Source organism: Okeania sp. KiyG1 (assembly GCF_014132355.1).
Taxonomy (GTDB): Bacteria; Cyanobacteriota; Cyanobacteriia; order Cyanobacteriales; family Microcoleaceae; genus Okeania.
Genome location: NZ_BLZO01000128.1, coordinates 1 through 46,232, shown reverse-complemented (window position 1 = coordinate 46,232; position 46,232 = coordinate 1). Strand labels below are relative to the sequence as shown.

General features: G+C 38.0%; 27 protein-coding genes and 1 pseudogene. 15 read left to right on the top strand and 13 right to left on the bottom strand.

What is annotated here, in order from left to right; translation table 11 throughout:
* The 7 genes from SAGCYANO_RS30780 to SAGCYANO_RS30750 all read left to right on the top strand — a co-directional run.
* A partial coding sequence (locus SAGCYANO_RS30780; protein WP_202223545.1) for a CHAT domain-containing protein occupies positions 1 to 2,240 on the top strand: 2,240 nt, incomplete at its 5' end.
* Between the two features lie 216 nt (positions 2,241 to 2,456).
* A complete protein-coding gene (locus SAGCYANO_RS30775) occupies positions 2,457 to 3,437 on the top strand; it encodes a caspase family protein (protein WP_202223544.1) in 981 nt (326 codons plus the stop codon).
* A 19-nt stretch (positions 3,438 to 3,456) separates the two neighbouring features.
* Positions 3,457 to 3,945: a hypothetical protein gene (locus SAGCYANO_RS30770; RefSeq protein WP_202223543.1), complete on the top strand. Its 489-nt coding sequence runs from the start codon at positions 3,457 to 3,459 to the stop codon at positions 3,943 to 3,945.
* The gene (locus SAGCYANO_RS30765; protein WP_202223542.1) at positions 3,939 to 4,574 is read left to right on the top strand and encodes a hypothetical protein; all 636 of its coding nucleotides are present in this window, start codon (positions 3,939 to 3,941) and stop codon (positions 4,572 to 4,574) included. Before SAGCYANO_RS30770 ends, SAGCYANO_RS30765 begins: the two co-directional genes overlap by 7 nt.
* The gene (locus SAGCYANO_RS30760; RefSeq protein WP_202223541.1) at positions 4,571 to 5,563 is read left to right on the top strand and encodes a MoxR family ATPase; all 993 of its coding nucleotides are present in this window, start codon (positions 4,571 to 4,573) and stop codon (positions 5,561 to 5,563) included. Before SAGCYANO_RS30765 ends, SAGCYANO_RS30760 begins: the two co-directional genes overlap by 4 nt.
* Positions 5,539 to 7,200: a hypothetical protein gene (locus SAGCYANO_RS30755; protein ID WP_202223540.1), complete on the top strand. Its 1,662-nt coding sequence runs from the start codon at positions 5,539 to 5,541 to the stop codon at positions 7,198 to 7,200. Before SAGCYANO_RS30760 ends, SAGCYANO_RS30755 begins: the two co-directional genes overlap by 25 nt.
* Positions 7,201 to 10,449: 3,249 nt before the next feature.
* Positions 10,450 to 10,953: a heme-binding protein gene (locus SAGCYANO_RS30750; protein WP_202223539.1), complete on the top strand. Its 504-nt coding sequence runs from the start codon at positions 10,450 to 10,452 to the stop codon at positions 10,951 to 10,953.
* 466 nt (positions 10,954 to 11,419) lie between these two features.
* Here the strand turns inward: SAGCYANO_RS30750 and SAGCYANO_RS30745 are convergent, their stop codons facing one another.
* From SAGCYANO_RS30745 to SAGCYANO_RS30725, 5 genes are all read right to left on the bottom strand, one after another.
* Positions 11,420 to 11,659 carry a hypothetical protein gene (locus SAGCYANO_RS30745; protein ID WP_202223538.1) on the bottom strand — a complete coding sequence of 80 codons (240 nt, stop codon included), beginning with the start codon at positions 11,657 to 11,659 and terminating at the stop codon, positions 11,420 to 11,422.
* Positions 11,649 to 12,065 (bottom strand): secondary thiamine-phosphate synthase enzyme YjbQ, encoded by a 417-nt coding sequence (locus SAGCYANO_RS30740; protein WP_202223537.1) that lies wholly within the window; start codon positions 12,063 to 12,065, stop codon positions 11,649 to 11,651. Before SAGCYANO_RS30740 ends, SAGCYANO_RS30745 begins: the two co-directional genes overlap by 11 nt.
* Before the next feature lie 88 nt (positions 12,066 to 12,153).
* Complete coding sequence (locus tag SAGCYANO_RS30735) at positions 12,154 to 13,221, bottom strand: mechanosensitive ion channel family protein (RefSeq protein WP_202223536.1); 1,068 nt, start codon at positions 13,219 to 13,221, stop codon at positions 12,154 to 12,156.
* 618 nt (positions 13,222 to 13,839) lie between these two features.
* Complete coding sequence (locus SAGCYANO_RS30730) at positions 13,840 to 14,973, bottom strand: mechanosensitive ion channel family protein (RefSeq protein ID WP_237396868.1); 1,134 nt, start codon at positions 14,971 to 14,973, stop codon at positions 13,840 to 13,842.
* A gap of 961 nt (positions 14,974 to 15,934) precedes the next feature.
* Positions 15,935 to 17,038 (bottom strand): glycosyl transferase, encoded by a 1,104-nt coding sequence (locus SAGCYANO_RS30725; protein WP_202223549.1) that lies wholly within the window; start codon positions 17,036 to 17,038, stop codon positions 15,935 to 15,937.
* 502 nt (positions 17,039 to 17,540) lie between these two features.
* Between SAGCYANO_RS30725 and SAGCYANO_RS30720 the strand changes: the two genes are divergently transcribed.
* A complete protein-coding gene (locus SAGCYANO_RS30720) occupies positions 17,541 to 17,864 on the top strand; it encodes a FeoA family protein (protein WP_202223534.1) in 324 nt (107 codons plus the stop codon).
* Between the two features lie 348 nt (positions 17,865 to 18,212).
* Here SAGCYANO_RS30720 and SAGCYANO_RS30715 read toward each other — a convergent pair whose 3' ends face one another.
* Together SAGCYANO_RS30715 and SAGCYANO_RS30710 are read right to left on the bottom strand one after the other, a co-directional pair.
* A complete protein-coding gene (locus SAGCYANO_RS30715) occupies positions 18,213 to 19,418 on the bottom strand; it encodes an RNA-guided endonuclease TnpB family protein (protein ID WP_202223533.1) in 1,206 nt (401 codons plus the stop codon).
* Between the two features lie 275 nt (positions 19,419 to 19,693).
* Positions 19,694 to 24,943, bottom strand: coding sequence for a LamG domain-containing protein (locus tag SAGCYANO_RS30710; RefSeq protein WP_202223532.1), 5,250 nt, complete (start codon positions 24,941 to 24,943; stop codon positions 19,694 to 19,696).
* Positions 24,944 to 25,990: 1,047 nt separating this feature from the next.
* Between SAGCYANO_RS30710 and SAGCYANO_RS30705 the strand changes: the two genes are divergently transcribed.
* The 5 genes from SAGCYANO_RS30705 to SAGCYANO_RS30690 all read left to right on the top strand — a co-directional run bounded on the left by SAGCYANO_RS30705 (position 25,991) and on the right by SAGCYANO_RS30690 (position 29,619).
* A complete protein-coding gene (locus SAGCYANO_RS30705; protein WP_202223531.1) occupies positions 25,991 to 26,413 on the top strand; it encodes a response regulator in 423 nt (140 codons plus the stop codon).
* Complete coding sequence (locus tag SAGCYANO_RS30700; protein ID WP_237396867.1) at positions 26,410 to 27,378, top strand: GGDEF domain-containing protein; 969 nt, start codon at positions 26,410 to 26,412, stop codon at positions 27,376 to 27,378. The genes SAGCYANO_RS30705 and SAGCYANO_RS30700 overlap by 4 nt, the downstream gene beginning before the upstream one ends.
* Positions 27,379 to 27,650: 272 nt before the next feature.
* On the top strand, positions 27,651 to 28,880 hold the full coding sequence (locus SAGCYANO_RS30695) for an RNA-guided endonuclease TnpB family protein (protein WP_202223530.1): 1,230 nt from the start codon (positions 27,651 to 27,653) through the stop codon (positions 28,878 to 28,880).
* Complete coding sequence (locus SAGCYANO_RS50815; RefSeq protein WP_375340022.1) at positions 28,811 to 29,071, top strand: zinc ribbon domain-containing protein; 261 nt, start codon at positions 28,811 to 28,813, stop codon at positions 29,069 to 29,071. Before SAGCYANO_RS30695 ends, SAGCYANO_RS50815 begins: the two co-directional genes overlap by 70 nt.
* A 386-nt stretch (positions 29,072 to 29,457) precedes the next feature.
* The gene (locus tag SAGCYANO_RS30690; RefSeq protein ID WP_202223529.1) at positions 29,458 to 29,619 is read left to right on the top strand and encodes a hypothetical protein; all 162 of its coding nucleotides are present in this window, start codon (positions 29,458 to 29,460) and stop codon (positions 29,617 to 29,619) included.
* Positions 29,620 to 29,879: 260 nt separating this feature from the next.
* On the opposite strand, the gene SAGCYANO_RS30685 is transcribed toward SAGCYANO_RS30690, so the two are convergent.
* Positions 29,880 to 34,661: a ShlB/FhaC/HecB family hemolysin secretion/activation protein gene (locus SAGCYANO_RS30685; protein ID WP_237396866.1), complete on the bottom strand. Its 4,782-nt coding sequence runs from the start codon at positions 34,659 to 34,661 to the stop codon at positions 29,880 to 29,882.
* Between the two features lie 202 nt (positions 34,662 to 34,863).
* Between SAGCYANO_RS30685 and SAGCYANO_RS30680 the strand changes: the two genes are divergently transcribed.
* Positions 34,864 to 35,166 (top strand): hypothetical protein, encoded by a 303-nt coding sequence (locus tag SAGCYANO_RS30680; protein WP_202223527.1) that lies wholly within the window; start codon positions 34,864 to 34,866, stop codon positions 35,164 to 35,166.
* Between the two features lie 396 nt (positions 35,167 to 35,562).
* On the opposite strand, the gene SAGCYANO_RS30675 is transcribed toward SAGCYANO_RS30680, so the two are convergent.
* From SAGCYANO_RS30675 to SAGCYANO_RS30660, 4 genes and pseudogenes are all read right to left on the bottom strand, one after another.
* Complete coding sequence (locus SAGCYANO_RS30675) at positions 35,563 to 35,838, bottom strand: hypothetical protein (RefSeq protein ID WP_202223526.1); 276 nt, start codon at positions 35,836 to 35,838, stop codon at positions 35,563 to 35,565.
* An 834-nt stretch (positions 35,839 to 36,672) separates the two neighbouring features.
* Positions 36,673 to 36,909 (bottom strand): annotated as a pseudogene (locus SAGCYANO_RS30670) (filamentous hemagglutinin N-terminal domain-containing protein); the annotation flags it as partial.
* 260 nt (positions 36,910 to 37,169) lie between these two features.
* On the bottom strand, positions 37,170 to 41,090 hold the full coding sequence (locus tag SAGCYANO_RS30665) for a tetratricopeptide repeat protein (RefSeq protein ID WP_202223525.1): 3,921 nt from the start codon (positions 41,088 to 41,090) through the stop codon (positions 37,170 to 37,172).
* Positions 41,091 to 41,276: 186 nt separating this feature from the next.
* A complete protein-coding gene (locus tag SAGCYANO_RS30660) occupies positions 41,277 to 42,719 on the bottom strand; it encodes an AAA family ATPase (protein WP_202223524.1) in 1,443 nt (480 codons plus the stop codon).
* A 535-nt stretch (positions 42,720 to 43,254) separates the two neighbouring features.
* Between SAGCYANO_RS30660 and SAGCYANO_RS30655 the strand changes: the two genes are divergently transcribed.
* Positions 43,255 to 44,550, top strand: coding sequence for a PQQ-dependent sugar dehydrogenase (locus SAGCYANO_RS30655; protein ID WP_237396864.1), 1,296 nt, complete (start codon positions 43,255 to 43,257; stop codon positions 44,548 to 44,550).
* 863 nt (positions 44,551 to 45,413) lie between these two features.
* Here the strand turns inward: SAGCYANO_RS30655 and SAGCYANO_RS30650 are convergent.
* Positions 45,414 to 46,232: SulP family inorganic anion transporter (locus SAGCYANO_RS30650; protein WP_237396863.1), on the bottom strand; the 819-nt coding region annotated here is incomplete at its 5' end.

The following is a 46,232-nucleotide window of genomic DNA, read 5'->3' as shown; positions in this document are numbered from 1 at the left end:
AAGCATTTGGCAATGATTTACAATGTGAACGCTTGACGGAAAGTGACCTAAAAATTGTTTTGCCAAGATTTAATACATCAAATAATAACCTGAATTTTCAAGGGCTACAAAGCTTAGGAAATGGATTGCGTGTATTGGGTAAATTAGTTTTATCTCAAAGGGTTTTAGAAGCTAGTTTTCCATTGGTAAATTCTCAAAATATTGAAGGTCGATTATTGCTAAATTTAGGAAATACAATTCTTTCTCAAGTTCAAGGTATTGCTAATTTTAAGCTCAGAGGAAAAGCAGAAAGACAAGGGATTATTCAAGGTTTATCTTATTATGAAAAAGTAGTGACTGTTTCTGATGAAGAATTAATTAAAATTCAGGCAACTATTAATCATCTTAGTCTACTACTTGAATTAGACAGGCAATGGCAGAAGAGTTCAGGCGATAATTGGCTGCAACCTCATGTACAATTTCAGATTAATACTTTACCTCAAATTATTCAAATTTTAAATAAAATTAATCCCTCTCCTCATTCAATTCAAGCAACAATCAAATTAGCAGAAAGTTTGATGAATTTTGAACAAATAAATGCCAAATCAACTTTAGTTAAACTACAGACTAATTTTGCCGAATTAACTCTACCAAATACTATTAATGAACAATTCCTCAATCAAGCAATTCAACAAGCAAAAATTATCCATAATTCTCGTTTAGAAGCTTATGCCATTGGAATTAAAGGAAAATTGCATCAAAACATGGGAAAACTAGAAAATGCACTTAATTTGACAAATCAAGCCTTAGCGATCGCTCAAAAAATCTCTGCTTCAGATATTGCTTATCAACTCCAAGAACAATTGGGAGATATTTTTCTTCAACAAGAAAATTCCTCAGAAGCACTTTTAGCTTACAAATCTGCTTTTAATACCCTGCAAGTTTTACGAAGCAATTTGGTAGCTTTAAATAGAGATATTCAGTTTGATTTTCGGGCAAGTATTGAACCTTTATACAGAAAACTCGTAGCACTATTACTTCAGCCTGAACTTGCTTCAAGCCAACCAAAGTTGTCTAATATAAAAGCAGCTCAGAAGGTAATTGAATCTCTACAATTAGCAGAATTAGATAATTTTTTCCAAAATGCTTGTGTCAATGCTGAGGATATTAATATCGATCAAATTGATAAAAATGCAGCGGTTGTTTATCCCATATTATTAGATAATCAATTAAGTGTTATTCTCAAATTGCCGGGAACTGACAACTTTCGTTATGCTGCAGTGAGCGATAAAAAATTTGCAGCACAATTTAAAGAAAGCTTATTTAATCTGAGAATTTACATTTCAACTATAACAGGAATCAGCGAAGTTAAGTTGCCACCTAATCAACTTTATCAGTGGTTAATCAAACCCTTTGAAGCAGATTTGGAAGTAGATTTAGAACGCAATACCAGTGAAATCAAAACCCTAGTTTTTGTCTTGGATGGGTTACTCAGAAATATTCCCATGTCTGTATTGTATGATAGCGATCGCGAACGTTATCTTGTGGAAAGATATGCAATTGCAGTAGTACCGGGTTTGCAATTAGTCAATCCCAACCCCTTATTAAAAGAGCAAGTACGAGTATTAACTGCCGGAACAAGTCAAAAAGCACCCAGTTATGAATTAGAGGGTTTTAGTTCGCTACCTAATATTCAACAAGAACTAGAAGCTATTGAAAAAACTGTACCACAATCCGAGAAATTAGCAGATGAAAAATTCACGAAAACTAACATTCAAGCTCAGATTAATTCTGAACCTTTTAACATCATCCATATTGCAACTCACGGACAGTTTAGTTCTAATCCAGATGATACCTTCATTTTAGGGTGGAACGAACGTATTAATGTCCGAGATTTAGACCTATTGCTTCAGACTAGGAATTTGAAACCATCGGAGCAAGCGATCGAATTATTAATTTTAAGTGCTTGTCAAACGGCAGTGGGAGATACGCGAGCAGCATTGGGTTTAGCAGGAGTTTCTATTCGAGCAGGTGCTCGTAGTGTTTTAGGGAGTTTATGGAACGTTAATGATGCCTCGACAGCAGAATTTATGAAACAGTTTTATCAACAATTATTGCAGTCTGGTAGTTCACAAATCAGAAAAGCGGAAGCACTGCGTCAAGTTCAAATGAGATTTATCAAAGGAGAAATAGAATTAAATCCAGATTACGATCAACCCTATTATTGGTCATCATTTATTCTTGTTGGTAATTGGTTGTAGTGCGTAAGGAAGGAGGAAGAAGGAAGAGGGAAGAAGAGAAGATTTATATCATCAAAGCCAGTATAATTTTATCAGGACTTACGCAAAATATAAAATCATACACCATCTGTAGGGGCGAATGGCATTGGCTAACGCCAAGCTCCGCTAACGCCCTCCCTGTATATAGAGTGTCTGTGTAAGTCCTGTGTATTTTCAATCTTGATAGAAAGGAGAATTATGTCTCAAATTTTCAAACAAGGATACGCTGTTGTTGTCGGAGTCGGTGCTGATTTGCCAGTCACGGTTGATGATGCTACTGCCGTTGCGAATTTATTAGGCGATCCATCTCGTTGCGCCTATCCTACTGAGCAAGTGCGTTTACTAACAGAAGAAAATGCAAACCGTACCAATGTTCTATCTGCTTTGAGTTGGTTAGCTGAGACGACGGGAGAAGATGATACAGCGATCGCTTATTTCTCTGGCCATGGAATTGAAACACCGGATTATTATTTGATGCCTTATGGTTATGATCTGGCAGATTTGCAGAGTACAGCGATTCGTGGGGAAACCTTCACTGAGCATCTGCGAGCTATTAAAGCTAAGAAATTATTGGTACTGCTAGATTGCTGTCATGCTGGCGGACAAGCAGAAGCTAAGGGGGTGGTTAAATCACCTTTGCCACCAGAGGCGATCGCTCAGTTTGGTAGCAGTAGTGGTAGGGTTATAATTGCTTCTTCTCGAAAAGATGAAGTATCTTGGACGGGAAAGCAATACACTGTCTTTACAGCAGCATTATTGGAAGCTTTAGCAGGTTATGGCGCGTTTGAAGAAGATGGTTATGCTCGTGTGTTGGGTATTGCTATGTGGGTAGGATGCAAAGTCCCAGAACGTACAGGTGATCGACAGCACCCTATCATCAAGATTAGTAATTTAAAGAATAACTTTGCTTTAGCTTGGTATGCTGGAGGGAAGAAAAGTGTGCATCCGTTGCTAAAATGGGAAACTAATATTCCATCTATTGCACCAGGTTTAGATGTTGAACAGGTGGCTACCTGGCGACGGATGTTAGCTAACTATCGTGAAAATCTGCTGCTGATTGAAGAACGGATGACTGAATATGTTGAATTTACTGATATTCCATTAGGACTTGTTAAAAATAAACGTCGGATAGAAGCGGAAATAACTAAGTTGGAACAGAAATTAGGGGGAAACGTTTAAAAATTGGCATTGTAAGGTAATGGATGAGATTAAATCTATTGAAAATCAAATTAGAGAGGTTGAAGAAAAACTTAGTTTGATTAAGGAACGCAAATCCCAATTCGTTCTTGAGACGGATATTCCATTGGAATTAATCAAGAATGAACGCAGATTAAAAGCCGAATTAACAGGTCTCAATGGGCATCGCGATCGCTTGCAAAAAGGTCGTGATATTCCTCCTTTGCTTCCTTATTTTGTCAATCGTGATTATCAAGAGTTCAAGCTTGGGGAAGCATTAAAAATATTGTTAAATAACCCCTCTCCTAAGCCACTTTTATGTATTATTCACGGTGATCAATTTCAATGCCATGATACGTTTTTTGAATCTCTAATCAAGGTATCTTTGCCCAAGATTTTCAAGCAAAATACCAACACAACTACAAGTGATTACTATACGGAATCTATTGGAAAACACGAACTTAAATGGCCTCCTAGAATCACAATTATAGAAGAATTAAAAATATGTTAAAATACAATTTAGCAAATCGCGTACTCGACTATGGATTAGCTTCAAAGGAGGATATAAATAAGCATCTAGCTAGTATTGGACCAGTTGTAATCCATACACATTTGCTCACTAATGATTTGCAGAAAAATTCATCTAAAATCATTGAAAACTTCCTTGAATTTTGGCAAGATTGGCCTGAACTTAATCCCAATCAATGTCTAATTATTTGTTTATTTATTAAATATCAAGTTAAACAAAAAAGTCAGAGCTATTTTCAGAAGTTGTGGCATGGGATTTTTAAGAATCTATTGAAAAATAATTCTGGATTCGAGTGTTGGAATTCTTCTATTCAAAAAAGTATCAAAGACTTGTCTTCCTCTAACTTTACTAAATTTGACAAAATTATTGGAGTGGTTCTGCCGGAACTTCAAGGAGTTTCTCAAACAGAAGTAGAAAGTTGGGCGCGTAGTGAAGCAGTCAAGAATTACTGGGATGAGGAAAATATTCAATATTTAATTCATACAATTGAAGATATGTTTGAAAAATGGGAGAAAAAGCAAGCATCTAATACTATGCCAATGTCTCATTTAGCTCAAAACTTGAGTGATATTTTGCAGGGAAAAATAACTATCAAGGGGGATATTTCATGAAATACCCATTTTACTTTGGTGACGGAACACGGAAGCAACCCGACACACCAGTTACTCTACCTGTATCGCGACGTTCCCAATTTATGAAGCCAGAAAATTATTTGGCAGATCCGGGTCTTCGTGATGCTTGCAACGTTGCTTTGCTTTTAGGTCAACCCTTGTTACTGACTGGAGAACCTGGTACTGGCAAGACCTTGTTTGCTTACAGTCTAGCTTGGGAATTAGGTTTTGATGAGCCGCTTAAGTTTGAAACCAAATCTACTAGCACTGCCCGGGATTTATTTTACAGTTATGACACTTTGAGGCAATTTCAAGATGCCCAGAATCGTATAGAAGACAGAAGGTCTCTAGACTATCTGACATACAATGCTTTGGGTACAGCAATCTTGCTAACTAGAGAGCAGTCTGAAATTAAGAATGTTCTTCCTCCAGATTTTGTTCATCCTGGTAAAAGACGCTCTATTGTTCTCATTGACGAAGTAGACAAGGCAACCAGGGATTTTCCTAATGATATCCTGAACGAATTAGAGCATCTATATTTTCGGCTGCCAGAACTGGGCAATGTCAAGATTGAAGCTAATCCCAAACTACAACCTATAGTCGTAATCACCAGTAATTCTGAGAAAGACCTGCCGGACGCATTTTTGCGACGTTGTGTTTACTACAATCTTCCTTTTCCACAAAAAGAGCGTCTTGCGGATATTGTTACCAATAGATTAGGTTTGCACTCTGCTGGTAGCAGTGATTTTCTCCAGGATGCCCTAGATATTTTCTTTAAGCTACGAAAGAGTGGCTTGCGCAAGAAACCCGGCACTGCTGAACTCTTGGGTTGGATGATAGCGCTGCAAGAAATTTCAGGTGGTGCAGACAACCCCCTTGTTGAGTCTGAGCTAGCTCTGCGTACCCTGAGTAATTTGATAAAAACCTCTGAGGACCAAGATAAAGCTAAGGAGATAGTGAAGCAATGGATAGACAGTCGCCAAAAGTAAGCCCAGGGTGGCTACAACCAGAAAAATTGATTGAGTTCATTGATGAGCTGCGCAGAGAACACAATTACAACATTGGTGTTTCGCAATATATTGCTGCTCAAGAACTCATAATTGCTCTGAGTGCAAAAGGAGAGCAGCTAGAGGAACCCCAGAGGCTGAGAAGCCTTCTCGGTCCCTTGCTATGCAGTTCTCCAGTAGAACAAGAGGATTTTCAGCGACGGTTTGACCAATGGGTTGAACGGATGGGTTTTACTGTTAGGGAGGCTATTCCAGAAGATGAAAAGGCTCAGAAATTTGAACAGGAGTTGAAAAAGATTGAGAAGAAATGGCGATGGCAACGGTGGGTACTATTGGGGATTGCAGTTTCTATTACTGTTGTTATCACCAATTTCCTAATCCAGCAATTTCCACTTACAACAAAGAGCGACAAACCAGTTTCACTGCCAACAGTTACACCAGTTCCATCCCCAAACTATAACGATCTAGTTTTTCTTCAGGAATGGCAGACGATAATGTTATTGTTAATGCTTGTACCCCTAGTTACATTTTTAGCTTCAAGACTCTGGTGGTCTAGACGAGCACGCCAATACCTCAAGCGTCGTACGACCAGGCGACAGCCCGAAATTCAGCAAGTGTCTATCTCTGGTCTTGATGAGGAACTATTTCCCAGCCTTTTGTTTTTGCGCATTGCTCAGGGTTTGAGGCGACGTATTCTGGTTCCATCCAATGAACTTAATGTTGACAAGACTGTAGAAAAAACTGTGGGGGGAGGAGGTTGGTTTGCGCCAGTGTACGGCTACCATCAGGTTTTACCTGAATACCTCGTTCTCATAGACGGGGCGAATTACAGCGACCACCAGGCAAGATTTGTCAAGGAAATGATTGCTCAACTCACCCACAACGAAGTCTTAATCAGAGGCTACTACTTTGATGGCGACCCCCGGGTTTGCTTTCCTATAACAGGAAAAAGACTTTCTTCTAAGCTAAGGGAAATTGCCTTGAAGTACAGTCAGCATCGACTGATAGTCTTCTCCGATACCGACGTTTTTTTCAGTTCCCTCACTGGCGAACCCGAACCCTGGCTTAATCTATTTTCGAGTTGGCCTGAGCGGGCTGTCTTGACTCCCAAACCTTCCGAACACTGGGGATATCAGGAACTAGAATTATCGCGAGAGTTTATTGTTTTACCCGCTACAAATGATGGGTTGATTGATTTGATACGCAGCATCGAATATGGAAAATTGCCTGATGTGCCTTCAGAGAAAAACAGGACACCTTTTCCGGAAGCCTTGAGAGTGAGAGGGCGACGCTGGATAGAGCGAGATGCACCTGAGCCATGGTTGGTAGCTGATGTCCTAGAATCTCTCCGACGTTATTTAGGGAAAGCTGGTTACTATTGGCTGAGTGCTTGTGCAGTGTTTCCCGAACTACATTGGAATCTTACAGTTTACCTGGGCAATAGGCTCCAGACTGATGATGGCATATCCCTCCTTCAGGCTTGTCGGCTCACCGATCTAGCTCGTCTGCCTTGGTTTCGATATGGTTATATGCCTGACTGGCTGCGATCATGGCTGATTTACGAGTTGCCTCGCCAACAGGAAGATGAGATTCGTCAACTGCTTAGAGTTTTCCTTTGATTGATTTTGATTTATCTATTGGACAATAGTTACAGTAGTTCTCGCGCTCGCTAATTTTTCCAAGATTGATGTTTATTTAACTATTGGACAATAGTTACAACAGTTCTCACGAACGCTAATTTTTCCAAGATTGATGTTTATTTAACTATTGGACAATAGTTACAACAGTTCTCACGAACGCTAATTTTTCCAAGATTGATGTTTATTTAACTATTGGACAATAGTTACAGCAGTTCTCGCGATCGCTGATTTTTGCGATATTGATGTTTATTTAACTATTGGACAATAGTTACAGCAGTTCTCGCGATCGCTGATTTTTGCGATATTGATGTTTATTTAACTATTGGACAATAGTTACAACAGTTCCCGCGAACGCTGATTTTTGCGATATTGATGTTTATTTAACTATTGGACAATAGTTACGGCAGTTTTCGCGAACGCTGATTTTTGCGATATTGATGTTTATTTAACTATTGGACAATAGTTACGGCAGTTTTCGCGAGCGCTCTCTTTTCCTTTGGTTGATTTTGATTTATCTATTGGACAATAGTTACAACAGTTTTCGCGAGTGCTAATTTTTCCTTTGATTGATGTTTATTTATCTATTGGACAATAGTTACAACAATTTTCGCGACCGCTCTCTTTTCCTTTGGTTGATGTTTATTTATCTATTGGACAATAGTTACAACAATTTTCGCGACCGCTCTCTTTTCCTTTGGTTGATGTTTATTTATCTATTGGACAATAGTTACAACAGTTTTCGCGAGTGCTAATTTTTCCTTTGATTGATGTTTATTTATCTATTGGACAATAGTTACAACAATTTTCGCGAGCGCTCTCTTTTCCTTTGGTTGATTTTGATTTATCTATTGGACAATAGTTACAACAGTTTTCGCGAGTGCTAATTTTTCCTTTAGTTGATTTTGATTTATCTATTGAACAATAGTTACAACAGTTCTCGCGAACGCTAATTTTTCCTTTGATTGATGTTTATTTAACTATTGGATAATAGTTACAACAATTTTCGCCAGCGCTGATTTTTCCTTTGGTTGATGTTTATTTAACTATTGGACAATAGTTACGGCAGTTTTCGCGAGCGCTCTCTTTTCCTTTGGTTGATTTTGATTTATCTATTGGACAATAGTTACAGCAGTTCTCGCGAACGCTGATTTTTCCTTTGGTTGATGTTTATTTATCTATTGGACAATAGTTACAACAGTTCTCACGAACGCTAATTTTTCCAAGATTGATGTTTATTTAACTATTGGACAATAGTTACAACAGTTCTCGCGAACGCTGATTTTTGCGATATTGATTTTGATTTAACTATTGGACAATAGTTACAGCAGTTCTCGCGAACGCTGATTTTTGCGATATTGATGTTTATTTAACTATTGGACAATAGTTACAGCAGTTCTCGCGAACGCTGATTTTTCCTTTGGTTGATGTTTATTTAACTATTGGACAATAGTTACGGCAGTTTTCGCGAGCGCTCTCTTTTCCTTTGGTTGATTTTGATTTATCTATTGGACAATAGTTACAACAGTTTTCGCGAGCGCTCTCTTTTCCTTTGGTTGATTTTGATTTATCTATTGGACAATAGTTACAACAGTTTTCGCGAGTGCTAATTTTTCCTTTGGTTGATTTTGATTTATCTATTGGACAATAGTTACAACAGTTTTCGCGAGTGCTAATTTTTCCTTTGGTTGATTTTGATTTATCTATTGGACAATAGTTACAACAGTTTTCGCGAGTGCTAATTTTTCCTTTGGTTGATTTTGATTTAACTATTGGACAATAGTTACAACAGTTCTCGCGAGCGCTAATTTTTCCTTTGGTTGATTTTGATTTAACTATTGGACAATAGTTACAACAGTTCTCGCGAGCGCTAATTTTTCCTTTGGTTGATTTTGATTTATCTATTGGACAATAGTTACAACAGTTCTCACGATCGCTAATTTTTCCCAGGTTAATGTTGATTTATCTATTGAACAATAGTTACAACAGTTCTCGCGAACGCTGATTTTTCCTTTGATTGATGTTTATTTAACTATTGGACAATAGTTACAACAATTTTCGCGATCGCTCTCTTTTCCTTTGATTGATGTTTATTTAACTATTGGACAATAGTTACAACAGTTTTCGCGAGTGCTAATTTTTCCTTTGATTGATGTTTATTTATCTATTGGACAATAGTTACAACAATTTTCGCGAGCGCTCTCTTTTCCTTTGGTTGATTTTGATTTATCTATTGGACAATAGTTACAACAGTTTTCGCGAGTGCTCTCTTTTCCTTTGGTTGATTTTGATTTATCTATTGAACAATAGTTACAACAGTTCTCGCGAACGCTAATTTTTCCTTTGATTGATGTTTATTTAACTATTGGACAATAGTTACAACAATTTTCGCGAACGCTGATTTTTGCGATATTGATGTTTATTTAACTATTGGACAATAGTTACGGCAGTTTTCGCGATCGCTCTCTTTTCCTTTGGTTGATTTTGATTTATCTATTGGACAATAGTTACAACAGTTTTCGCGAGTGCTAATTTTTCCTTTGATTGATGTTTATTTATCTATTGGACAATAGTTACAACAATTTTCGCGAGCGCTCTCTTTTCCTTTGGTTGATTTTGATTTATCTATTGGACAATAGTTACAACAGTTTTCGCGAGTGCTCTCTTTTCCTTTGGTTGATTTTGATTTATCTATTGAACAATAGTTACAACAGTTCTCGCGAACGCTAATTTTTCCAAGATTGATGTTTATTTAACTATTGGACAATAGTTACGGCAGTTTTCGCGAGCGCTGATTTTTGCGATATTGATGTTTATTTAACTATTGGACAATAGTTACGGCAGTTTTCGCGAGCGCTCTCTTTTCCTTTGGTTGATTTTGATTTATCTATTGGACAATAGTTACAACAGTTTTCGCGAGCAGTGATTTTTGCGATATTGATGTTTATTTAACTATTGGACAATAGTTACAACAGTTCTCGCGAACGCTGATTTTTGCGATATTGATGTTTATTTAACTATTGGACAATAGTTACAACAGTTCTCGCGAACGCTGATTTTTGCGATATTGATGTTTATTTATCTATTGGACAATAGTTACAACAGTTTTCGCCAGCGCTGATTTTTCCTTTGATTGATTTTGATTTATCTATTGGACAATAGTTACAGCAGTTGATATCTATTCTATAACAAGTATATATAATGGAATAGTAAATCAACCCAAATTTTGAAATGTCTGCATCTTTACCCCAAGGTTTTCCTCAACCTACTGAGGCAAATATCATTGAAGTTAAAGAGTATCCCCAATATCGCGCTGTCACCTACACCCATACAGGTGATTCCCGGATGGCAACCAGAGCTGCTTTCGATCCACTGTATCAACATATCAGCAGTAATCAAATTGCCATGACAACCCCTGTGGAAGCACGTTATGTCAAAGAAGGCGAACAAACAGAAGTATCTTTTCTCTATTCGACCCCGGATATGACTCCCCAGAAAATTGATTCTCAGGTGATGGTGAGAGATACTTTGCCGATGAAGGTTGTGAGTATTGGAATACAGGGTGCTTATAGTTGGGAGAGCTACGAACAAAATTTGCAAAAGCTGAAAGAATGGTTGGCGCAACACCCAGAGTATGAAGTTGTAAGTCCGCCAAGACGGTTGTTGTATAATTCGCCAATGACACCGGAAGATTTGAAACGGAGTGAAGTGCAGATTGAAATTAAGTTGAAGTGATACAGGAGACTCTGGGTTATAGAAGAAGGCAGAGGGCAGAAGTTTTTTTTATAACTGATTATACGAATATGATATAACACACTATCCAAAAGCGGTGTTGCTGATTCTGGGTATGATGCAAGCCCCCCTAGCCCCCCAATTCTGGGGGGAACAAGAATCCATTAGCTTCTAAAAGTCCCCCAATGCGTGGGGGATGCGCGGGGGGCGCGATCTAGCAAATGAAACTTCTCAGACAACCTCTAAACACTATGTAGACAGTGGGATATTAAACCTAAAAGAAAAAATAATACTAAACTTCGTGTCTTACCATCTGAACCAATTCTAAGAGGATATCTCAAAAGTTGTTTAATACTGAATTTTGCCCCCTAGCCCCCAATTCTGGGGGGAAGAAGAATCCATTAGCTTCTAAAAGTCCCCCAATGCGTGGGGGATGCGCGGGGGCGCGCGATCTAGCAAATGAGACTTCTCAGACAACCTCTAAACACAATGTAGACAGTGGGATATTAAACCTAAAAGAAAAAAATAATACTAATTTTGTCAAAAACAGTGTGACAAAACTGTGTTGACGGAGAATAAGGAATAGGAAAATTCCCATAATTTTAGGAGCTTGTAAATAATGAATGAATGGGCTATCTTTTCCTTCTTCCTTCTTCCTTCTTCCTTCTTCCTTCTTCCTTCTTCCTTCTGCTATAAAATTAATCTCCACTAACGTGAATTACTAAATCTCGACAATGACTACGTTGGCGATGTTCCCAAACATAAATTCCTTGCCAAGTACCTAATACTAATCTGCCATTATTAATCGGAATTTGTTCTGAAGTATGGGTTAAAACACTACGAATATGAGCTGGCATATCATCAGGACCTTCAGCACTATGAATATAATGATAACCTTCTGGAACTAACTTCGAGATAAAGTTTTCCAAATCAACTAATACATCTGGATCGGCATTTTCTTGAATTATTAAACTAGCAGAAGTATGCCGTAAAAATAGATTACATAAGCCTGTTTTTATCCCGGATTTTGCTACACTTTCTTGCACTTTAGAAGTGATTTTTAACAGAGACTTGCCGGAGGTATTTATTTGGAGTAATTGTTGATAGTGAGTCATTTCAGTTATCAGTTATCAGTTATCAGTTATCAGGTAAGCATTTCCTGCGGAATGCTGCGCAAACAGCAGTCAGCCATCAGCGCTTCAGCTATTTATTCAGGTTAATATTTGTTGTGTCTTGATTACTCATCATTAAATGGTGAATCACAGGAATTTCAATACCTTCTTCCTGGAAAGCTTGTTTAATCATTGTACCAAGAATTCTCTTCATATCAATATGTCTTCCTGGTTTAACTTCTGTAGTGATATGAATTAACATTTGATAGTCATCAAATTCTTCTATTCCATCTACTACTGTTGCTTTCATTATCTCTTCTGGATAATTTTCTTGAAGCTTCTTTCCTACTTTTTCTATAATTTCATAGATTCGATTAATATCACTTTGATAAGGAATTTTCATAGTGACAACTGAATTACTATGGTGTGAATGATTAACTACATCCTTAACATCACGATTATGGATAATGTAATGTTTATCTTTATAATGAATGCGAGTTGTTCTTAATTCTATTCCTGTGACAAAGCCATAAGTACCATTTATCTCTACAAAATCTCCTACTAAGTAGTAGTTTTGAGATAAAATAAAGAAACCTGCAATTATATCTTCAATCAGACTTTTTGCCCCTATTCCTACTGCTAAACCAAGAATAACTACACCTGCTGGTAAAATTTGGACAAAAATTAGGGCAAGATACATACCAATAGCATAGATACCAATAGTATAAAGAATAGCGATGCCTGTACCAAAGTAAATAAAATATTTGAGAAAGCTTTTAAATAAAGGTAGAAATGCCTGATTTCTTTGTTGAGATAAATTACTAGAATCATTGTTACGGAGTAACAATCCTTCAAGAATAAGTTTAGCAATTTCTTCAATAACACGACTGAGAAATATAATGCCAATGATTCGAATAAATACAGGTCCATATCTAGCTAATGTTTCGACAAAATCAACTTGCTGAACTACTAAGGTAGCTGTAATTATACAGATTACATATTCGATACATCTTTTTGCTAGAGGAATTAAACGACTCAGGCGATGGTAAATACGCAAGATATTTTGTCGGTCGGAATATTTATTGCTCAAGGCATCGAAAGTATCAATAATAGCTGTATTTGCCTTGATAAAGAGCAACCTTATAGATGAAATTTTCATTAGCTGTTTATATATCCTACTGAAAACAAATCTAATTGCCAGAAAGATACATATCATAAATCCGATTTCAATTCCAATTACAATGATGTTGTTCATATCAATTTAAGAAATGATAAGTAGGTCGGCATTAAAAATTATTTTTATGATAAGGGAGGAAGGAAGAAGTTGCTGATAATTTAACTTTTCGTTACTGAATAATTAAGATTTAAAGCCTCTCCTTTAAAGGAGAAACAAGCGGTCGTTAGCGCAGCTTCCCGTAGGGTGGGATGGATGGGTTTCCTAACCATATCCAATCGACCAAGAGAAAAAAAATTTTCCTTTTATTCAATCCTCTTCCTTTTAGGGAGAGGTAATTATCAATTATCAATTATCAATTATCAATTATTGAAATACTTTTGTTTTTCGTGCTTACCTACTTAGTAGTTTTTATTGAATAGATTGTTCCATAATTGAACAGTTAACAGTAATTATTGTAAATATTGCACAACAGCTTGAGCGATCGCTTGACTACCATTTTTATCTAATTTTTCAGATTTATATCATGTCCGTCTGACTCTTGAGGACTGACTCCTAAAGACTACCAATCTATAATTGTTTAACCAAATTTGATATAACTATTTATCGTAAAGGTTTTAAAAATATTGGAATAGGTTGATCGTCACTCAGTGTTACATGATTAACCACTCTAAGTTCAATATTTGCTTCTTCAAAAGCTTCTTTAATCATTATACCTAATACTTTTTGAATAGTGAAATGTTTTCCTGGTTTAACTTCTGTAACTATTTCGATTAATATGTGATTTTCAGCAAATTCTTCTACTCCTCCTATTGTTGTTGGTTCAATTATGTCTTCCGGATAATTCTCTAGCAATTTCTTTCCAACTTTTTCCATAACTTCATAGACTTGACTAATCTTAACTTGATAAGGAATTTTTAGCATGACCACTGCACTACTATAGCTAGAGTGATTAACTATATCCTTAACATCACGATTATGGATAATATAATTTTTATCTCCACCATTAATACGAGTTGTTCTTAATTCTATTCCAGTGACAAAACCATTTACACCATTTATCTCTACAAAATCTCCTACCAAATAGTAATTTTCAAACAAAATAAAGAAACCTGCAACTATATCTTCAACCAGACTTTGCGCTCCCATTCCAATTGTTAAACCTAAAATACCTACACCTGCTAAAATAGGAGTCGGGTCAATCTCAAAAGTATAAAGAATTGCTATCCCTGTACCAAAGTAAATCAGGTATTTAATACAACTTTGAAATAGGGGTAAAAATGTCTGTCGTCTCTGTTTAGATATATCATCTGTATCGCCCTCACGCAGTAGAACTTCTTCTAGTAACAGGTGACCAATTTCTTGAACAACACGACTCATAAATATAATCCCAATTATTTGCAAAAATAAAGGACCATAATCAGCTAAACCAGCAATAAAATCAACTTTATCAATTGAAAAAGTAGCTGTAGCAATATAGATTGCATATTCAAGACATCGTTTGGCAAGGGGAATTAATTTACTTAGGCGGTCGTAAAGCCGCAAAATATTTCTTTGATCGGAATATTTCTTGCTAAGACCATCCAAAGTATCAATAACTGTTGTATTAGCTTTAGTAAAGAGTAACCCAACAATAATAATCATATAAACCTGCAAACTTATATACAAATATTTGATAATTACTCCTGGGAATACCATAATTTGAGCTGATATAGTCAGATATAACAGCCAAATCATATTATTAAAGTTGCTCCTAAAAAATTCAAATAAATTTTCAATACTGGCATCATTGGCAGTGATTTTATCAACGTTTTTTGCCCACTCTTTTGACCAGGTTATAAATTTATTTATGTATGGAATACTCCATTTAGTTAAAATTAGTATGCCCAAGATTTTGAGGACTCGAATTCCTATAGTTAGCAGGTAATTAAAGGAAATATTTTTAATCAAGGAAGTTTGATATTCGATTAAATTTTCTCCTCGATAAATAAGCCATCCATTAATTCCGGATATTAATAAACATAATAGTAAGCAACTTAAAGTTAATAATATCTGAATATTTTGGTAAACAACTTCAATATCTTTTTCTTTTTTTGATTGATGATACTTTTATTAATTGTTTATATGTTCTGTTAACAAAAAATTTAATTGCTACAAAGAAACATATTAGAAATACGATTTCAACTCCAGTTGCAATGATGCTGTTCATATCAATTTCAATGAAGTTGTTAAAATTAATTTTAGGGAGCATAATTATTTTCGTTGAATAGATTGTGCAGTAATTAGATAGTTGAAAGTAATTATTTTTCCTGTGGCGGGTTTAATACCCCACAGTCTATACGGTGCTTAAAATGTAAGCATTTAGCCGTCAGCCAGCCTCCTATGGTCGGAACTGCGGACTTCAGCTAGTCTCCTCCGGAGGAACTGCGGACTTCAGCTATTGCTTTTAGTTTAGGATCAAAGCAATATTTAATTGTCTTATACCAAATCTCAAAAGTATTGCTACATCTCCTTGAAAGTAGGGAGTAGGGAGTAGGGAGTAGGGAGTAGGGAGTAGGGTTCAAAGAGATAAGATATTTTGGCTTAATGTCGAGAATCCTTACAAACATTGCCGAACCATTATTATTACTTAAACGATTAAAACCCGAGGTAATTATCAATTATCCATTATCAATTATCAATTAATAAACTGCCTTATTTAATGTAAATATTCTACAACAGCTTTAGCGATCGCTTCACTACCATGCTTATCTAATTTTTCAGATTTACGGGGTGGTTGTAGGGGTTGTCTGAGAAATTCCCAATCACCATCAAAAAATTCTGTTGGTGGTAAAATTTGATGATAACTATAATCTTGAATACCTTCTAATAATAATTTTGATTCAGCAAAACCTTCTCTGATTAATGATACAACAGGTGTCTCTAATCTTAAGGCTTCAGCAAATGTGCTATATCCTGGTTTGGAAATAATTCTGCCACATATTGGCATGAAATCTACAGGTCGAATATTGAGGAATTGTGTGTGATTTTTATCTAATTTATTTCTGACATTTATGAGGTTGGGAAATTCTGGAGCATTACTCTCAAAAGTAATAAATTGCCAGTCAGGAAAACGAGATATATTTTGATAGGGAATTTGTGCTAAACCCAAACCACCAAAAGTCAGTAAAACAGTTTTTTCTTTGTCTGTATAAATGCCAAACTTTGCTTTAATTTCTTCAGGTTGATAATGTGGAGTTCCCCCAGTCAAACCAACATCAACAATATTAGGAAAAGCGCCCATAGATTCATGGAGTGGCAGGCGAAATAAACGGTCACACTGCCCAAAACATTCTCCAATCCAATCAGCAATTTCCACAAATTTACCACCCCAGGGACGATAAATAAAATCCCAACCAAAATTACTCAACATCCAGCCAGGAATATCAGCAGCTTTAGCAATTTTAGAAGCAAGTGGCGGAATATCTGCTAATAATAAATCAACTCTATTCTGCTTAATAAAATCAACTTCTCCAGCAATAATTGACCGTTCTTTGCTCCGAATTTCTGTCAATTTTTCTAGGGTAGTTTGTTTATCCATTGTCATACTGTCTGATTGAATAACTCCCACATCAAAAGCACGGGGACGATGAATAAAATCACCATAAATATAAGATTCTAATAACCAACGGGGAGCAGTTGTCACCATAATTAATAAAACATCTGGACACATTTTTTGTACTAGATTGGCAACTGATGATATCCGTACAGCGTGACCAAATCCATGATTAGTAATAGCAAGATATAAGGTAGGTCGAGACATGGGATTTTTTCCATTAAAGATTAATACTATCCTATAACAAGTTTCCACAGTAGTCATTATTCGAGAATTAAGAATTTAGAATGCGCGAATTTAGAATTACCTATCCTTGAAAAGAAGAGGGTTGACTAATCATGAAAAAATTTATTTATTATCCCCTTAAAAGGGGAGGCTTTAAACCATAATATTTCGGTAATATGCTTATAAAAAATTAAATATTTTATAATGAGAGTGCTCTTAAACTAAAACATTACCAATTATGTTTTGAAGGTCGAACATTTTTATGATCTTAATCATCCGGATAATTAGTGATAAAAAACTTTCTCCTTCTTCTCCTGTTCTTCTTCTTCCAACTTCAGTCTTCCCTCCTGACTCCTGAATTCCCCTCCTGGGAGGGGTTAGGGGTGGGTTGACTCCTGACTCCTACGCCGTTATTTATTTATAACTGTTCAACCGGACATGATATAATAGTTCATCGCCAAAAGATCAAAATACTACTTTGAAAATGTTGTCTAATCATCCAGAAAAAATAATTTTTGACCAAGCAAATAATCAAGATTTAGATAGTAAAACTACTACACAACTGATAGATTTATCTTGCCTAGACATCCAAAATTCAGCAATTATTAAAAGAATTGAAATAGATGCTTATGGTGAAGTATTAGTGAAACGTTTTAAAGCTATGGGAGTTGTGCCAGAAAAACAAATAATGGTATTACGAAAAAGTTGTTTTGGCGGACCAATTCATATCAGAGTAGGTGTCAGTACAGAATTAGCAATTAGGAGAGAAGAAGCAAAAACAATTTTTGTTCAACCGCTAATTTTATAGAACCCATTTGGGATCTATTTAGGGTTTGCGGAAAAAGTCTTTTTTAAGGAGTAGGGGAGTGGGGGAGTAGGGGAGTAGGGTAGGGACGTTGCATGCAACGTCCGTACGGGAGAATTTTTTTGCCCAACTATGCGCTAAAAATGCGCTCCATGCATGAGCATGAAGAGCTGAAAACCATGTACTTTTTCAATCCTTAAAAAGGCTAAAACCTTTATCTGGTAATTATTTGAGATTTAATCAGCAAACCCTATTTAAAATCTGCTTTTTTCAGCAAACCCTATATAAATCAAAAGGGGCAGCCATCAAATGCTACCGTACGAAAAAAACTGTAGAAAATTGTAACAGCTTTTATCTTGATATTGGATTAACCAATACTGGCTGTACGGCGCAGCTCACTATTCCCTCGGCAGTAAATGCCTCTGGGAATTTCTTTCTTATTATTTGAAGACTGCCATTGATATCGGCATTAATCACTTGACCAGTTGCACTTCTGAATAAACCACGTTTGACTCGCTTGCCTACATAGTTTTCATGCTTACAAGGTTTTTCTAAGTCAATAGCAGATGTTTTACTGGTGTAACTTTCTTCGGTTTCAATGACTTTTACCCCAGCAAGTAGGCATTTATAAGTTATCTGTTGAATTAGCTTATAGTGAGGTATTTGAGTAAAATTTTGGTTGTTTTTTTTGCCCATATTTGCACCTTGTTTCCAATTATCATTTTTTCCAATGACTACAGTACCAATATTATTAGTGGTTAAATACTCAACCACTAAGAAACTGGTGTTATGCAAATAATTCTCGACAAAACGATTTCGGTGATAGGTTAACGCCTTAATCTTACGGCTAGTTTTTCTGTTGCCTTTGAGATGACTTTGGTACTTGGCTTTACGCTTGTTATATAATTGATTGACGCTTTTTAGTGGCTTCCCATTAATCAGCAGTGGTTTGACACCAGGCTTATTTGTAGATAGAGCTACTAATCTGCCAATTCCTAAGTCAATTCCGGCTACATATGTTGAGTGTATTTGTGGCTGAAGTGTTTTTTCATACACTACTTCAATTATATAGCAGTTAGTAGCAGGTACTATCCTCACTTCGATGACAGTATCCACAACTACAGGTATTTTGATTTCACTCATGGATAAGTGACAAATACCATCTTTTAGACTTGCTCTGTAGACTGATTCTTTTGAATATATAACTACATTCCTACCTTGAGTTTTATTCTTATACTTTGGTATTTTGGGTTTACCTAAAAACTTCCCTGGATGTTTTGACCATTCTTTTATAGCTTGAAAATAACCACGCCAAGTGGCAACCAAGCATTTTATTATTTGTTTTGATACTTTAGTTGGTAGCGATCTATAGGCATCGCTATCTTTGGTGGCGTGGTACAGTTTAGTTAAATCCAGACTATGACCAGTACAGAAAAAATGTTGACGACAGTAATAATTAGCCAAATTATACAAGTTTTTTGACTTAAAGGCTAATTCATCACACACCCGCCAATACTGATGTGTTCGGTTAATAATATGTCTGTCAACAAGTCGCATTCACCTGAATTATTTCCTAAGCTTTAGTTACCTGTTTAATATTAAAACACTTTTCTGCAAATAGCAACTACTTTCTACAATTTTTGTCCAACAGTTAATCACCCCAAAAAATTCGGCGTTGGTAAATCAAGAGATGAAACTTTAAGGGTAATCCTCCTGTGATAGCTCCGAATACCTAACCAGAGTAGGCAAGGGGTGTCACCCTTACCAGGAAATCATCTTACCAATTACCAACGCCAAAAATTCTATCAGATACCGTTTTAGGCTAAAGCTATCTAACGATAAAAGTTGTTGACCCTATTTACCATATTATTCCTGATAAATAAAACGGCCACATCCCAATAGCGGTCCTCTGTATCTTTTAGATCGCACTTGATTGTCCATTCTCCATCCTCAACAACAGGCATGATCGTCAATGCTGAGGCTTTGTGTTTCTGCTTTGCTCCGGAATTAAATCCGGCAATAACTGCAGTCCATTCTGATTCTTGATATCCAGTATTGATTGTGGGATTACCTTTGACCTGATAAATCCGATATTCCATAGGTTTTTGGGTAGTATCAGTTTCGTCAGTCGTAGGTGTGGTGTCTGTTTCACCAGTTGTTGATGTAGTAGCAGGTTGATTGACTTTCATTAGTTCGTTAATTTCCTCTTGAGATAATACTCGGTCATAGATTCGCAGATCGGCAACTTTACCCTCATAGAACCCATAACCACAACCCAATTTTATTCGAGTAATTTGACTTAATTCTTGATCTTTACCTGTAACAGTTTGCCACAGACTACCATTGAGATAGATTTTCATCTCGCCGGTAGCAACATTTTTTGTAAATGCCCAGTGATTCCATTTACCCTTAAAATCAGAGACTTGAGCTAATTGTTCAATTCTGTCAAAAGAAGTGGTTTTATTTCCACAATCAAAGTATACGGTACTGTCTGACCATGGTAAGAGAATATTAACTACCCTGTGATTAGTTTTATCTTGTGCTAACAAGATAGAGCTTTTTTTGGGTAGAGACTCTCCACCGTTTGCCCAAAAACTAATTGTGATTTCATTAGTTTCGGGAATAGCTGTTGGGGGTAGTTCTATATAATCATCTACTCCATCAAAACCTATACAGTCACCAAAGTTAGGGTCAGCTATGACTTTAGCGCCATAAACTTTACCATTGAGTTTTCCGTTTGAGCCATCAACTACTTCTTTTTCTTTTGCTGAGTTTTCTACTATTTCATTCAGTGGGAGATGGAGGTGTAAACCACTATTTATATCTATAGGTTGAGGAGTCTCATCCGTTGTTGATGTGGTGTCGGTTTCACCAGTGGCATCAGGCTCATCAGTGGTTGATGTGCTGTCGGTTTCACCAGTAGTCTCAGTCTCATCCGTTGTTGATGTGGTGTCGGTAGCATCAGTGGTCTCATCTGTTGTGGATGTGCTGTCAGTAGTCTCAGTGGTCTCAGTCTCATCCGTTGTTGATGTGCTGTCAGTAGTCTCAGTCTCATCCGTTGTGGATGTGCTGTCAGTAGCATCAGTAGTCTCAGTCTCATCCGTTGTGGATGTGCTGTCAGTAGCATCAGTAGTCTCAGTCTCATCCGTTGTGGATGTGCTGTCAGTAGTCTCAGTTTCATCTGTTGTGGATGTGCTGTCAGTAGTCTCAGTTTCATCTGTTGTGGATGTGCTGTCAGTAGTCTCAGTCTCATCTGTTGTGGATGTGCTGTCAGTAGTCTCAGTCTCATCTGTTGTGGATGTGCTGTCAGTAGTCTCAGTCTCATCTGTTGTGGATGTGCTGTCAGTAGTCTCAGTCTCATCTGTTGTGGATGTGCTGTCAGTAGTCTCAGTCTCATCCGTTGTGGATGTGCTGTCAGTAGCATCAGTAGTTTCAGTCTCATCCGTTGTGGATGTGCTGTCAGTAGCATCAGTAGTCTCAGTCTCACCAGTTGTTGATGTAGTGTCAGTAGCATCAGTAGTCTCAGTCTCATCCGTTGTGGATGTGCTGTCAGTAGCATCAGTGGTCTCAGTCTCACCAGTTGTTGATGTAGTGTCAGTTTCATCAGCCTCATCAACTGTCATCAATTCGTTAATTTCTTCAGGTGACAATACTCGGTCATAAATTCGTAGATGAGCAACCTTACCATTATAAAACCCATAACCACAACCAAATTTAACCAGAGTAATTGAGCTTAGAGGATTTTCTTTACCAACACCACTTTGCCAAAGAACACCATTGAGATAGATTTTCATCTCTGCGGTAGCAACATTCTTTGTAAATACCCAGGAAGTCCATTTATCCTTGAAGTCAGTTGCTTGAGATAGTTCTTCGATACGGTCATAACTATTATCAGAAGTAGTGGTATTTCCACAATCAAAGTAAATTTTACTATCTGACCAAGGTAAATGAATGTTGACTACCCTGTGATTACTTTTATCTTGTGCCAAGATAATAGAATTTTGTTTAGGTAAAGACTTGCCACCATTTGCCCAGAAACTAATTGTAATTTCACCAGTTTCGGGAATAGTTGCTGTAGGAAGTTCGATATAATCATCAACCCCATCAAAGTTGATACAGTTACCAAAGCGATCGTCTGCTACAACTGTTGCCCCATTAACTTTACCATTGAGTTTTGCTGCTGAAACATCAACAACTTCTTTTTCCTTAGCTGCATTTTCCACAATTTCATTCAGTGGCAGATGCAATTGTAAACCACGATTAATATCCATCGGTGGAGGAGTTCCATCCACTTTCATACATTCGTTAATTTCTGCTTTTGATAACGCTCGGTTATACATCCGCAGATGTGACATTTTTCCATGAAAAAATCCATCTGCTGACCAGTTACTATCGCCAATATAATTTTTAGTACGATTAAGATTATTAGGTAGATGTACTAAACCACTCTGTACTTCTTCACCATTCTTGTAGATTTTGCTACTACCTGACCCATCAACAGTTACTGTTAAATAAAGCCACTGGTTCAACTCTAGCATTCCATCTGCTTTAATCCTGTTTTGAGTAGTACCTTTATAAACATCCAAGACTAAATTCTTAGTAGTACCTTCATTCGCAAACAGAATGTTGTCGTTACCTTGACCATTTCCAAAATCAATAATTCTCGACCAACTCTTGAAGCTGCTATAGTGTACCCAAGCTTCGACAGTCAAACCTTGTGAATAGTCAATATTGATCTCTGGCATTTGGATATAATCATCCACCCCGTCAAAATTTAGACAATTGCCAAGTTTGGAGTCTGCTACAACTGTTGCCCCATTAACTTTACCATTGAGCTTTGCTGCTGAAACATCAACAACTTCTTTTTCCTTAGCTGCATTTTCCACAATTTCATTCAGTGGCAGATGCAATTGTAAACCACGATTAATATCCATCGGTGGAGGAGTTCCATCCACTTTCATACATTCGTTAATTTCTTCAGGTGACAATACTCGGTCATAAATTCGTAGATGAGCAACCTTACCATTATAAAACCCATAACCACAACCAAATTTAACCAGAGTAATTGAGCTTAGAGGATTTTCTTTACCAACACCACTTTGCCAAAGAACACCATTGAGATAGATTTTCATCTCTGCGGTAGCAACATTCTTTGTAAATACCCAGCAAGTCCATTTATCCTTGAAGTCAGTTGCTTGAGATAGTTCTTCGATACGGTCATAACTATTATCAGAAGTAGTGGTATTTCCACAATCAAAGTAAATTTTACTATCTGACCAAGGTAAATGAATGTTGACTACCCTGTGATTACTTTTATCTTGTGCCAAGATAATAGAATTTTGTTTAGGTAAAGACTTGCCACCATTTGCCCAGAAACTAATTGTAATTTCACCAGTTTCAGGAATAGCTGCTGTAGGAAGTTCGATATAATCATCAACCCCATCAAAGTTGATACAGTTACCAAAGCGATCGTCTGCTACAACTGTTGCCCCATTAACTTTACCATTGAGTTTTGCTGCTGAAACATCAACAACTTCTTTTTCCTTAGCTGCATTTTCCACAATTTCATTCAGTGGCAGATGCAATTGTAAACCACTATTTATATCCATCGGTGGAGGAGTTCCATCCACTTTCATACATTCATTGATGTCTTCTGGAGATAATACTCGGTCATAAATCCGTAGATGAGCAATTTGACCATTATAGTAACTATTATAAGTTTCACGACCAAACATCACCTTAACAACTGAATCTAAATCTATAGCTTTGTCTTTACCTGTACCACTGTGCCACAAACTACCATTAAGATAAATATTCATCTCCCCTTTGGCAACATTCTTAGTAAATGTCCAGTAAACCCATTTATCTTTAAAATCAACAGCCTCACCTACCTTCTCAATTCTGTCAAAAGGATTTCCATAATCAAAGATGATGCGACGGTCTGACCAAGGTAAATAGACGCGAACAAGTGGCTGATTACCTTTATTATATGCAGATATTAAAACAGTATTTTTAGGTAAAGACTTGCCACCATATGCCCAAAAACTAATAGTAATTGCACCAGTTTGAGGAATAGTTTCTTTTGGCAGATCAATATAATCATCTACACCATCAAAGTTGATACATTTGCCAAAGCGGGAGTCAGCTACAATTTCTCCACCGTGAACTTTGCCATTAAGTTTGTTGCCTGAAATATCAAGAACTTCTTTTTCTTTAGCAGCATTTTCCACAATTTCATTCAGTGGCAGATGAAGTTGTAAACCATTATTTATATCCATAGGTTTAGTTTCAGGAGTTTCACTAATTGGACTTGTAGAGGTAGTATTGCTAGCAACATAAATATCGTGTAAATCATTAGGTATTACACCTTTAATCTTTTTTTGTTTAAAAGTAAGGGTAATAGATGTATAACGTTGGTCGCTCGGTAACTCAAACAAACCTAGACCCGTATCTGTGCCAAAGGAATTACCTGGGTTGGGTGGAGTTGGGCAAAACTCTTGTTTACCTTGAGAGTTTTTACCAGAGATAGTTTGAGTCGCTGCATCTAGGAATATCCGAGCATTGTGTCCTTTGCCAAGAGTGCCACTGTTGAATAATTTCCAGTCAGCTAAATTTACTGGACTACCATCTAGAGTTGTTGCTGTGACTTTTATGGTTGTATATCCAGCTTTGCTACCGTTGAAGAATCTTGATATGGCCAAATAGGTGTCACCACAGGTAGCGCCATCAGTTGCTTTTGAGCCAGTTAGAGAAGCTTTGTAGTTACTAAAATCTAGAGTAACAGAATAGTTGTTTTCACGTCCTATAGTTCTGATTTGAGGCATAGTAGCAGTGATGCCTTTTACTTTACCTGTTAAGCTAAATTTATTCTCTATTTCCCCAGATAGGAGGCGGTCTTTTGTAATAGGGGTACCACCATCTGGCTTTCCTTTCCAAGCACGGTCATCGTAGTCTATTTTATTGTAGGTTATACCTATTGTACCTCCTAAACCATCGGATATTTGCGCTGTTTGGCCAAACCCTGGATACTTATAGTCAGTAGTATCCCAAAAAGTAAGGTTTTTAGTAGCGACTTCAGACATTATAATGCTCCTTATCTATTAATTAATCGAAAATTTCTAGCGACACTAATAATTCTCGGCGTTGCTGATTCTGGGTATGATGCAAGCCCCCCTAGCCCCCCAATGCGTGGGGGGAATAAAACTCTAAAAGTCCCCCTTGATCCCTCCCGTCCCCCTTGAAAAGGGGGAAGCCAGATGTTGCTGCGCTTTTTGTTGAACGGGGATGCGCGGGGGCGAAGGCGAGAACCAAACAATCGCACATTCATACTTCAATTCAGCAACGCCTAATTCTCTGATGTAAGCATTCAGCAGTCAGCACTTCAGCCAGCCTCCTGCAGAGGAACTGCGGACTTCAGCTATTACTTTCAGTTTTAGATCAAAGATTTACTAATTGAGTCAGAATTTATACTTACTACCAAAGTCGGCTGAAACAGTCTATTTTCATTAAAACCCCCTCATGAGAGCACAGAGCTGACAGCGAGCTAGCTGTTTGCGCAGCATTCCGCAGGAAATGCTTACTCTCTGATTGTCTTAAAAAATATACAATTCAGATATTTTTGGCTTCTATATATAAACAAGTATAAGTTTTTTGATGCACAAACTCAACATTTCTTAATAATGCATTTTACCACCGATTAAATTATTTATAGAGTTAAATTTTATTAAGGATTATTGCTAAATTTTTTTCAGGCACAGGTATGGCCAATTTGTCATAAAGTCCAATATTTAAAGGATAATAATGGCCTACTTGAAACCGATAAAATCAAAAATTTTCTATTATTAAGTGATTGACTATATCAAAAAAATGATGATTTATATGGTTTTTATATTTCCAAGATAAAATGAAATCGATATTAATTAGTAAAGCCGATATCAGTTGTTATTGAAACTAGCAAAATTATGATTAAATATACTAAGATTCCTAATATTAGACAATGGCAAATCTCAAATTGCTAGTTGCTGTAAGACAATACAAAAGTATTAGGTATATTATTAACAATTATATTATTTAATTTTTTCTGCTTCAAAATTGCAAAAAATTATATTTTCAATCAAAAAATAAATATTATGAATCAGAAAACATTAGTAGGTAATATATTAATTATTGACGACCAAATTAATAATTTACGAGTTTTAACTACTATTTTAAAGGGAAAAAATTATAAAGTAAGAAAAGCCACAGATGGTGAAACTGCAATTGAAGCAGCTAAAGTAGAACCTCCTGATTTAATTATTTTAGATATAAAAATGCCAGGAATGGATGGCTATGAAGTTTGTAAGCACTTCAAATCAAATCAGAAAACTCAAGATATTCCCATTATTTTTATTAGTGCTTTAAGTGAACTATTTGATAAAGTTAAAGCCTTTGAATTAGGCGGAATTGATTATATTACTAAGCCATTTCAGGAAGAAGAAGTCTTAGCAAGAATTAACAGTCAATTAACGATTCAGAAACAAAAAAACTTTTACAACAAGAAAAAGAACTCTTGAAACAGGAACAAGAAAAGCTCAAGCAAGAAATTCAACAAAGAAAAGAAGCAGAAGCAATTTTATATCAATCTAGAGCCTTGATTTCTAGTATTTTAAGGAGTTCCCTTGATGGGGTTGCGGCCTTAGAAGCAGTCAGAAATCCCAAAACAGGAGAAATTGAAGATTTTCGCTGCCTGGAAGTTAATCCTATTATTGCTGAAGTCTTCAATCAAGAACGAGAAAATTTAATTGGAAAATTTATTTTCAGAAAGTTTATCGATAAAATTGACCCTGATTTATTTGCTGGTTTTATCAGAGTCGTAGAAACAGGAATATCCTTACAAAAAGACTTTAATTATAAGTACAAAGAAGAACAAAAATGGTATTCTTGTATAGCAGTCAAATTAGCTGATGGTTTTGCTGTTACGGTCAGAGATATTACTGAAAGAAAAATATTAGAATTAGAGCTAAATCGTCTCGCAACTATTGACGGATTAACAGGAGTTTATAATCGTCCCACTTTTGATAAAACTCTTGCGCAAGAATGGCAACGTTCTCAAAGAGAAAAACAGCCTTTATCTTTAATTTTATTTGATGCAGATTATTTTAAATTATATAATGATTATTATGGGCATCAAGCTGGAGATAATTGTTTGGTACAAATTGCCCAAGTTGCCTCAAAAATGGTCAAGCGTCCGGGAGATTTTGTTGCTCGTTATGGTGGTGAAGAATTTGTCATCATTTTACCTAATACGGATCGGCAAGGAGCGATCGCCGTCGCCGAGGGTATTCGACAAGCTATTGAGGTACTAGCTATTCCCCACGAACGTTCAGAAGTAAGTCCTGTTGTTTCCGTTAGTATGGGAATTGCTTGTGTTATTCCTACTACAGACAGTTCACCAGAGATTTTGATTAGTATGGCAGATCGAGCAATGTACAAAGCAAAACAGCAGGGGCGAAATTTGGCGATCGCCTACAGAACATAAGATGGGGAGATGGGGAGATGGGGAGATGGGGAGTGTAGGGAGTGTGGGGAGTGTAGGGAGTGTGGGGAGATGGGGACTCGCCCCATAAGCTTTATGAAAATTTAGGATTTAACTTCCCCGGCGGGAAGTCCCGCGCTCTCCCGTAGGGGAGCGTCGGGATGAGAGCCGGGCCAGGGTGTGTGGTTTTCATAAGATCCTGTTTGCTATAGCTATTGAAAATTTCTAACATAGCCATTATAATAACTAATATAGAAATCCTGGTAGATTCTGCCATGTTACTGAAATACAAGTACAAGCTAAAACCCCATAAAAGTCAAACGGTAATTATAGCCAATTGGTTAGAAATGGCCAGAAAGCAATATAATTACCGTTTAGCTGAAAGGCTAAACTGGTTTGAAGCAACACGCACACCAGTAAATGCTTGTCCTCTTAATGTTTCAGTGGTGCCAGTAGACCAGATTTATCAGAATATCCCTGAATTTAGGGTACAAACACGAGATGGTAGAAAAAAGGACATTTTTGGTAATCCGATAACAAGGAAAGGAGATAAGCATCCGAACACAGTTAATGGATATGTTGTTTGGGAGACTGTTCAACTAGCAGATTTAGCACGGACTAAAAAACTTTTCCCTGAGTATAAGTTGATGCACTCTCAGGTGTTGCAAGATGTTATCCAGCGTGTGCAAACAACAATGGATAACTTTACCAAACCTGATCACAAGGGTAAAACCAGTGGTAGACCTAAATTTAAAGGTCGGCATTATTATAATTCTTTCAGTTATCCTCAGCTATCAAATGCCAACATAGTCAAAAATGCCAACGGTCGTTTTTGTATAAATCTACCAAAGATTGGTTTAGTCCCCTTTGTCTACAATCGTTCAATACCAATAGGATTCAAGGTGAAAACAGGTACAGTGATACGGGCGGCAGATGGATGGTATATCAGCTTAACGATAGAAGATCAAGCTGTACCTTTGAGGCGTGCAGAAATTCAACCCACCGAAGATAACTCAAAAGGTATTGATTTAGGATTATTGTACTATGCTGTTACCAGTGATGGTGAATTTATAGAAGTCCCGAAGTTTTTCAGGTGTTCTGAGCATCGCTTGTCTAAACTTCAGGCGAGATTAGCTAAAAAACACAAACATTCAAAGAGTTGGAAAATTCTCAAAGGTAAAATATCTAGACTGCATCAATTAATAGCTAGACAACGTTTGGATTGGCAATTCAAACTGGCTTATCATTTATTTAGTGACTGTCAGGTGATATTTTTAGAAGACCTGCAAATAGCAAATTTAATCAGACGTTGCAAAGCTAAATTGGGTGATAATGGTCAGTTTTTGCCCAATGGTCAATCAGCTAAGTCAGGATTAAATAAATCTTTGCAAGATGCAGCTTTTGGGCAGTTTGTTCAGGTTTTGGAGTATGTAGCCTGGAAACTAGGCAAAAAAATTATCAAAGTAGACCCAAAGGTACATCCCAACATTGTTGGAAATGTCTGAATAAAGTCTCTAAAAGTTTATCAGAACGCTGGCATTCCTGTGCTAAATGTGGACAGGAATTAGACAGAGACTATAACTCAGCACTCCTAATACAAAAAATAGGATTGTTTTCAACACAGGAGGAGGACATCACTTCTGTTAAAACTGCGGTCAGTTTTTCTCTGGCTGAAGAATCCCGCGCTCTCCCGTAGGGGAGCGTCGGGAGTATGTCAAAACCTTTAAGCAATATTGTGTCAAAAGTTTGAAAAAATCGGTCTATTACGTCAAACGAGTCATTAAAGCTGCTCAAACATCTTGGAACTTGATATTGCAAGGATTTACCGAGCTGCCAGACAACGTATCTCAAGCTATAAGATTAGCCACTTCTGCCAGTCAAGTAAGCGAGGAAACTGATAAAACTACAAGCTGTTGGCAGGACGTGCTGGATAAGGCAAAGCATCAATCCAAACCCATTACAGCAAATTATATCATGTCCGGTAGGGACGTTGCATAAGGGCGTCCCTACTATGCATGAAGGAGATGTCTAATATTGAAGTAATTTAAGAAATTATAAACAGATATTATATAACCGGATTCTATGTGCAACCCCACCGGATTTGATATCAAGCCGGAAAAGTTATTGGAAGAGATAATAGGAAATTATTTGCACCCAAAACAAGAACCCGACCCAGATACTGAAACAGTAGACGAGCCAGAATCTAAAAACGATAAAAAAAGGTCTTATATCATGTCCGGATAATCAGTGATAAAAAAAACTTTCTCTTCTTTATAGCTTAAAATTCCCTCCTCTTCCCCTCCTGGGAGGGGTTAGGGGTGGGTTGACTCCTGTCTCCTGACTCCTGTCTCCTCCCTCATTTATTTATAACTATTCAACCGGACATGATATTACGTCCAAAGCACCTGATATTAAAGCCTGGGAAAAATATTTGCAGGATTTAGTCCAGGAACGTTTTACTAATGAGCCTAATTATCAGACAACCGCAGACAATTCCACATTTACTAGAACGAAAAAGGAGAAGAAGAAACAGAAAAATAAAACCCCTCCTCCTGAGCAGTACGATCGCGTGAATCCACATCAATCAACGGAATTCCATAATCCAACCGCAGATTAATCTTATCCCATAACTTCACCTGCAACCCCACCCCCACCGCTGCCAAACCATTACTCCCCGACACCTCCTCGCCATCACTATTCCAGGCCACCCCACCATCAATAAATGGCACTACCTGAAATAACCTATTCTCCCCTGAAACCCATGGCACAGGCAACCTTAACTCCACCGTACCCAAAGCCCCATTATCAGTCAAACGAGTATCTTGACGATAACCCCTCACACTCCTGTATCCCCCTAAACCAAACCTTTCTAACGGCACCAAATCTGATGGAGATAACTGCACATCCGCTCCCACTACTAATAGAGTATCTGTTGCTAAGGAGCGCACCCATTGTCCCTGACCACGCCAATAAAAAAACCGACTATCTGGTTCATCACTATTCACAGTCGCATCCAATATTCCCAACCCAATATTAAATTGGGAATTCAATGCCAAAACCTGATTATCTCCTCGTAATTGATAATCTTGGAAAAATTGCAATATTGATAGTTTAGTCTCACCATCATCATTAGCACCTTCTGATAATGGAAAGTTTTCTCCTAAAACTGATGTTTGACTATCTCGCCTCGTTGCACCTAACCCCACAGTAAATTCTTGCCTTGGTGTTTGTATTATTGGTTGACGAAAAGTTAATTCGTAGGTATGAGAATTTGACTGAATATCCAGCCTTTCAAAAGGTGATTCTATGACTTCATTATCCTGATAGCGGTAAAACATTTCTATGCGACCGTTGCGAGAATTTACAGGAATTGCATAAGATAATTCTACTAGATCGCTGCCGTCGGTGTTGGTATAGAGACTATTGAAACTGTCGCCCATACCTGTGAGGTTGCCATGACCTACTTCTATTCCTCGTCGAAAAGTTCCGACACTTGGTACTCTGCCGTTATTACTAATGGCTGCTATTTGCCAGGGGTTAGCGGTGACGACTTCCACTGCTAATACACTGGTATCTGGTCTAACTCCTGCTGAGAGTTCCGCTGAAATATTCTCAATTAACGGGTCTAGTTGTAATAATTGTAAAGCTGATAGCAGTTTTTCTTGATTAATGGGAGCTATTGTTGCTTTTTCTAAGCGACTTTTGATATAATTTTCATTTAATCTGCCTTCGATTTTAATGTCAATTTCATCAATTTTTCCTTCTACTACTTGGATAGTGACTGTGCCGTTTTCCGTAATAGTTTGAGGAGGAATAAAAGCGCCTGATGTGATGTAGTTATTTTTGGTGTAATATTCTGTAATGGCAGTGCGAGCTGCTATGAGTTGGTCGAAGGCGATGGGTTTGTTGAGGTATGGTGTGAGTTGTTGTTGTAGTTCGAGGTTGCTAAATTTTGTATTGCCTTGAAAGTTGAATTGTTGAATGGTTACTTGTAGAGGTTGAGAATTACCAGATGGAATTATGTCTGTAGTGCTGGCAAGTAAGTAGGGTTGAAGTTGCTGAGAATCTAGTTTTTCACAGTTGGGAGGAGTTAACCAGGGGCGAACAGGTATGGCTGTATTTGGGTTGACGATGAGTTGGATGCCGTTTGGTGTAGATACCCATCCTTGAGCTTCGATAAATTCTGGCTGTGATGGGGTGACAATTTTTTCAGGGGTAGCAGTAGCAGGGGTTTCTTCTTGGGATATGTTATGGGGAGTGAGAAAATCTCTGGGACTAGGAGGTAAACCTCCCTGACCTGTAATGGTGAATTCACTGCCTTCTCCTCGTTGACATGGGTTTTGGTCTATCAGAGTTGAGATGTCTTCGATGGTGTCGTCAAATTGTACGAGTCCTTCACTAGGGTCTACTTCTGGGGTGTTGAGGGTGACTTCTCCACTGAATGATGCTCCTAGTTCTGAGGTGGCGGTGATGTCGCTATTATTTGTTTGTTGGGGGCGGAATTCTGTGCCGAATATACCTGCTGCTGTGATGTTGATGGTGCCTCCTTTGGCTGCTTGGGCGTTGGCGGAGATGTCGCTGTTTTCGAGGGCGACTAGGTTTGAGGTGTTGATTTCTATGTTACCTCCGGTAGCTTCTCCGGTGGCGTTGGTGGTGATGTTGCTGTGGTGGCGGAGGATGAGGTCTTTGTTGTTGTTGATGGTGATGCTGCCTTGACCTGCTGTGGTTTCGGCGTTGAGACTGCCTTGGTTTTCGAGGAGGATGTTGTTGCTGTTGATTTCTAGGTTGCCTGCTGGTTCTTGGGTGGCGGAACTGACTGTGATTTCGGCTTCATTCCTAATCTTGAGATTTTCTGTGTTGATAATTAATGTTCCTCCTGCTCCTGTTCCTTCATCTGTTGCTGCTGCGGTTAATCTACTAGGGGTCTGTTGGGCAGAAGTTCCTATTATTTCTAGGTTTTTAGCAGAGATGGTTATATCTCCAGCGTTTCCTTGACCGGAGGTGCTAGCTGTTATTCGGGCTCCGTTTTGGATTTGTAGGTTTGTTGTGTTGAGTGTTATGTTTCCTCCATGACCTATTGCTTCTTCTTGTACTGAGGCTGTCATTTCACTGACTCTTTGACCATCAGCAGAAGTTCCTATTACTGTTACATCAGTGGCAGAGATACTTAAATCTCCTCCATCTCCTTGACCTCTAGTAGCAGTTGCGATCTGTGCTCCATCTTGTAGTCGTAAAGTTTCTGCTTCTAGTCTAATAATTCCTCCATTGCCTTTTGCTTCTACTGCTGCTACTGAGCTAAATAAACCACTAATAAACCCACTATTAATAGAAGTCCCTATTATTTCTATGTCTTTAGCAGAGATAGTTAAATTCCCTGCATTCCCCTTGCCAAAGGTAGCTACACTGATTCCTGCTCCATCTTGTATTACTAGAGTTTCTGTATGAATAGTCACATTTCCTCCATCCCCTGACGCTTCCGCTGTTTCTACAGAGTTTAACAAAGCACTAGGAAATTGCTCATCAGCAGTTGTTCCCATAAGTTCTATGTTTGTAGCAAAGATAGTTAAATTCCCTGCATTTCCCTGACCTCTAGTCACAGTATTGATCTGCCCTCCATCTCGTATCAGTAGATTTTCTGTCTCAAGCTTTAAATTTCCTCCATTTCCTTCTGCTTCTAGTACTGCTACTGCACTAATTAAGCTACTAGAAGAAGTCTCAGCACCAATAATTTCTATGTTTTTAGCAGAGATAGTTAAATTCCCTGCATTTCCCTGACCCAAAGTGCTACTGCTGATTTCTGCTCCATCTTGAACCCGTAAATTTTCTGTCTCAACCCTCACACTACCTCCATTCCCCATTTTTTCCAATTCCATTGCTCCCTCTACTATAAATTTCGGTGGCACTACTGCAGCAAACAAGCCACTGGGAAAACGATTGGAATCGGAAGTAGTACCAATTAATTCTATATCCGTGGCAGAGATAGTTAAACGCCCTGCATTTCCCTGACCAAAAGTAGTACTAGCGATCTGCGCTCCATCAAGTACCCGTAAACTTTCTGTCTTGATTCTGATATTTCCTGCATTTCCCTCTCCTTCCAACTTGACAAGACCGCTGATAATCGTGTTCCGAGCAAATGAATCAGCAGGACCTCCTAACAGTTCTACATCAGTAGCAGAGATAGTTAAATCCCCTCCTGTTCCCTCACCTAATGTACTAACACTTATCTCACCTCTTTCTCTAAGACGTAAGTTTTTTGTCTCCATTATTAAACTTCCGCCTTTACCTGCTCCTCCTCCAGCTACCTCTACCGTAATACCACTAAAAATTTCACCGTCAGGAGTTGTTCCTAGTATTTCAATGAACTCAGAGGCTCTAATAGTTGATGTGTCCCCATCTTCCCCTCCCAAAGTATTTGCTAAAATTCTTGAACCATCTCGGATTTCAAGATGCCTACCTTGAATTTGAAAATTTCCCGCTCCCTCTCCACTCATGTCCAAAGAGCTGGCTTGAGATAGTTGAATTATGCCAAATACAGGTATTTCTTTATAGTTGAGAGCATTGGCAGAATTAGTGATTCCTACCACACCACCCTGAACGCTCCCTAGTTCAATTCTCCCCCCTTCTGAAGTGAGGTTTCCTCCTCTTAAGAATATATCTCCTCCAATTAGAGCTAACGTTTGACTTGGTGCAACTTGCAACCCTGCATTCCGGTTTTCTCTGATGTAAGAAAAAGTATTCGGATCGAAGCTCAAATTATGACCTTTCCCCTCTACCTGAATACTTCCTGGATTTTCTGGCAACCTCAACCCAATGGGAACGTTAACTGTTAATAGTGGGGGTGCTTGAGGGTCTGAAGTGGCAAATTCAAATCCATTTGCAAATAAGATGCTATCGGCAGTAGCTCCATAAAATGAACCACCAATATCTAATTGGGCATTTGGTCCAAAAATTATGCCGTTGGGGTTGATGAAAAATAGGTTGGCATTTCCAAGTACGCCCAAAGTTCCTAATATATTAGAGGCGTTATTTCCTGTGATGCGAGTCAGGATATTTGCCACTCCATCGGGGTTAGTAAAGTAAACTCCTCGTCCCTGTTGAATATTGAATTCTTGAAAACTGTGAAATAGGTTGGCTCCTCTTTGGGTACCACCGTCTATGCGATCGCTCTCTATTCCTTTAATATTGATATTGGGGGTAACTACTGATTTTTCTTCTCCCAAGGTGCTATCTGGTTGCAGTTGAGCAATGGATGGCGATATGGAAAGTCCTCCATACCCTAATGTCAAATACATTAGTGAGAAAATAGTAAAGATTGAAAATTTATTCAAAAAAAGCATTTTCATATCACTTTCCATATTAAAAACAGCAGATTACAGGTCAATAAAGTACAGTACCTGATTTGATCGATTCCCAGTATTAAAAAACTGGTTTACAAACTCTTATTACTGTACCTTATAAACCTGCAATATACTTTTAGGTATTAAGAAAGTGTTTGATTTGGTATTAGACATCTCCTCCAAAAGAGGTATGGAGGGAATAGGTATGGAGGAAATAGGTATGGAGGGAATAGGTATGGAGGGAATAGGTATGGAGGGGGAAAGAACTGATAATTTCTGTGCAATAATACCCAAAAATAATGCTATCGGGACTTACGCACAACCACTATACCTAGTAGGGGCGTTAACGATAGTTATGCGCAAGCTTTCGGCCGTTTGCTGGCGCAAAGCTCCGAATGGCGCCCCTACAGATGGTGTAGAATTTAATATTTTGCGTAAGTCCTGTCGGCATTAAGCCAAGATATCTTATCTCTTTGAACCCTACTGCCTACTGCCTACTGCCTACTCTCAAGGAGATGTAGCAAGAATGCATGAGATTTGGTATAATTGATTTTATTTTTGATTTTTGGGGCATTGCATAATTGCGGGATGATTTTGTTACCAGAGCAGAAACCATAATCCCCGTGTCCGGTGTGTCCGGTGTGTCCCCGTAGAGCGCCGAAATCATCCCAGTATTCAGCAACGCCGTTTCGACTCTGTGCATAACAGATTGATGAACCACATCGTCACAATCACGCCCCCTGTAGGGACGTTCCATGGAACCTCCCTACTATGGTCTACCGAAATGAAAACTGCTGTAAGTTAATCAACAGTATCATCAATATTTATATTACTTTAGGCTCCAGATTAGTTAACCGAAATATGTTCCTCCACCTGTTCCACCTGTTCCACCTGTTCCACCTGTTCCACCTGTTCCACCTGTTCCACCTGTTCCACCTGTTCCACCTGTTCCACCTGTTCCACCGCTACCACTACCAGTCCCAGGGGTAAGTTGAGCGTGTAGAGCTGTACCATCTACAATGGGTTCGAGTTCATCTAATTCCTGCTCCTGTAGTTGGTCGTGGTTGTTATTGTGAATATTCTTAGAATTTTCGGATTTGTCTAGTTTTTTAGAAGTTTCGGCCATTATAATTCTCCTGAATTAAGTTTAATGTTGGCATTCAATGGGTTAAAACTATTTATTATTGACCTCAAATTGGTTAAGCGAAATGTGATTAACCCATTCTGTCAAACACATATTTCTATGTTTGAGACACTTATGCACTCTTGAGAACTTTTTTTGCAGGATAGTATGAGATTAATTCCCTCAATCATTCTCCTGAATTAAGTTCAATGGATTAAAACTATTGACTTTCACCCCCAGATTAGGTTAGGGGGACTGTGATTAATCAATTCTGTCAAACACATATTTCTGAGTTTTAGTCAGTTATGCAACCTTGAAAACTTTTTTTTGAATAATTTATGGGACAGATATCTTAACGAAGTCAGAAGTCAGAAGTTAGAAGTTAGAAGTTAGAAGTTAGAAGTTAGAAGTCAGAAGTTAAATTCGCAGCACGGATGTCATTTGCTCGTTGTGGTAATAACACTTAGCTTTTTTATAGGTAGAGTTTTATGCCATTTCGATAAATTCATCCCAGGTAGTTATAATCCATGTATTTGTTAGTAGATGTGTTTTGATTGTACTCATGGAAACTCCCTTATTAAGGTAAATATCTGGATTTAACTCTTCAATAAATCCTCACGAAAGGCGATCGCTCGACCTATTAATTTATCAAACATAAGTAGGGTTTGCTAAAAAAGTATTATGAGTGAGGTTAGGAGTCAGGAGTCAGGAGTCAGGTCGGGGAGCCGTTGATAGGGCGACGTACAGGAGGAACGGGGAATTATAGAGGAGGTAGGATTCAAGAATTTAGAATTAAGAATGCGCGAATTTAGAATTACCTCTCTTTTAAATCCGTTATATATTGGAGGCATTATTTCCTGTGATGCGAGTCAGGATATTTGCAACTCCATCGGGGTTAGTAAAGTAAACTCCTCGCCCTTGTTGAACGTTGAATTCTTGAAAACTGTGGAATAGGTTGCCTCCTCTTTTAGCACCGCCATCTATACGATCGCTCTCTATTCCTTTGATATTGATATTGGGTGTGACGACTGAATTTTCTTCTCCCAAGGTGCCGTCGGGGAGAAGTTGAGCGATCGCTGGTGATCAGGAAAGTTGCCAATACCCTAACGTCAAATATGTTAGGGGGGAAATAGTGAAGACTAAAACTTTTTTTAAATCTGCCATCTAATACCTCCAATAGTAGCAAAGCCATTTCAACAACTCTATTATTAATAATTACCGAAATATTGTGGTTTAAAGCCTCCCCTTTTAAGGGGATAATAAATAAAAATTTTCCTGTTCGTCAATCCTCTCCTTGAAAAGAATAGGTAATTCTAAATTCTAAATTCTAAATTCTAAATTCTTGAACTCTCCTTGAGATGAATTAACATTTGAAAATCTTGATTATCCCGAATACTATCAAAATCTGAATCTGTTTTGGCGAATTCTCGATCTGAAGGATTTAAAGAAATTGCCTTTTGCAAGTCTTCAAGTCCTTGTTGAATATCTCCTTTTAATACACGATAACAAGCTCTATTGTACCAAGCAAGAGCGTAATTTTCTTCAATTTCAATGGCTTTAGTGCAATTATCAATTGCTTCTTCATAGCGTTCTAATTTCTTTAATGCCGCGCCACGGTTATTCCAATAACTCGGTTTATCTGGTTGAAGCTCAATTGCTTTGTCATAGCTATTAATTGCTTCTTCATAACGTTCTAATTTTTCTAATACCTTGCCACGATCATACCAATAACTCGGTTTATCTGGTTGAAGCTCAATGGCTCGATCAAAGTTATTAATTGCTTCTTCATAACGGTTTAATATGTCTAAAATTAACCCTTTTATATACCAATCAGCAGAATACTCTGGTTGAATTTCAATAAGTTTATTATAACAATTTAATGCATCTTCCCAGCGACTCAATTCTGTCAAAATTACACCTTTTGACCTCCAGTAACTTGAATCCTCTGGTTGAAGCTCAATGGCTCGATCATAGCTATTAATTGCTTCCTCATAACATTCTAACTTCTTTAATGCCTCGCCATGATGATACCAAGAATCTGAATAATCTGGCTTGAGTTTAATTGCTCGTTCGCAGCTATTAACTGCTTCTTCATAGCGTTCTAAATTGTACAATGTATGGCCTATATTTGACCAAGTCCAATGAGCATCTGGGTTAAGCTCAACGGCTTTTTTATAACAAGTAAGAGCCTCTTCATAGCAATTTAATTTATCATGTAAAATATTACCTTTTAAATTCCAGTGATGTGAGTTATCTGGCTTGAGTTCAATTGCTTTATCTAGACTATTAATTGCTTCTTCATAGCGTTCTAAATTGCTTAATGTATTACCTATCTTTGACCAAACAAAATGAGCATCTGGGTTAAATTCAATGATTTTTTTATAACAAGTTAGTCCTTCTTCGTAGCGATTTAACTGACCACACAAAAAATTACCTTTTAAATTCCAGTAATCTGAGTTATCTGGTTGAAGTTCAATTGCTTTGTTGTAACTAGCGATCGCTTCTTCATCGCGACCCAAGTTTCTTAGAGCTTGACCTTTGTTATCCCAAACATCAGTAAGATTATAGTTTAATTCTAGTGCTTTATCATAGTTTATAATTGCCTCTTCGTAGCGATTTAATCTATATAAAATATCACCTTTTGACTTCCAGTAATCTGAATTATTTGCTTCAATCTCAATTGCTTTTTCTAAACTATTAATTGCTTCTTCATGACGTTTAAATATGTCTAATATTAACCCTCTTATATACCAATTAGCAGAAAAGTCTGGTTGAATTTCAATAAGTTTATTATAACAATTTAATGCCTCTTCGCCGCGATTCAATCGTGTCAAAATTATACCTTTTGACCTCCAGCAATTTGAATCCTCTGGTTGAAGCTCAATTGCTCGATCATAGCTATTAATTGCTTCTTCATAACATTCTAATTTCTTTAATGCCTCGCCATGATGATACCAAGAATATGAATTATCTGGCTTTAGTTGAATTGCTCGATCAAAGTTATTAACTGCTTCTTCATAACGTTCTAAATTGTTTAGTGCCAGTCCTTGATTATACCAAGCCCAATCAGCATTTGGGTTCAGTACAAGTGCTTTTTTACAACAAGTTAGTGCCTCTTCATAGTAGTTTAATTTATTATGTAAAATATTACCTTTTAAATTCCAGTAATTTGAGTTATCTGGCTTGAGTTCAATTGCTCGATCATAGCTATTAATTGCTTCTTCATAGCGTTCTAAATTGTCTAATGTATCGCCTAGATTTGACCAAGCCCAATCAGCATTTGGGTTAAGTTCAATGGCTTTTTGATAACAAGTTAGTGCTTCTTCGTAGCGATTTAACTGATAACATAAAATATTACCTTTTAAATTCCAGTAATCTGAATTATCTGGCTTGAGTTCAATTGCTCGATCAAAACTACTAATTGCCTCTTCATAACGTTCTAAATTGCTTAATGTATTGCCTAAATTTGACCAAGCCCAATCAGCATTTGGGTTAAGTTCAATGGCTTTTTGATAACAAGTTAGTGCTTCTTCATAGCGATTTAACTGATAACATAAAATATTACCTTTTAAATTCCAGTAATCTGAATTATCTGGGTTGAGTTTAATTGCTTGGTCACAGTTATTAATTGCTTCTTGATAACGCTCTAAATTGTTTAGTGCCAGTCCTTGATTATACCAAGCCCAATCAGCATTTGGGTTAAGTTCAATAGCTTTTTTATAACAAGTTACTGCCTCTTCATAGTGGTTTAAATTATTATGTAAAATATTGCCTTTTAAATTCCAGTAATCTGAATTATCTGGCTTGATTTTAATTGCTTGGTCATAGTTATTAATTGCTTCTTGATAACGTTCTAAATTGTTTAATGCCAGTCCTTGATTTGACCAAAACCAATGAACATCTGGGTTAAGTTCAGTGGCTTTTTGATAACAATTTAGTGCCTCTTCGTAGCGATTTAATTGATATAAAACATTACCTTTTAAATTCCAGTAATATGAATTATCTGGCTGGAGTTTAATTGCTTGGTCATAGTTATTAATTGCTTCTTCATAGTATTCAATTGCCTTGCTTAAATCACCCAAAGCATTGCAGCTATTTCCTAAACCCAACAAAGTCTGTCCTTTTTCTTCAGGTCTAACTCCAGTTCCAGTTGTTATACTCTTCTGATAATATTCCTTTGCCGACTTATAATTACCCAAATTAAAGTAATTGTCACCTACTGTTCTAAGAATTATTGAAAGACGGCTACTGTCTCCCATTTCTTCATAGATATCCGAACTTTGCTTGAAATTTTCAATCGCTTTTTCATATTCTCTTAGGCTAGAATAAACCCTTCCTAAGCCTTCTATACTGAAAGCTTCCACTAAACGGTATTGTATATATCGTGCTATTTTCAAAGCTTTTTGCAAATAATCAATTGCATTGTCATAGTTTTCTAGATTGGTATATGCAATGCCTATATTACCCAATTCTCTTGCTTCTCCTGCAACATCTCCTATGCGTTTAAAAATTGCTAGACTTTGCTGATAATAACTAAGTGACTGAGTATGGTTAGCAAAATTTTTCTCTATTACACCCATATTAGATAAAACAGATGCTTCCCGCTGAAAGTCTTCAATTTCCCGTGCTATTTCTAAACTTTGTTTTTGATACTCCAACCCTTTATCATAAAATCCTTGGGCAATGTAAACGCCTCCCAGGTTTCCCAGAAGTATTGCCTCTCGACGACGGTCTTTATCTGGTCGAGTTTGCAGAATAGATAACGCTTCCTGATAATACTTTTTAGCTTCCTCATAATTTTCCAGAAAAAAATGTGAGTTGCCTACCCACTTTAAAACAATAGCATTTTCTGTAGGAGGAAGTTTGTTAAGAAGTTTTTGTGATAACTCAAAACATTCCTGATAATAACCCCAAGTTTTTAACTGTTCCCATAATTCCTCTTGAATTGGCGTATCCACACGAACAAATAGAATTTTGTAAGCAAGCTCCCACTCTTCCAATTCACAAAGATGCTGAAAAGCTTGTAAATATCCTTCGACTAGCTCTAAATTGTTAGCATTTGGCTTGGGTTTATATTTCAACCAATTTCTAATAGCAACCCACTCACCAAGTTGCCAATGGTTAATTTCAGTAGATATTTGTATTTTTATCTGACTTTTTACCTTGGCAATAACTAATTCGCCTGGGGAAGAGAGGTCAACTCCTTCTAGGTGTTGTTCGGTTTTTAGCTGAAAATCTGGGAAATGGTTAGTCATATTTTTACAGTAACTAAACTAAATGAGATTGCTTTCCTAACGGACTGCTCCGCAAACATTATCACTCGCAATGACAGAAACATGAGATTGCTTCCTTGTCACTCGCAATGACAGTCCAGTAGGGTGTGTTAGCGCTAGCGTAACGCACCAAGACCCCTTATGCAAAGGCATTACATAAGTCCCGACCTACAACTTGGTGATAGTTTGCTTAAGACAAGCAAGAGCTACACTACGAATTAAAGGGTGCTGTTTCAGCAATATTTCATCTTCGTTGTCTTCTTCCTCTACTAAAAAGCGCCTGTGTAAAATATCTAGTGCTTGTATTTGCTCATCTTCAGTTTTTCCTAACACTTCCAAATGACTCAGCCAAAAATCTTCTGAGACAGGTACATGATAGACTGCTGCGTGACAAAGCAATAGATAAGCATCTGGAGGCAATCTTTTAAACGTCTCATCTAGATTCTTCTTCAAAGTATCTCGCAATGATCGTGAATAACTATGTAATTTCGGTAACTGAGTATTTTGATCAATCTCTTCTGTATTGTATTCATCTTTAATTTTCAACATCTTGTCACCGTATTTTTGCCAGTATTTAGCAGCATCCCCATTAAAAGGACGATCCAGAACTTCACCAGCGATCGCCCTTAAACCCAGAGGATGACCCTCAAATAATTCCCCTATTTTTTCTAAAGCTAATCTATTCTCGCGATCGCCAATATTTAACCCTCTAGTCCGAAAAAACTCCAGTCGTTCCTCTGGAGTAAATCCCATGAGAGATTCATTATGGCAAAGTATAGGTTCATCGGAACATTTTTTATATAAATACTGTGTTAAATCCTGAGAAGTCAGAATTATCTTACTTTGAAAAGGATTTTGAGACAATAATTTGTTAAAGAAATCTTCCCACCATTTATCGTGAAATTCAGTCCAGCCATTTTCAGCATCTCCCTTGAGGATATTTTCCAGAGAATCTAGAATTAGCAAATATTGATTGTCTTGTAGTTTATTCAACAACCGATGCACTAATACCACCGGGTTTTTCAGCTCATCTGGCGAAACAACCTCACCCCAGTCCGTAAACAAACCAGTCGCTACAGTTGCAAAATCCGTCGTATTCTGGCTACAAGGCCATAGAACAGGAGTCAACTCAGGAAATTCTGCTGCTAGACGTCCAGCTAAAGTAGACTTGCCAATGCCAGTAATGCCAGTTAGTATTAATACTCGGCAGTCTCCCTTTAACTTAGGTATTAGCTGGCCAATCAGTTCACCTCTGCCCACCCAATTATCAGTGGTGGAACTGGACATTCCTCTCTGTTGAATCTCAGAACCTGTCTGCTCTAGTTCTGCCACCTCCTCCCAATTCAACCCTAAAGCCTTACAGCAAGCTATAAAAAAATAGTCTCTAATTCTGTCCTTACCTGTATAGAATCGCTTCCAAGTATCTATCTTAAAGCGTTCTTCTTCTTGCGTCTTGGCTGTCTTCTTTCTTGGAGGAATCTCTAGGTGTTTTCTAACTTCGTTAAGCCACCGCTCATCCTGTTTTTTCCACCCCTCAACCTTCTCCTTATCCTTAATAGCTTGCTCAATTTTTAATAATCCCTCTGAAGATACTTTTAGAGTTCTTGCCATACACTTTGTATTGCTGATTATCAAGTATAAGTTTAGCTCATTTTTATATAGAATCCGGTTATACAGTATATGTTGATAATTTCTTAAATTATATCAAATCCGTTTAATTCGGTATAAAAAAATGTTCCATCTTCAACCATTACCAAATATTTCTTAATCTCCCCATCTCCTCATCTCCCCATCTCCCCATCTCCCCATCTCCCCATCTCCCCATCTCCCCATCTCCCCATCCCTCCATCTAATTACACCGATGCTACCGGATTTGATATTACTTCAAGCCTTTAATCTCCTCCACTCCCCACTCCCCCACTCCCCCACTCCCCTACTCCCAACTATACAATAACTATTCAACCGGATTCTATATTAGGGCATTTGTTAGAGCATCTTTAGGGTATTGAAAAAAATTGAATCGGTCAAACACTGTAAAAACGCCTAATACCAAAACTGCCCCAAAGCATGCCCTAAAACTGCTATGGCATCCTAGATGAGGTATTGAGTAGAATTTCATTAGAAACCTAAATTTAGGAGATAAAAAATGTCAAAAAATAATGATTCTATCGGCAAACGTGCTGCGATAAAGGCAGCAGAAACTGCCGCTGCTATGGGTGTAGTTATACTATTTCGCACTACTATAGCGATAGCGATCGCTCTATTCGGGACTGTAAGTTGTACCACCAAAGTTCAACTAGATTCATCTACTGCTGCTCAAACTCAAACTTCATCAGTTTCTAATAATCAAACCGAGTCTCCTAAAAATGTTGCGACTAATTCAGGTTTGCAGAAAATCACTTTGGTAGAAGACCTGGAACATCCTTGGGGTCTTACCTGGCTTCCTGATGGCACTATGCTAATTACCGAGCGACCAGGGAGATTGCGAATTGTGCGTGATGGAGTTCTAGATCCGACTCCGGTTGCAGGACTTCCTGAAATATTTGCCTCTGGACAAGGGGGATTAATGGATGTCTCAATTCATCCGCGCTTTACAGAAAATCGCTTGATTTATCTCACTTATTCTCATGGCGATCGCTCGGCAAACCGTACCCGCATTGCACGGGCGAGACTTGAGGATAATACTCTGCGCGAGCTGCAAGTAATCTTCGAGGTTTCCCAGACAAAATCTGGTGCGCAACACTTTGGGTCACGCATTATTTGGCTACCTGACGAAACTCTACTAATGACAATTGGTGACGGTGGCAACCCACCTATTGAATTTAATGGCGAATTTATCCGTCAACAAGCTCAAAATCGCCGTAGTCATCTGGGCAAAGTGTTACGGTTAAATGACGATGGATCTGTACCTTCCGATAACCCTTTCGCAACTTCTACAGATGCCGAACCTGCCGTCTGGAGCTACGGACATCGCAATATCCAGGGAATCACCTTTGACTCCACAAGGAATAGAGTCTGGGCAACGGAACATGGTTCTCGAGGTGGCGACGAACTAAATCTTGTTGAGCCTGGAGAAAACTACGGTTGGCCAGCAGTTACTCACAGTCGTGAATATTCTGGCGGACTCATCTCCCCGGAAAAATCTCGCCCTGGTATGGTAGATCCTAAAGTAGTGTGGACTCCATCGATAGCACCCTCTGGTTTAGCTTTCTACAGTGGCGATCGCTTTCCACAGTGGCAAGGTAATTTGTTTGCGGGTGGGTTAGTATCACAAGATATCCATCGCATTGAGGTAGATGAAGAGGGTAATGTTGTCACTCAGGAATCTATTTCTATAGGTCAGAGAGTGCGGGATGTGCGACAAGGACCTGATGGACTACTGTATGTTCTCACCGATCGACCTAACGGACAATTAATTCGGCTTGAACCTGTTGGTGGGTAAGTTGGGAGTGGGGAGTAGGGGAGTAGGGGAGTAGGGAGTGGGGGAGTGGGGGGACCCACCCCTAACCCCTCCCAGGAGGGGAATGTGGGGAGATGGTGAAGAGGGAGGCAAATTTCCACCTTTTTCCCTATTCTAATTCAGCAAACCCTTGATCTGTCTTCCCTTGATAAATAGTAGAAGCCGGAGAGTTTTTCCTCATCCGGCTTCTTGAGAGTTAATATTAAGTGATTTTCCTTGGCCTGCACATCAAATCATTGAAAATAAAAAAACCTTATCCCTTTGAATCAATATTCCCTTCTGCCTTCCCCCTTTCAAAGGCAGGGCTGTTTCATTCTAAATTTTTGCGTTTCTCTCATATAGAATCCGGTTATACAGTATATGTTTATAATTCTATCCACACTTTTTCGCCTTAAATCTCCCCATCTCCCCATCTCCCTACCTCCCCATCTCCCCATCTCCCTACTCTCATACAATAAGTATTCAACCGGATTTGATATCAGAGGATATCTGAAAAGTTGTTTAATACTGAATTTTGCCCCCCTAACCCCCCAATTCTGGGGGGAACAAGAATCCATTAGCTGCTAAAAGTCCCCCAATTTTGGGGGATTTAGGGGGCAAAGTCCCCCAAGGGGGATGCGCGGGGGCTTTGATGTAGCAAATGAGACTTCTCAGACAACCTCTCAAAGCCTGATAGGGGAGACCGTTATGGGAAAGTTCTACTTCTTTGGGTAAAAAGTCCACTTTTAATCATAAATTAAAAGCCTCCATCCCCGTGTCTGGTGTGTCTGGTGTGTCTGGTGCGTCCCCGTGTCTATCGAGAATGAAACAGCCCTGCTTTCAAAGGGGGATGCCTTCTTCCTTCTTCAAGAAGGGTTTTTACCAATTTTCAGATTGTCAAAACTGGGTCGAGCGTCGTTATTTACCTTAGAATTTGCAGAATTGATATTACCATCAGAAGTAACCAAGGCAACAGCATTGACTAATGCTTGCCTGCGATCCATCAACATATTTTGTGGAGGTACAATCTCTAAAACCCCCAGTTTTTCTAAACGTCGTTTGACACTACCTGCAGCACCAACTAGAAATACATGACGACCTGTATCAACAGTTTCCTGAATTGCATTTTCTATTGCGAGAGCAGAAGTCACACCCATGTGAGGTACTTCGCTCAAATCTACAATCAAAACTTCATAGTTATTCAGAAGTGTATGCTGGCGAGAGATAGCTTTGGAAACACCGAAAATCATCGGACCACTGAGGTGGAATAATAAAATCCGACCCTCAGCACGGTCTAGTAATTCTTTCTCATCATTGTCTAAGATAATTGCATCATCAGCATCAGTGATAGCTTTCACATCTTCAGATTTAATTTGAGTCAGGCGATCGATAGTGAGAACATTAGCAACAAACACCCCAATACCTACAGCAGCGATCAGGTCAACGAATACAGTCAGACCGATCACAGCGTACATAATCATGGCAGATTTCCAAGAGATATTATGGGCACGCTTGAGGAAACCCCAGTCAATAATCTTAATACCAACCTGGAGAGCAATACCTGCCAAAACTGCCATGGGAATTTGTGCAGTTAAACTACCAGCGCCCAAAATCACAACCATTAAAATGAAAGCACGGGTAATACCAGATAGAGCAGAGCGAGCACCTGTATTGATATTAACTAC

Coding starts and splice junctions, on each gene's coding strand:
- SAGCYANO_RS30775 (WP_202223544.1), top strand. CDS start 2,457: ATGTCTCAAATTTTCAAACAAGGATACGCTGTTGTTGTCGGAGTCGGT.
- SAGCYANO_RS30770 (WP_202223543.1), top strand. CDS start 3,457: ATGGATGAGATTAAATCTATTGAAAATCAAATTAGAGAGGTTGAAGAA.
- SAGCYANO_RS30765 (WP_202223542.1), top strand. CDS start 3,939: ATGTTAAAATACAATTTAGCAAATCGCGTACTCGACTATGGATTAGCT.
- SAGCYANO_RS30760 (WP_202223541.1), top strand. CDS start 4,571: ATGAAATACCCATTTTACTTTGGTGACGGAACACGGAAGCAACCCGAC.
- SAGCYANO_RS30755 (WP_202223540.1), top strand. CDS start 5,539: ATGGATAGACAGTCGCCAAAAGTAAGCCCAGGGTGGCTACAACCAGAA.
- SAGCYANO_RS30750 (WP_202223539.1), top strand. CDS start 10,450: ATGTCTGCATCTTTACCCCAAGGTTTTCCTCAACCTACTGAGGCAAAT.
- SAGCYANO_RS30740 (WP_202223537.1), bottom strand. CDS start 12,065: ATGACTCACTATCAACAATTACTCCAAATAAATACCTCCGGCAAGTCT.
- SAGCYANO_RS30735 (WP_202223536.1), bottom strand. CDS start 13,221: ATGAAAATTTCATCTATAAGGTTGCTCTTTATCAAGGCAAATACAGCT.
- SAGCYANO_RS30730 (WP_237396868.1), bottom strand. CDS start 14,973: ATGATTTGGCTGTTATATCTGACTATATCAGCTCAAATTATGGTATTC.
- SAGCYANO_RS30725 (WP_202223549.1), bottom strand. CDS start 17,038: ATGTCTCGACCTACCTTATATCTTGCTATTACTAATCATGGATTTGGT.
- SAGCYANO_RS30720 (WP_202223534.1), top strand. CDS start 17,541: ATGTTGTCTAATCATCCAGAAAAAATAATTTTTGACCAAGCAAATAAT.
- SAGCYANO_RS30715 (WP_202223533.1), bottom strand. CDS start 19,418: ATGCGACTTGTTGACAGACATATTATTAACCGAACACATCAGTATTGG.
- SAGCYANO_RS30710 (WP_202223532.1), bottom strand. CDS start 24,943: ATGTCTGAAGTCGCTACTAAAAACCTTACTTTTTGGGATACTACTGAC.
- SAGCYANO_RS30705 (WP_202223531.1), top strand. CDS start 25,991: ATGAATCAGAAAACATTAGTAGGTAATATATTAATTATTGACGACCAA.
- SAGCYANO_RS30695 (WP_202223530.1), top strand. CDS start 27,651: ATGTTACTGAAATACAAGTACAAGCTAAAACCCCATAAAAGTCAAACG.
- SAGCYANO_RS30690 (WP_202223529.1), top strand. CDS start 29,458: ATGTGCAACCCCACCGGATTTGATATCAAGCCGGAAAAGTTATTGGAA.
- SAGCYANO_RS30675 (WP_202223526.1), bottom strand. CDS start 35,838: ATGGCCGAAACTTCTAAAAAACTAGACAAATCCGAAAATTCTAAGAAT.
- SAGCYANO_RS30665 (WP_202223525.1), bottom strand. CDS start 41,090: ATGACTAACCATTTCCCAGATTTTCAGCTAAAAACCGAACAACACCTA.
- SAGCYANO_RS30660 (WP_202223524.1), bottom strand. CDS start 42,719: ATGGCAAGAACTCTAAAAGTATCTTCAGAGGGATTATTAAAAATTGAG.
- SAGCYANO_RS30655 (WP_237396864.1), top strand. CDS start 43,255: ATGTCAAAAAATAATGATTCTATCGGCAAACGTGCTGCGATAAAGGCA.